The organism is Thalassospira profundimaris, assembly GCF_003326795.1.
Lineage (GTDB): Bacteria > Pseudomonadota > Alphaproteobacteria > Rhodospirillales > Thalassospiraceae > Thalassospira > Thalassospira profundimaris_C.
The window spans coordinates 57,672-115,342 of sequence record NZ_JPWI01000014.1 but is presented as its reverse complement, the minus strand read 5'-3'; the positions used below and the strand labels follow the sequence as shown (position 1 = coordinate 115,342).

46 protein-coding genes and 1 other RNA gene (2 of these 47 cut by a window edge) are annotated in these 57,671 nt (G+C 54.4%); 14 read left to right on the top strand and 33 right to left on the bottom strand.

All coding sequences use genetic code 11. The annotated features are described in order from the left end of the window. Together TH30_RS18530 and TH30_RS22170 are read right to left on the bottom strand one after the other, a co-directional pair. Positions 1 to 541, bottom strand: partial view of a hypothetical protein gene (locus TH30_RS18530; protein WP_147252053.1) — the 5' portion only. The gene continues 56 nt to the left of window position 1, outside the view; only the first 541 of its 597 coding nucleotides appear in the window; the start codon lies at positions 539 to 541; the stop codon falls past the left edge of the window. A gap of 104 nt (positions 542 to 645) precedes the next feature. Continuing rightward, the gene (locus tag TH30_RS22170) at positions 646 to 930 is read right to left on the bottom strand and encodes a hypothetical protein (RefSeq protein ID WP_181850403.1); all 285 of its coding nucleotides are present in this window, start codon (positions 928 to 930) and stop codon (positions 646 to 648) included. Between TH30_RS22170 and wecB the strand changes: the two genes are divergently transcribed. Continuing rightward, a complete protein-coding gene (wecB, locus tag TH30_RS18525; RefSeq protein ID WP_114099593.1) occupies positions 835 to 1,953 on the top strand; it encodes a non-hydrolyzing UDP-N-acetylglucosamine 2-epimerase in 1,119 nt (372 codons plus the stop codon). The two genes, TH30_RS22170 and wecB, sit on opposite strands and share 96 nt — an antisense overlap. Here the strand turns inward: wecB and TH30_RS18520 are convergent. Beyond that, on the bottom strand, positions 1,943 to 2,743 hold the full coding sequence (locus tag TH30_RS18520; protein ID WP_114099592.1) for an EF-hand domain-containing protein: 801 nt from the start codon (positions 2,741 to 2,743) through the stop codon (positions 1,943 to 1,945). The two genes, wecB and TH30_RS18520, sit on opposite strands and share 11 nt — an antisense overlap. A gap of 193 nt (positions 2,744 to 2,936) precedes the next feature. On the opposite strand from TH30_RS18520, the gene TH30_RS18515 reads away from it, so the two are divergent. The 4 genes from TH30_RS18515 to TH30_RS18500 all read left to right on the top strand — a co-directional run bounded on the left by TH30_RS18515 (position 2,937) and on the right by TH30_RS18500 (position 11,304). Then, positions 2,937 to 5,291, top strand: coding sequence for an ATP-dependent helicase (locus tag TH30_RS18515; RefSeq protein WP_114099591.1), 2,355 nt, complete (start codon positions 2,937 to 2,939; stop codon positions 5,289 to 5,291). A gap of 77 nt (positions 5,292 to 5,368) precedes the next feature. After that, on the top strand, positions 5,369 to 6,250 hold the full coding sequence (locus TH30_RS18510; RefSeq protein WP_114099590.1) for a 50S ribosomal protein L11 methyltransferase: 882 nt from the start codon (positions 5,369 to 5,371) through the stop codon (positions 6,248 to 6,250). A gap of 370 nt (positions 6,251 to 6,620) precedes the next feature. Beyond that, complete coding sequence (locus TH30_RS18505) at positions 6,621 to 7,706, top strand: HD domain-containing phosphohydrolase (protein ID WP_114099589.1); 1,086 nt, start codon at positions 6,621 to 6,623, stop codon at positions 7,704 to 7,706. Positions 7,707 to 7,725: 19 nt separating this feature from the next. Then, the gene (locus TH30_RS18500; protein ID WP_181850401.1) at positions 7,726 to 11,304 is read left to right on the top strand and encodes a PAS domain S-box protein; all 3,579 of its coding nucleotides are present in this window, start codon (positions 7,726 to 7,728) and stop codon (positions 11,302 to 11,304) included. An 8-nt stretch (positions 11,305 to 11,312) separates the two neighbouring features. On the opposite strand, the gene TH30_RS18495 is transcribed toward TH30_RS18500, so the two are convergent. Then, positions 11,313 to 12,050: an SDR family oxidoreductase gene (locus TH30_RS18495; RefSeq protein WP_114099587.1), complete on the bottom strand. Its 738-nt coding sequence runs from the start codon at positions 12,048 to 12,050 to the stop codon at positions 11,313 to 11,315. A 194-nt stretch (positions 12,051 to 12,244) separates the two neighbouring features. After that, a complete protein-coding gene (locus TH30_RS22020; protein WP_147252051.1) occupies positions 12,245 to 12,436 on the bottom strand; it encodes a hypothetical protein in 192 nt (63 codons plus the stop codon). A gap of 267 nt (positions 12,437 to 12,703) precedes the next feature. Between TH30_RS22020 and TH30_RS18485 the strand changes: the two genes are divergently transcribed. Beyond that, on the top strand, positions 12,704 to 14,728 hold the full coding sequence (locus tag TH30_RS18485; RefSeq protein WP_114099585.1) for an aminopeptidase P family protein: 2,025 nt from the start codon (positions 12,704 to 12,706) through the stop codon (positions 14,726 to 14,728). A 170-nt stretch (positions 14,729 to 14,898) separates the two neighbouring features. Further along, complete coding sequence (gene mgrA, locus TH30_RS18480; protein ID WP_114099584.1) at positions 14,899 to 15,951, top strand: L-glyceraldehyde 3-phosphate reductase; 1,053 nt, start codon at positions 14,899 to 14,901, stop codon at positions 15,949 to 15,951. Between the two features lie 79 nt (positions 15,952 to 16,030). Here mgrA and TH30_RS18475 read toward each other — a convergent pair whose 3' ends face one another. Next, on the bottom strand, positions 16,031 to 16,936 hold the full coding sequence (locus TH30_RS18475) for a LysR family transcriptional regulator (protein WP_114099583.1): 906 nt from the start codon (positions 16,934 to 16,936) through the stop codon (positions 16,031 to 16,033). Positions 16,937 to 17,076: 140 nt separating this feature from the next. Here TH30_RS18475 and TH30_RS18470 point away from each other — a divergent pair, with 140 nt between their 5' ends. Next, a complete protein-coding gene (locus tag TH30_RS18470; RefSeq protein WP_114099582.1) occupies positions 17,077 to 18,102 on the top strand; it encodes a DMT family transporter in 1,026 nt (341 codons plus the stop codon). A gap of 25 nt (positions 18,103 to 18,127) precedes the next feature. On the opposite strand, the gene TH30_RS18465 is transcribed toward TH30_RS18470, so the two are convergent. From TH30_RS18465 to TH30_RS18360, 22 genes are all read right to left on the bottom strand, one after another. Then, positions 18,128 to 18,676 (bottom strand): thermonuclease family protein, encoded by a 549-nt coding sequence (locus TH30_RS18465; RefSeq protein ID WP_114099581.1) that lies wholly within the window; start codon positions 18,674 to 18,676, stop codon positions 18,128 to 18,130. 8 nt (positions 18,677 to 18,684) lie between these two features. Next, the gene (locus TH30_RS18460; RefSeq protein ID WP_114099580.1) at positions 18,685 to 19,077 is read right to left on the bottom strand and encodes a hypothetical protein; all 393 of its coding nucleotides are present in this window, start codon (positions 19,075 to 19,077) and stop codon (positions 18,685 to 18,687) included. A gap of 30 nt (positions 19,078 to 19,107) precedes the next feature. Continuing rightward, on the bottom strand, positions 19,108 to 21,207 hold the full coding sequence (ligA, locus tag TH30_RS18455) for an NAD-dependent DNA ligase LigA (protein WP_114099579.1): 2,100 nt from the start codon (positions 21,205 to 21,207) through the stop codon (positions 19,108 to 19,110). Positions 21,208 to 21,256: 49 nt separating this feature from the next. Further along, positions 21,257 to 22,927 (bottom strand): DNA repair protein RecN, encoded by a 1,671-nt coding sequence (gene recN, locus TH30_RS18450; RefSeq protein ID WP_114099578.1) that lies wholly within the window; start codon positions 22,925 to 22,927, stop codon positions 21,257 to 21,259. Between the two features lie 259 nt (positions 22,928 to 23,186). Then, positions 23,187 to 23,972: an outer membrane protein assembly factor BamD gene (locus TH30_RS18445; protein WP_404969467.1), complete on the bottom strand. Its 786-nt coding sequence runs from the start codon at positions 23,970 to 23,972 to the stop codon at positions 23,187 to 23,189. 279 nt (positions 23,973 to 24,251) lie between these two features. Further along, a complete protein-coding gene (gene lpxC / locus TH30_RS18440; protein ID WP_114099576.1) occupies positions 24,252 to 25,220 on the bottom strand; it encodes a UDP-3-O-acyl-N-acetylglucosamine deacetylase in 969 nt (322 codons plus the stop codon). Positions 25,221 to 25,545: 325 nt separating this feature from the next. Next, positions 25,546 to 27,207 (bottom strand): cell division protein FtsZ, encoded by a 1,662-nt coding sequence (gene ftsZ, locus TH30_RS18435; RefSeq protein WP_114099575.1) that lies wholly within the window; start codon positions 27,205 to 27,207, stop codon positions 25,546 to 25,548. Between the two features lie 231 nt (positions 27,208 to 27,438). Next, positions 27,439 to 28,689, bottom strand: a complete 1,251-nt coding sequence (ftsA, locus tag TH30_RS18430) for a cell division protein FtsA (protein WP_114099574.1) — start codon at positions 28,687 to 28,689, stop codon at positions 27,439 to 27,441. Positions 28,690 to 28,966: 277 nt separating this feature from the next. Further along, a complete protein-coding gene (locus tag TH30_RS18425; RefSeq protein WP_258548790.1) occupies positions 28,967 to 29,848 on the bottom strand; it encodes a cell division protein FtsQ/DivIB in 882 nt (293 codons plus the stop codon). Further along, positions 29,836 to 30,750: a D-alanine--D-alanine ligase gene (locus tag TH30_RS18420; RefSeq protein ID WP_114099573.1), complete on the bottom strand. Its 915-nt coding sequence runs from the start codon at positions 30,748 to 30,750 to the stop codon at positions 29,836 to 29,838. The genes TH30_RS18425 and TH30_RS18420 overlap by 13 nt, the downstream gene beginning before the upstream one ends. Further along, the gene (gene murB / locus TH30_RS18415; protein WP_114099572.1) at positions 30,747 to 31,691 is read right to left on the bottom strand and encodes a UDP-N-acetylmuramate dehydrogenase; all 945 of its coding nucleotides are present in this window, start codon (positions 31,689 to 31,691) and stop codon (positions 30,747 to 30,749) included. The genes TH30_RS18420 and murB overlap by 4 nt, the downstream gene beginning before the upstream one ends. Before the next feature lie 7 nt (positions 31,692 to 31,698). Continuing rightward, positions 31,699 to 33,108, bottom strand: a complete 1,410-nt coding sequence (gene murC, locus TH30_RS18410) for a UDP-N-acetylmuramate--L-alanine ligase (protein WP_114099571.1) — start codon at positions 33,106 to 33,108, stop codon at positions 31,699 to 31,701. An 11-nt stretch (positions 33,109 to 33,119) separates the two neighbouring features. Continuing rightward, a complete protein-coding gene (gene murG / locus TH30_RS18405; protein ID WP_114099570.1) occupies positions 33,120 to 34,316 on the bottom strand; it encodes an undecaprenyldiphospho-muramoylpentapeptide beta-N-acetylglucosaminyltransferase in 1,197 nt (398 codons plus the stop codon). A gap of 166 nt (positions 34,317 to 34,482) precedes the next feature. Then, positions 34,483 to 35,622 carry a putative lipid II flippase FtsW gene (ftsW, locus tag TH30_RS18400; protein WP_114099569.1) on the bottom strand — a complete coding sequence of 380 codons (1,140 nt, stop codon included), beginning with the start codon at positions 35,620 to 35,622 and terminating at the stop codon, positions 34,483 to 34,485. After that, on the bottom strand, positions 35,619 to 37,025 hold the full coding sequence (gene murD / locus TH30_RS18395) for a UDP-N-acetylmuramoyl-L-alanine--D-glutamate ligase (RefSeq protein ID WP_114099568.1): 1,407 nt from the start codon (positions 37,023 to 37,025) through the stop codon (positions 35,619 to 35,621). Before murD ends, ftsW begins: the two co-directional genes overlap by 4 nt. A gap of 12 nt (positions 37,026 to 37,037) precedes the next feature. Then, positions 37,038 to 38,126 carry a phospho-N-acetylmuramoyl-pentapeptide-transferase gene (mraY, locus tag TH30_RS18390; RefSeq protein ID WP_114099567.1) on the bottom strand — a complete coding sequence of 363 codons (1,089 nt, stop codon included), beginning with the start codon at positions 38,124 to 38,126 and terminating at the stop codon, positions 37,038 to 37,040. A gap of 24 nt (positions 38,127 to 38,150) precedes the next feature. Continuing rightward, positions 38,151 to 39,581: a UDP-N-acetylmuramoyl-tripeptide--D-alanyl-D-alanine ligase gene (locus tag TH30_RS18385; RefSeq protein ID WP_114099566.1), complete on the bottom strand. Its 1,431-nt coding sequence runs from the start codon at positions 39,579 to 39,581 to the stop codon at positions 38,151 to 38,153. Positions 39,582 to 39,640: 59 nt separating this feature from the next. Further along, positions 39,641 to 41,101 carry a UDP-N-acetylmuramoyl-L-alanyl-D-glutamate--2,6-diaminopimelate ligase gene (locus tag TH30_RS18380; protein ID WP_114099565.1) on the bottom strand — a complete coding sequence of 487 codons (1,461 nt, stop codon included), beginning with the start codon at positions 41,099 to 41,101 and terminating at the stop codon, positions 39,641 to 39,643. After that, positions 41,088 to 42,806: a peptidoglycan D,D-transpeptidase FtsI family protein gene (locus TH30_RS18375; RefSeq protein WP_114099564.1), complete on the bottom strand. Its 1,719-nt coding sequence runs from the start codon at positions 42,804 to 42,806 to the stop codon at positions 41,088 to 41,090. The genes TH30_RS18380 and TH30_RS18375 overlap by 14 nt, the downstream gene beginning before the upstream one ends. Then, the gene (gene ftsL, locus TH30_RS18370) at positions 42,803 to 43,234 is read right to left on the bottom strand and encodes a cell division protein FtsL (protein ID WP_114099563.1); all 432 of its coding nucleotides are present in this window, start codon (positions 43,232 to 43,234) and stop codon (positions 42,803 to 42,805) included. The genes TH30_RS18375 and ftsL overlap by 4 nt, the downstream gene beginning before the upstream one ends. After that, positions 43,231 to 44,217, bottom strand: a complete 987-nt coding sequence (gene rsmH / locus TH30_RS18365; protein WP_114099562.1) for a 16S rRNA (cytosine(1402)-N(4))-methyltransferase RsmH — start codon at positions 44,215 to 44,217, stop codon at positions 43,231 to 43,233. The genes ftsL and rsmH overlap by 4 nt, the downstream gene beginning before the upstream one ends. Continuing rightward, complete coding sequence (locus TH30_RS18360) at positions 44,214 to 44,717, bottom strand: division/cell wall cluster transcriptional repressor MraZ (protein ID WP_114099561.1); 504 nt, start codon at positions 44,715 to 44,717, stop codon at positions 44,214 to 44,216. Before TH30_RS18360 ends, rsmH begins: the two co-directional genes overlap by 4 nt. Positions 44,718 to 45,313: 596 nt before the next feature. Here TH30_RS18360 and TH30_RS18350 point away from each other — a divergent pair. The 4 genes from TH30_RS18350 to TH30_RS18335 all read left to right on the top strand — a co-directional run bounded on the left by TH30_RS18350 (position 45,314) and on the right by TH30_RS18335 (position 48,626). Beyond that, positions 45,314 to 46,048 carry an EF-hand domain-containing protein gene (locus tag TH30_RS18350; protein WP_114099559.1) on the top strand — a complete coding sequence of 245 codons (735 nt, stop codon included), beginning with the start codon at positions 45,314 to 45,316 and terminating at the stop codon, positions 46,046 to 46,048. A 95-nt stretch (positions 46,049 to 46,143) separates the two neighbouring features. Then, a complete protein-coding gene (gene corA, locus TH30_RS18345; protein ID WP_114099558.1) occupies positions 46,144 to 47,241 on the top strand; it encodes a magnesium/cobalt transporter CorA in 1,098 nt (365 codons plus the stop codon). 123 nt (positions 47,242 to 47,364) lie between these two features. Further along, positions 47,365 to 47,925, top strand: coding sequence for a cysteine hydrolase family protein (locus TH30_RS18340; RefSeq protein ID WP_114099557.1), 561 nt, complete (start codon positions 47,365 to 47,367; stop codon positions 47,923 to 47,925). A 68-nt stretch (positions 47,926 to 47,993) separates the two neighbouring features. Beyond that, positions 47,994 to 48,626, top strand: coding sequence for a pyridoxamine 5'-phosphate oxidase family protein (locus TH30_RS18335; RefSeq protein WP_114099556.1), 633 nt, complete (start codon positions 47,994 to 47,996; stop codon positions 48,624 to 48,626). Between the two features lie 82 nt (positions 48,627 to 48,708). On the opposite strand, the gene rnpB is transcribed toward TH30_RS18335, so the two are convergent. From rnpB to TH30_RS18310, 5 genes are all read right to left on the bottom strand, one after another. Further along, positions 48,709 to 49,105: RNase P RNA component class A (gene rnpB, locus TH30_RS18330), an RNA gene on the bottom strand. Positions 49,106 to 49,176: 71 nt separating this feature from the next. Beyond that, positions 49,177 to 49,935, bottom strand: a complete 759-nt coding sequence (locus tag TH30_RS18325) for an N-acetylmuramoyl-L-alanine amidase (RefSeq protein ID WP_114099555.1) — start codon at positions 49,933 to 49,935, stop codon at positions 49,177 to 49,179. 5 nt (positions 49,936 to 49,940) lie between these two features. After that, positions 49,941 to 50,813 (bottom strand): DMT family transporter, encoded by an 873-nt coding sequence (locus tag TH30_RS18320; RefSeq protein ID WP_114099554.1) that lies wholly within the window; start codon positions 50,811 to 50,813, stop codon positions 49,941 to 49,943. Between the two features lie 219 nt (positions 50,814 to 51,032). Continuing rightward, positions 51,033 to 52,859: an ATP-binding cassette domain-containing protein gene (locus tag TH30_RS18315; RefSeq protein WP_114099553.1), complete on the bottom strand. Its 1,827-nt coding sequence runs from the start codon at positions 52,857 to 52,859 to the stop codon at positions 51,033 to 51,035. Between the two features lie 121 nt (positions 52,860 to 52,980). Next, positions 52,981 to 53,721, bottom strand: a complete 741-nt coding sequence (locus TH30_RS18310; protein WP_114099552.1) for a TerB family tellurite resistance protein — start codon at positions 53,719 to 53,721, stop codon at positions 52,981 to 52,983. 278 nt (positions 53,722 to 53,999) lie between these two features. Between TH30_RS18310 and TH30_RS18305 the strand changes: the two genes are divergently transcribed. Together TH30_RS18305 and TH30_RS18300 are read left to right on the top strand one after the other, a co-directional pair. Further along, on the top strand, positions 54,000 to 55,997 hold the full coding sequence (locus TH30_RS18305; protein ID WP_114099551.1) for a methyl-accepting chemotaxis protein: 1,998 nt from the start codon (positions 54,000 to 54,002) through the stop codon (positions 55,995 to 55,997). Positions 55,998 to 56,327: 330 nt separating this feature from the next. Beyond that, positions 56,328 to 57,671, top strand: partial view of a methyl-accepting chemotaxis protein gene (locus TH30_RS18300; protein WP_258548789.1) — the 5' portion only. It continues 618 nt past the right edge of the window; only the first 1,344 of its 1,962 coding nucleotides appear in the window; the start codon lies at positions 56,328 to 56,330; its stop codon lies off the right edge, out of view.

Here is a 57,671-nt window from a genome sequence, read left to right as displayed (position 1 = left end):
CCTGGGCTGTAACGCGACTGTCCACCCCTGAAATATCCTCGGGGATGTCAGTTGCGGTCTGTTGCGCCTGTTCATATTCCTGACGTTGCTTTTGTTTTTCGAGCTCGGCCTTCTTGGCCTTTTCATCGTCTTTGACAGGAATGGAATTGGCATCGCGCAGTGCGGTTCTGAACTCTTCCTCAGCGTCCTTTTCTGCATTTAGCGAGTCAGCGTCGGTTGAGTCAGATTGCGATGGTGAAACGCTATCACCAACCGAATTTTGCCCGGACCTGTTATCATTGCCTTGCGCGTCTGCCATGGCAGCAGCAAAGCTTGATGATCCGGACCCGATATTCTGAAATTCGAGCATGACGGACTGCATCGCATCGGAAAGCTGGCTTTTCGATGTGCCGGTTTCCGAATTTGTTTTGCCCGTCGTCAGAACAGGTGCAGCGCTACCTGCGCTAAAACCTCCGATACCTTCGTGTGCACCTGAACGGTCAGATGAACTGACCCGGGAAGACATTGGCAACCCGTTGCCCAATCCAAAAATTGTACTCATGTCGAGAACCCTTCTTGTGGGATGCACAAAGCACCGCTGACAGGACCCAAACCACGTATGAGTGACCATCAACGGATGCTTATCATCAGAAAACAAAGCAATTTTCAGACCATCCAAGCATTCTCAATTTTCATAAGAAAAGTATAAATTAAAGGTTGCGGATTGATCGGCTTTGCAGGCACCGTTTGACGTGGCCTCAGGCAAAAAATACCGATACCAAAGAAGGTTATGTGCAATTCTCCATATCCGTTAGGGTATGTCAGATGACCTGAATTTCCCATGGTGATGGTGGGATGGCGATGAAACTTCACCTGATTGCGGGTGCGCGCCCGAATTTCATGAAGATCGCACCCCTGTGGCATGGATTGCGGGGGCATCACATGATCCATACGTCTTTCATTCACATGGCACAGCATCGCGATCAGGGTATGTCATCGGACATCTGGCGGGATTTGGGCTTGCCAGACCCTGATCACATTCTTGAATGGGACGCGGCAGCCGGGCAAGATCCGGTTGCTGCGATGATGGCGGGCTATGAAAGCTTGTGCCGTATAGATCGTCCCGATGCGGTTCTGGTTGTGGGGGACGTGAATGCATCGCTGGCGGCGGCCATGATTGCATCTGAAATGCATATTCCCCTGATCCATCTTGAAGCCGGTTTGCGCTGTTTTGATCAGAAGGTTCCCGAAGAAGCCAACAGGATCAGGATCGACCATATTGCGAATTTGCTTCTGACACCTTCGCCGGATGCAGATACGAACCTTTTGAACGAGGGCATTTCGCCTGACCGGATCAAGCGTGTGGGTAACATCATGATCGATACGCTGGTTATGATGAAAGAGGCAGTCAACAGGGAACAGATCGCCAATAAGTTTGGCCTTGATAGCGGACCCTATGTCGTTGCGACATTTCATCGTCCAAGTAATGTCGACAACTCCGGCACCCTGAGCCGTATCGTTAAAGCCCTTTGTGAAATTGCGTCGATATTGCCGGTCTGTCTGCCCTTGCATCCAAGAACGGAACAGCAATTGATCCGGCTTGGCGGCATCACGAAGCTTGAGCAGGCAGGGGTAAAGTGTTTGCCGCCGATGGGATATGTGCGCTTCGGAAGTCTCGTTCAGGATGCGCGATTGGTCCTAACGGACTCTGGTGGCGTTCAGGAAGAAACCAGCTGGCTCGGAATTCCCTGTCTGACCCTCAGGCCGTCAACAGAGAGGCCGATGACAGTAACCCATGGAACAAACCGTCTTGTCTGTCCTGATGACTTGACGACAGCGGTAATCGATCTTGTTCGTGATCATCGGGACACAAAGCATCAAAGGTGCCAAATCCCGTTATGGGACGGAGCAACAACAGCCCGCGTCATCATCGAACTGGAACGGTTCTGTCTTGCTGCGAAGGTTACGAAATAACCTGCGCCATCAGTTTGCTGCCAAATGTTTCGTTGCGAAGATCAAAGCCGTCGGTGGTTGATATGGTCTCGTCTGAGGTCTCAGCCTGTTCAATGTTGCCGGTTTCGCTTTCTGCTTCGCTGCTATTATCTGGCAGGCTGCTTTGTGACGGGGTGGCGTCCTGCGGGGCGGCAGCCATGATTTCAGACAGGCTGACAGTGCCATCCTCGTTGGTATCAAGTGGATCAAATGTGCCATCTTCGCCCATTGCCGCAAACATCCCGTTGATCATGCTATCGGCCGTGGTTTCGGTGTCATCATCGTTTGCCGTCACCGAACCGGATGGGGGCGCGATGGATGCAAGATAATCTTCCTCGGAGATGCTTTCGGCATCCGATCCTGCCATGACATTCCAGAGGTTCTCCGACATGTCTTCGCTTACATCATCGGGGCGGGCTGCCAAGAATTCATCCTTGGTCAGCGTGCCGTCGCCATCTGAGTCCATGTCAGAGAAAAGGCGCTGGGCGTCAAAGCTGCTATTGCCATCGGTTGTCGTGCTGGTTTCTTGCAATTCAAGAAGCATCGACATGATCGAGTCAGATAACTGTCCCGTGACGGCTTCGCTTTGGGATGTAAACTCCGACATCGCATTGGAACTGCTTGATGCACTGCTTTGCAGGTCAAAAAGTGTGAAGCCGCCAAAGGCCTCGATATCTGATGAGCCCTCACTGTTTTTCGAAGAGTTCGCAGCTTGGCTGTTCTGACCAAGTATTTGGGCGATGCTGCCGCTCATACCGCTGATACCGCTCATTTTCCTGCTTTCGTTCAGAATTGCGTTGTTGTCTGGACACACGGGGAAGAACGGGAAAACTGGCGCAAAAAGTTTTCAATGTTCGGGAAACAGTTGGTCGATGTTCCTGTTTTGTTGCAGAATATAAAAAATACCGGCCGCATCGGATGCAAGGCTGGTCCTTGGAACACAGCGTGATATATATGCCGCCATGATGGATGATCCGTTCGAAATTGATGAATTCGCTGCCAGCCCGGAAATGCGTCTTGGTGATGCACCGGCTCCGGCATATCTCGACAATCTGAATGTCGAGCAGCGCGATGCAGTGGAAACGCTGGATGGGCCGTTGCTGGTATTGGCCGGTGCCGGAACCGGGAAAACCCGGGTTCTGACCACGCGACTGGCGCACTTGCTTGAAACCAAGGCCCAGACTGAACGTCTGCATCCCCAGCAAATCCTTGCCGTGACCTTTACCAATCGCGCGGCAAAGGAAATGCAGGAACGTGTGGCCCAGGCCCTTGGCCGTCCGGTCGAGGGATGGTGGCTGGGGACTTTCCATTCATTGTCGGCACGTTTGTTACGCCGTCATGCCGAGCTGATCGGGCTGCAATCAAACTTCACGATCCTTGATAGCGACGATCAGGTCCGTCTGCTTAAGCAGATCATGGATGCCGAACAGATAGATCCGAAAAAATGGCCGGCCAAGCAGCTGATGGGGATCATTCAGCGCTGGAAGGACAAGGGCCTTACACCGGAACGGGTCAATGAAAGCGTTGAATTTGCCAATGGCGGCGCAAAGCATCTTTACAGGCTTTATCAGGAACGTCTCAAGGTCCTGAATGCCTGTGACTTTGGTGACTTGCTGCTGCATTGCCTGACGCTGTTCCAGCAACATCCCGAAGTTCTGAAACAGTATCAGAATACGTTCCGTTATATTCTGGTTGATGAATATCAGGATACCAACGTCGCCCAGTACCTTTGGCTGCGCGCGATGGCGATGGTTCATCGCAACATCTGCTGTGTCGGTGATGATGATCAGGCGATCTATAGCTGGCGCGGGGCCGAGGTTGGCAACATCCTGCGTTTTGAATCCGATTTCCCCGGTGCCAAGGTGGTGCGTCTTGAGCAGAATTATCGCTCGACCCCGCATATTCTGGCCGCCGCTTCCAAACTGATTACCTTTAACGATGGTCGTCTTGGTAAACAGCTTTGGACTGAAATCGACACCGGCGAAAAGGTCTTTGTCAAAGGTGTGTGGGATGGCGAAGCCGAAGCTCGTCTTGTGGGGGAAGATATTGAAGCCCTGCAAGCAAAGGGCATCGGGGCATCGCAGATGGCCATTCTGGTTCGTGCCGGTTTCCAGACCCGCGAATTTGAAGAACGTCTGATCACGCTTGGCATTCCCTATCGCGTTATTGGGGGGCCGCGTTTTTACGAGCGTCAGGAAATCCGTGACGCACTGGCTTATATCCGGATTGTTGCCCAACCCGATGACAGCCTTGCCTTTGAGCGCATTGTGAATGTGCCCAAGCGCGGTGTTGGCAAGGCAACGCTTCAGACCCTGCATCAATATTCCCGTGATCAGGCAATATCGCTGCCTGCGGCGGCGCGTGATCTGATTGATACCGAAGAACTCAAACCCAAGATGCGTCAGGCAATCGGCGGGCTTCTGGGCGATTTCAAACGCTGGCGTGAAATGCTGGCAGGAAGTTCACATGTCGAGGTGATTGAAACTGTCCTTGATGAAAGCGGCTATACCGATATGTGGCGCACATCCAAGGAGATTGATGCGCCCGGCCGTCTGGAAAACCTCAAGGAACTTGTTTCAGCAATTGGCGAATTCGAAAACCTTACCAGTTTCCTTGAGCATGTCTCGCTGGTCATGGAAAACGAACAGAATGACGCGCAGGAAAAAGTCACGATCATGACCCTGCATGCCGCCAAGGGGCTTGAGTTCGATTATGTTTTCCTGCCCGGCTGGGAAGAGGGCGTTTTCCCCCATCAGCGTGCGATGGACGAAAGCGGTGTCAAGGGGCTCGAGGAAGAACGCCGCCTGGCCTATGTGGGGATCACGCGTGCACGTAAACGTGCAACCGTTTCCTATGCCGCCAATCGGCGCATTTACAATCAGTGGCAATCGGCCCTGCCATCGCGTTTTGTCGATGAATTGCCTGACGAGCATATCGAACGGATCAGTGATACCGGTCTTGGCGGGCATGGTGGCAATCATTCGCCCGGTGCGTGGGGGGCTGACGACTGGATGAAGATGCCAAGCTGGGCAAGCGACAATTCTGCCAACCGCAATCCGGTCTCGGGTGCTTCGGAGCGCAAATTTGCATCGAGTGGATGGCAGGATCGCGTGCGCAAGAACGTGATAGATGTTAAGCCGGATGGTGAAACAAGCTATTCGACCAATTCGAAGTCATCGAAATACAAGGTTGGTGATGCTGTGCGTCACCGGAAGTTCGGACCGGGAACGGTTCGTGCGGTGGATGGCAACAAGCTGGAAATTCATTTTGAGGGTGTTGGCACAAAGAAAGTGGTCGACAGCTTCATTCTGCCGGGGTAAGCCCCGGTGCAAATATTCACAGAATACCGAACTAACCGGGCGGCAACCGCAAGCAGCCCCGACAAGCGAGAAGCGATATGACCGAACCCGTTCTTTGCTATAACTTCCAGTTTGAAGTTGATGGCGCATATGCCGAAGCCTTTGCCGAAGCGCTTTATGAATATTGCGATGCGCTTTCGCATTTTGAACGTCCCGGTGATCCGAGCGCACCCTGGAAAGTTGAAGGCTTTGCTGGCGAGCAGTTTGACAAGGCCGGTATTGAAACGGCGGTGTCGATCATGGCATCTGCGGTTGGCATTGAAGCGCCGGTTGTCACTTTCGGAAGATATGAGCCCAAGGACTGGGTCAGCGAAAATCTGCGCAGCTTCAAACCCATCTCGGTCGGGCGTTTCTTTGTTCATGGTTCGCACTGGGAAGAAGACCTTCCGGTGGCGAAGCTCGGTCTTCAGGTTGATGCCGGTCTGGCATTCGGGTCCGGTGAGCATCAGACGACCAAAGGGTGCCTTGCTGCGATTGACTGGGTGGCCAAGCTTGGTCCGCGCTACAATGCGCTTGATATGGGTTGCGGTTCGGGCATTCTCGGGATGGCCTGTGCCAAAACGTGGCGTAGCACGGTCATGATGGCCGATATTGATGCCGCGTCGGTCCGCGTGGCACAGGAAAATGCCAAGCTCAACAAGATTGCCGATCTGGTGACGGCAATCCATTCCAACGGTTTTCAGGATACGCGTGTGCGTGATGCGGGTTACTACGACATCATCTGCGCCAATATTCTTGCCCGGCCGCTGCGTGCGATGGCCCATGATCTGGCCCATACCCTGTCTGAAGACGGCGTTGTCGTTCTTTCGGGGCTTCTGTCGCATCAGGAACAGTTTGTTCTGTCTGCCTATCGTGAAGTCGGCTTGTCGCTGATCAAGCGGTTCAAGGTTGAAAACTGGACGACACTTCTGGTCGGCTAGGCTGAACATCCCGGCATTGTGCTTGCCGCGGGTTCACAGGATATTCGAACATCGAAATGGCTGCCCTTGTGGGCGGCCATTTTTGTTTTTGCGATCACTTTGTTTATGACCGGTGCCTGTTCACAGGATTCGTTCCGATGACTGTTGTCCCGTCCGCAAAAAGGATAAGTGCTATCGGTCCCCCAAATGTCCCATCTATATCTTTGTATTTATATGTTCTGATTTTCTAACGGGTTAGGTGCGTTTTGAGCGATTCGTATAGAGACACTCCTCGTATGGGGAGTGTTTTAATCGAAGAAATGCCATACCGACGTATAGTAAATTCATTTGTGAGCTGTTAGAAAATACCGAAATCAATCAGGGGGTGTGCATGCCGGAAACTGAACATCGTGTTCTGATTGTCGATGATGAACCGGTCATCCGTAAACTTCTTGCCCGCATCCTCGAGCGCGCAGGCTTTTCCGTTGTGGTTGCGGCAAACGGAATTGAAGCGCTTGATCAGCTTCGGCACGATGCATCACTCCGACTTGTGATCTCGGATCTGAGGATGCCGGAATGTGGCGGACTCGAATTGATCCGGCGCGCGACAGGTGAGTTCAAACGCGATTTCGAGTTCATTCTTTTGACGGGCGACGGTGAAAAGGCCGATGCGGTAAGCGCGATGCGTATGGGCGTACGCGAGTTCCTTGATAAACCTGTTGAACGGGCCGATCTGGAAGAGGCGATTGAGGCTGCACAGAACCGTTTGTCCGAGCGGGATCGGGAACGTGAACGTATCCGCAAACTTGAACTTGAAAATGTCAGCCAGTCAAAGACGCTTGATGACATCACCCGCAAGCTCGGTGGCGCCGAACAGGAAATGGTCGATCGTCTGAGTCTGATTTCGCAGTATCGAGATATCGAAACAGCAGAACATTGCGTTCGCGTCGGTCTTTATTCACAACTGCTGGCCGAGATGTCCGGACTTGATCAGCAGACCCAGCGGATCATTCGGCTGGCGGGTATTCTGCATGATATCGGCAAGGTCGGGGTACCAGACGAGGTGTTGCTCAAGGAAGGCCCGTTGACCGACAGCGAATTTGCCGTGATGAAACGTCACACGGAAATCGGTTATGCGATGCTGAGTTCATCAGACAATCCGATTTTGGAACAGGCCGCGATCATTGCCCGCCACCATCATGAAAAATGGGAAGGCACGGGGTATTGTACCGGATTGTCGGGCAAGGAAATTCCGGTTGTTGCCCGCATTGTGTCGCTTGCCGATGTCTATGATGCGCTGCGCAGTTCTCGACGGTACAAGCCACCCTTTAGTCATCTTGAAGCTGTCGACATCATCACAAGGGGTGATGGTCGTACAGTACCGGAAATGTTTGATCCTACGCTGCTTGGACTGTTTTTCGAGCATCACAGCCGTTTTGAAAGCATTTTTAACAGCATGCCAGATCAGTTGGTGTAAACCCGGAGACGTCCAGACCATGCGCCAGAGCGTAGACGTTATTTTGCACCGAACCCGCAATCGCATTGCCGACTTCATGCTTCTGGTGATGGCAATTGGCGGTTTTCCTGCTCTGCTTGCCTCCTCCCTGCGTGAGGCAAGCCAGCAGTTCTGGGCGGTCGAGCTGATCCAGATTGTAGTATTTCTGGCGGTCGTTGCGTGTCTGGTCGTACGGCGCAGGCTTGAAGTCAGGACAAAGGCCCTTGTCATCATCACGACGATGACGGCACTTTCTTTGCTTTATATCGTTATGTTTTCGCCAGCCAGCGGCATGGCATTGATGATTGTCTCGACTACGACGGTGGCTGTGTTCCATCCGTTTGGCGCGACGTTGCGATATGCGCTTTTCTGTTTTGCCACCATCATGGCGATCGGGACCATGCGTGTTTACGGGCTCGATGCGTTTCTGGTTCCCGATGCTGGTATTGTTCCCCATACATTGCCGGTCTGGGTGTCGGCGCTGTTTGGGTATGCCTGGATGAGTTCCGCGATTGTCGTTGGCGTGATCTGGATGCGTCAGGCATTGCTGCAGCTCAGTGTTGATCAGCTGCGATCGCAGAATGAAGTGGTGTCGGGGAAAAAGTTTCTCGAACAAATTCGGGTCAGCGCGGGTGAAGTCGCAAGCTATTTCTCGTCATTGGACCGGATCGAGGATGTTTCTTTCCGACCGACCTTGCAACGTTTTGCCGAACTTCTGAATTGTGAACGGGCAAGTCTTTGGTTGCAGAACGATGATGGTGATGTTGCCTGTGTCGGCTTGTATGACGTTACCAATCCCGGGGCGACACATGATGGTCTTGAACTGCGTCGCAAGGATTTGCCGCGTTATTTCGCTGCCCTCGAAACCGGGCAGGCGATAGATGCTGAAAACGCGATGGAAGATCCCAGAACATCCGAATTCTCCGAGCAGTATCTGCGTCCGTTGAACATCGGCGCGATGCTGGATGTGCCACTGATGTCGGTTTCCGGGCGGATGGGGGTTTTGTGCTTTGAAACGATCGGGCGGCCACGTCCATGGCGCTCTGACGAGATTGTTTTTGCTCATATGGCGGGTGGGTTGCTTGCTGCTGCGACCGGGATCAAGTCGTTAATGGAAGCCGATGAAGAACTGAACTTCTCGCGTCGTCGCTTCGAGGCTGTGGCGAATTACACATATGACTGGGAAAGCTGGATCTCGTCTGACGGCAAGCTCCTTTGGGTTAATCCGGCGATTGAACGTGTTCTGGGCTATAGCGTTGCCGAGTGCATGAATATTGAAGATTATCCGTTGCCCTTTGTCGCGCCGGAAGATCGTGATCGGGTGCACCATTATATCGAAGAAGGACTTTCGGGACTCTCTGGCAGTGACCAGGAATTCACCGGATTGCACAAAAACGGTCAAAGAGTTGGTATTGCCCTGTCATGGCAACCGATTGTCGATATTGACGGATCGAATATGGGGATCCGTATCAGTGGCCGGGACGTGACCGAGCGCATTCGATACAGATCCGATCTTGAACGGGCCAAAAGTGACCTTGAAGCCAATCAGCGCAGATTGCGTGCGCATTTTGATAATGGAAAGATCGGGGTGTTTTACTGGAAACCTGACCGAACCATTATCGAAGTCAATGAAACGGCGTGCCAGATGTTCGGCTATGCCGCAGGTGAACTGGTCGGGCGGCGGCTTGAAATGCTGGTGCCGGCAAACGAACGCCATCGGCTAGGGGCGCTGGTCGACAAACTCATGCAGACAAGAAGCAGCGTGAACAACCGGTTCACCAACCTTCGGCGGGATGGCGGCAGGATCATTTGCGAATGGTATGAAAGCCCGATCTTTGATTCAAACGGTCAGCTTGATTGCATTGCGAGCTTCGCACTCGATGTCACTGAACGCGAACGCTATCAGGAAACGCTGGAATCCATTTATCGCGGCGTACGTTATCAGATCGGATCGGGTTTCTTCGATAATCTGACCAAAGTACTGTGTGAGACGCTCGGCATGGCCTATTGCCATGTCGCGGAAGTCACCGGTGGACGGGTCAAATCAGTCGCCTATTATTCCCCCGACCGGAACATTGGCGGACTTGATTTCGAATTCGAGGGATCCGCCTGCGAGAGGGTGATCAAAGACGGCGTTTTTGTCTGCGAAGACAACTTCAGGGAAGTCATGCCCGGTGTTCCCCCTGTCACTGAAATCATGGTTGCCGGTTATGTGGGGGCTGCTCTTTATGATAGTTCCGGTCAGCCAATCGGTGTGGTCGTGACCGTTTCAGACAAGCCTCTGACCGATCCGGAATTGGCACGGTCGATTGTCGGTGTTTTTGCATCACGTGCATCGGCCGAATTGCAGCGCATGTTGTCTGATCGCAAACGTGAAAAGCTCGAACAACAGCTTCGACATTCACAACGCATGGAGACAATCGGGGTTCTGGCCGGTGGCATTGCCCATGACTTCAACAATATACTGCAGCCGATAAGTGGCTACGCCGAATTGCTTTATAGCGATTTGCCGGAAGATTCGCCCTTGCGTGATGATGTGACAGAGATTCGGGACGGGGCCAAACGTGCCCGTGATCTCGTTCAGCAAATCCTGTCCTTTAGCCGTAATTCCGAAACAGCAAGATCCCCGATTGATGTTACGACGATGATCAAGGGGGCTGTAAGGTTTGCGCGGGGGTCCTTGCCCTCAAGTGTGTCGCTGGTCACCAGAATTGCTCCGGAAACAAAATCCGTTCTGGGCAATGCCACCCAGCTTGACCAGTGTTTGATGAACCTGATCACCAACGCCTATCACGCCGTTGGCGAACAGGGTGAAATACGGATTGAAGCCGGACCATTTGAACTGACCGACGACAGTGGCGAAATGCATCCGCTTCTGGCGCCGGGGCCTTATATCCGGATCTCCGTGATTGATAACGGAACCGGCATGGACCCGGAAACGGCAAAGAAAATCTTTGATCCGTTCTTTACGACCAAGGAACCGGGCAAGGGAACGGGACTTGGCCTTTCGACGGTTCACGGGATCATTGCCGGTCACAAGGGCGAGATTACGGTCTATAGCCGTTTGGGGCAGGGAACACGTTTCTCTATTTTGTTGCCGGAGCTTGGTCGCACAGATGAAAATGGTGAGCACACCTTACGCAGCGAGATAACCCGTGCCAGTGGACATCTGGCCGTTGTTGATGACGAGGAAAAGAACCTCAAGCTCTGTTCAAGGATGCTCGAGCGGATCGGTTATAGTGTTGAGACTTTCCACAACGGAGATGATGCCATTGCGGCCATCACGGCGCCGGATGCAAGGTTTGACGGGCTTCTGACCGATCAGACAATGCCGGGCATGACCGGTGTCAAACTGGTCGAAGCATTGCGTGCAAATGGCAGTGATATTCCGGTTGTTGTCATGACAGGCTATGCGTCAGACGAGATTATCTCTGCGTACAAGGCGCTTGATGTTGACTGTATTCTCGCAAAGCCCGTTGATGTGGTCGAACTTCATGATGCCTTGGCGGCAACCTGTCGCAAGGACAAGGCTTCCACGGAGCGCAATAGTGATGAGGCCCATCAGTCCGACCAGCTTTGAGCAGAATCCTAGCGGCCACCTGAAACATCAATGATTGATCCGGTGACATAGGATGCAGCATCTGAAGTCAGCCAATAGATGCTTTGCGCGACTTCATCGGCCTTGCCCGGACGTCCCAATGGACAGGCGGGGCCAAGTTCGACAACCCGTTCCGGTCGTCCGCCACTGGCGTGGATTTCTGTATTGATGATACCGGGGCGAACGGCGTTGACGCGGATGCCTTTGGGGCCGAGTTCCCTGGCAAGGCCGATGGTCAGGGTATCAATTGCCCCCTTTGAACCGGCGTAATCAACATACTCGCCTGGCGAGCCGAGCTTGGCGGCTATCGACGAGACATTGACGAGCGAGCCTCCGGATTGCAGGGTGCGGGCTGCTTCGCGGGCAACCAGATAGGCGCCGAGAACGTTGGTGTCGAACACATTCTTCATACGTTCGATATCCATGTCGGCAAGCGCGCTTTTGGGGGCGACAATCCCGGCATTATTGATAACCCCGTCGATTGACCCGAAACGTTCGCGGGCTGAATTAAAGAAATTCACAACACTGGTTTCGTCGCGGACATCGCATTTGCGTGCAAAGGCATTGCCGGTGATCCCGGCGCGTTCACACAAAGCACAGGTTTCATCAGCGCTTTGCTGATTGCCAACAAAACTGAGGGCAACATTCCAGCCTTGACGTGCAAAAAGGACAGCAGTTGCACGACCGATCCCGCGTGATCCGCCGGTAATCAGAATTGTTTTTGGCATGGTTCCTCCCAGGGCGATGTGACGCTTTGAGGCTACTATGGTGTGGATCAACGGAATTGGTCAAAAAGAAACGGCCCTGCTGTGGAGGAGCAGGGCCGTCTCAGAGGGAAAAGACAAAAAAGACCGCAAGGATCATGAACCGTGATCCTGCGCTTCGCCATTGGCATCCAACCATTCCGGGCGGGACTGATCCTTTATTCCTTGTCCTTGGTGTCTTCGGAACCGGTTGGGGACCGGTCCGTATCATCGTCTGCCAGATGGGCAGGGCCTGTATCAAGACCGAGCGCGGCTTTGCGACCAAGGGTCAGGCGCTCTAGGCCATCATAGGCCGTCTGACGACGACGCGATTGCACAACACTTAGGGCAGTAATAGGAAAACGGATCACCGTTCATGGTCTCCTGCAAATTGACGTCCCGACGGGCCATCTTTTTGTCACGGAGATGTAATAAGTTAATCTTTGACTAATTTGCATTGCGAAGCTTGCAACGCATTCATACCTGTGACGCATGTGGAGAACCTGATTTTCCGATTTAAGGGATAATTTTATAAAATATGCAAAATATCTTTGCTGCTTGCGCGTAATCGGCAATAACCCTTACATAGGGTTCTGACCCTGGTTCCATCTGCCCCACACAAGAAAACGAGGACGTTTATGACCAATCCCGGTGATGCCCAACTCGCGACCCTTCTGGAACGCGATAATGTCGACAAGGATGTTAACGCTGTCATTGCCCTGATTGACGGCGTGCTTGCGGCCGCCGATGGTGACACGCGAACCGACTGGATTGATCTGATTTGCGCGCGCCCGAGTGAAGAACTCAAGGCCGCGTTGTTTGCTCTGCGCGATCAGCGCAAAGGATTGTTCAAAACCGCCAAGGCCGATTTTAATCCGGCTGAGCGTATTGCAGCACTTCGCAAATATCTTGCGGTCAAGGGTGTCGATGGTTTCATCGTTCCGCGCGCAGACGAACATCAGGGTGAAAATGTTCCCGCCCGTGCCGAACGTCTGGCATGGTTGACTGGCTTTACCGGATCGGCGGGGGCCGCGGTGGTTCTGGCAGACAAGGCTGCCGTATTTGTTGACGGGCGTTACACCATTCAGGTCCGCCAGCAGGTCGATCGTGATTTGTTTGAATATCGTCATCTGGTCGATGAGCCGGTGGTCGGCTGGCTGCATGACAATCTGAAATCCGGTCAGAAACTGGCCTATGATCCGTGGCTTCATACCGTGCAGCAGGCAAACCATTTGCGGACTGCCTGCGAAGGTGTCGGTGCAGAACTGATTGCGATTGACTCCAATCCGATTGATGCGCTTTGGCGTGATCAGCCTGCCATGCCACTTGGCCCGGTCCGCCCGCATCCTTTGGAATATGCAGGGAAATCAAGTGCGGATAAACGCGCCCAGATCGCAGGTCTTTTATCGCGCCTGTCTTGTGACAGCGCAATCCTGTCTGCGCCTGACAGCATTGCCTGGCTTTTGAACATTCGTGGGGCCGATGTGCCGCAAACTCCGCTTGCGCTTGGTTATGCGATCATTAATGGCGATGCTTCGGTTGAGTTGTTCATGGATGAACGCAAGCTTGCCAGAGAAACTGCTGTCTGGCTGCGCGATGAAGCAACCGTTCGTGCGCCGGGTGAGCTTGCCGATGCCCTTAAGGCAATGGGCAATCAGTCAGTTCGTCTCGACGAGGCAACGGCCGGTGACTGGCTTCGCATGCAGCTTGCCGAGGCCGGTGCGACGGTGCGTGTCGGGCGCGACCCGGTCGCCCTGCCCAAAGCCTGCAAGAACGAGGTAGAACTTGAAGGTTCGCGTAAAGCCCACAAGCGCGATGGTGAAAAAATCATCCGTTATTTCAAGTGGCTTGATGAAACCGCAATTGATGGCGGCATTGATGAACGCGAAGCTGCGGACAAGTTGCTTTCGCTGCGTGCAGAAGATCCGTTGTTCCGTGATTCAAGCTTTGAAACCATTCCGGGCAGTGGTCCCAACGGGGCGCTTTGCCATTATCGCAATACGCCGGAAAGCAACCGCAAACTGACACCGGGTGAAATCTTCCTGATTGACTCGGGTGGGCAATATCTTGACGGCACGACCGACATCACCCGTACCACTATTGTCGGTGAACCGACCCAGGAACATCGTGATCGCTTTACCCGCGTGCTTAAGGGGCATATTGCGCTCGCGCGTGCGATCTTCCCGGTTGGCACCACCGGACAGCAGCTTGATACCCTTGCGCGCATGCCGCTTTGGGAAGCCGGGCTTGATTTCGATCACGGCACCGGGCATGGCGTTGGCAGTTATCTTGGTGTGCATGAAGGCCCGCAGCGTATTTCCAAGGCAGCCAATACGATTGCCCTGAAACCGGGCATGGTTCTTTCAAACGAGCCGGGTTTCTATAAAGAAGGCGAATATGGCATCCGTATCGAAAACCTGATTGCTGTGTGCGAAATCGATGCGCCGATTGGTGCAGATCGCAAGATGCTTGGTTTTGAAACACTTACCTTCTCGCCGATTGAACGCAAACTGATTGATCCGGAATTGATGACAACAGACGAACTGCAGTGGCTTAACGATTACCACGCGCAGGTTTACGCCATGTATGCCGACGATCTGGATGACGATCATCGCGAATGGCTGCAAAACGCAACCGCGCCGATCAAAAAGAAAGTCGCGTGAGCGGTGCGGTCTTTGCCATGATGTGAAAAAGACAAGCCGTCCCGTTCTTCGGGGCGGCTTTTTGATGTTTAGTGCACTGACAAGCGAACCGGAATGCCTTAAAGAATAGGTATTGGATCGATTCAAAAAAAGGCGGAATATGAAACCGCCTCTGATAACAGGAGGAAGACATGGCTGAAGTCGAAGCGCAGTGGATGGCAAACCCCAACCGCTATGACGATGAGACCTGGACACGCTGTGGCAATAGCGGCCTGATGCTGCCGAAAATCACTCTTGGCCTTTGGCAGAATTTTGGTGGTGTGGATGTCTATGAGACCCAGCGCGCCATGGTCCGCCGGGCCTTTGATCGTGGTGTGTTTCACTTTGATCTGGCCAATAACTATGGCCCGCCTCCGGGATCGGCCGAAGAAAACTTTGGCAAGGTTCTGAGCCAGGATCTGAAAAAACATCGTGATGAACTGATCATTTCGACCAAGGCCGGCTATCGGATGTGGCCGGGGCCGTTCGGCGAATGGGGTTCACGTAAATACCTGATTTCCAGCCTTGACCAGAGCCTCAAGCGCATGGGGCTGGATTATGTCGATATCTTCTATTCCCATCGTGTTGACCCCAACACACCACTTGCGGAAACCATGGGGGCACTTGATCAGATTGTGCGATCGGGCAAGGCGCTTTATGTCGGGATTTCGTCCTATTCACCGGAAATGACCCGCGAGGCACACGCCATCCTCAAGGATCTTGGTACGCCCTGTGTCATTCATCAGCCGTCCTATTCGATGATGAACCGCTGGGTCGAGGGTGGCTTGCTTGATACCCTGTCTGATCTTGGTATGGGCTGTATTGCTTTCTCGCCGTTGGCTCAGGGGCTGTTGACCAGCAAGTATCTGAACGGGGTTCCTTCGGAATCTCGTGCGGCCCTTGAAGGTTCGTTCCAGAAGGGCATGCTGACCGAAGAAAATCTTGATCGTGTTCGTGCGCTGAACGCCATTGCCGAACGCCGCGGTCAGACCTTGGCCCAGATGGCGATTGCATGGGTGTTGCGCCGCCCGGAAATCACCTCGGCGCTGATTGGTGCACGTCATGTTCAGCAGCTTGATAACAGCCTGGATGCACTTAATAACCTTGAATTCAGTGCAGATGAACTGGCCGAAATCGACAAATATGCAGCCGATGGCGGACTGAACCTTTGGCAGAAGTCTTCAGACAGCAAGGCTCCGGTCTGATTTTTGGACAAAACATGTAAACAGACAAAACCCCGACCGGTAATTCAGTCGGGGTTTTGTTTTATCCGGTGGACACAGGTTATTTTTCTGCCATTGGCATGGTGCCGGCCAGATCACGCAGGGTATCAACAACTGCTTTGCCCCCGGCACTAAGAGGTCTGTCATGAAGCCATGACAGCATGACCGTACGTGAAAGTTGCGGGCTGACAACGCGGCGTGCCTTGAGGCGTCCTGTTGACAGCTCCATAACCAACGAGCTTCTTGGCAAGACTGTATGCCCGACATTGCGATGGACCAGATCAACAAGTACACGCAATGCGTCTGCCTCTACCACCGGGGTCAGGGGGCGACCGGCGCGAAAGGCTGCTTCTTCCATCTTGGCGCGCAACCCGTGCCGGTTTGTCGGCATGATCAGGGGCAGGGACAAGACATCTTCATAGGCGATCTCGGTTTCCTGCTCGCCGACCTGTGTCGGATGAGAAATCAGAAACAGATCTTCGCGCCATAATGGTTCAGCATGCAGACTGCGTGAAATCATGCCGTCATGCAAAATCCCGATATCAAGACGTCCCGACAGCAACCCTTCCTGCACATCGCCGGTCAGGTCTTCAGCGACCGAAATATTGAGATCAGGAAAATGCGCGCGCAGGCGTTCGATCAGCGCACCGGTAATCACAATCCCCGCACTTGGCGGGACGCCAACATGAACATGGCCGGTGACTTTGCTGCTGCGTGCGGTCAGATCGGCTTCGAGACGGGCAAGATCAGCCAGAATGACGCGCGCACGTTCGGCCAGCATCTGTCCTGCCTCGGTCAGTTTTACGCCCCGGCCGGTACGATCGAGAAGTTTGGTCTCAAGCGTTTCTTCCAGCAGGTTTAATTGCCGACTGAGTGCGGGCTGTGACAGGTTGAGCCGTTCTGCTGCGCGCGACAGGCTGCCAAGTTCGGCAATATGAACGAAACTTCTGAGCTGTTTGATGTCCATAAAAGACAATCCTGATTGCGGCAAAGTCGATGTGATACTCCAAGATATAGCCAAAGCTGATATCTGATAGCAATTAATTCGATTTGAATAATGACAGCTGGCGGGTGACTATGCTGCGCAGGAGAGGACCGGAGACCACCATGACATCACAGCCCCAGGCCGACGCTGCTGCATCACCCGCGACGGCTGAACCATCAAACGCCCCCGCGCCAAAGGTACAAGGCACGGAAAAGCCGGTTGGCTCGGCCCTGACGATTGTGTTGCTGGCGACCCTCGCACTTGCCATGAAGGGGTTGCTGGCGAAGTTCGTCTATGCGACGGGCATGACGGTTGACGGATTGTTGTTGTTGCGATTTCTGATCGCGATGCCGTTCTTTTGGCTGGGCGTCTTGATGTTTGGCAAGAACCGGCCGGGTGATCGGAAAATGAAGCCGGTCGATCTGGCATGGGGTGGTTTGTATGGCGGGCTGTTCTTTCTTGCCGCTTTGTTTGATTTCACGGCAGTCTCGCTGATTGACGTGACGGTATCGCGGATTGTTCTGTTTACCTTCCCTGCTGTGGTGATGATCCTTGAAGCAATCCACAAGGGCCGGTTCCCGCCAATACGTCAGGTGATATGCTTTGTCGTGACCTATGGCGGGCTGATGCTGGTTCTGGCACCCGACGGGTTTGACATGGTGTCAGGCAGCTTGTGGTACGGGGCTGCATGGGCGTTCGGATCGGCGCTGACCTATGCCCTGTATCTTTATTTCGGACAGAGCATGATCAAAACCATCGGATCGATGCATTTTGCTGCCCTGATCAACACGATGGCCGGTATGTCGATGGTTCTTTATGAGCTGGTCGTGCAAAAGCCATTGAATCTTAATGTTAACGGGGTTCTGTGGACGGCAGGGATTTCGATCTTTTGTACGGTGATCCCGTTCTTCCTGCTGTATGAGGGTATCCGCCGGATCGGGGCGACACAGGCGTCACTGATATCGCTGTCAGGTCCTGCTATGACCTTCTTTGCAGCGTGGCTGTTTCTGGGTGAAATACTGACGCTTCCACAGATGATCGGTTTTGCGGTTGTGACACTTGGCGTCGCATCGTTGAAAAACAGTGTCAGTCTGGCGGGGTTAGGGCGGTTGCTGGCGCGGCCATTTGCATCGAACGCCAAGTCCTGAAACCTGACTGACGGGACGGGTGGTATCAGTTGTCGCGCTGCCAGCGGCGCACTTCAGTTTCATGTTCGGGCAGACGTTCACCCCGGCGCCATTTCAACGGATCGATGAACTGTCCGGCCCAGATACCGGTTTTACCCTGTTTGGCGCGGTCTTCGATTAGGACATATTCGGGCATCTGGTCCGGGCGTGCGACGGCCATGCCACGCGCAATCAGGCTTTGACCAATATCGACACCATTGGCATTTCGGCATACCGCCATATTGCGGTGATAGCGGTTCTTGCCCCGCACTTCGCAGGCGATCGGTGTCGCAACCAGAAGATTGGTGGTGACTTGCCATGCTTCGGCCCCGCAGGCCGTGCTTTGACCATTCACCATGCATTTCTGAAAACGGTTCATCGCATCCGCGCCCCAAAGATCAATGCGCTTGAACCCGAACTCAAGCGTATCGGCATCAATGGCCCGTGCCGGCCCCGACAGGGTTTCATAATCGGGATCGGCCTTGGCAAGCATGGGTGCAAGGATCAGGATAAGCACCAGGACTGGAAGGATCGGACGTCTTCCGGCAAAGGGCATCAAGGACCTCAATACAGGTCGCTATAGCGGATTTCATCAAGCTGGGCGAAGACGACTTTCCACTTTTCTTCCTGTTTGAGAAGGGCAAAGGCATAGTCGCAATCAAAGATCAGATTGTTTTCCGAATTGCCAAAGCGGAAGGACACAATTGCCCGCGCCCCGCCCGGAAGGGCGGAATGCTGTTCGATCACCATCGATTTTGCCATGGCCAGATCGGCGTTCTTGAGCTCTTCAAAGAAAGACTGATGATATTTGTGCAAATCATCCGTCTTTGCAATTGCATGGACGCCGGACAGATCGTTGATCAGGCAGGGGAAGTGATAAAACTCATCAAGCGCGTCTTCTTCGAGCTTGAGATGCGCATCGACATAGCGGTGAAAAAAACTTCCTAGATCTTCCATCGGCAGGCATCCCTTCGGTCATGGTCCGCGTCATTCGGCGGCAATCAGATCAAGCCATCCTTGTTCATCAAGAACAGTAACACCTAATTCTTCTGCTTTCTTTAATTTGGATCCGGCACCCGGTCCCGCAACAAGATAATCGGTTTTTGCCGAAACCGAACCCGCTACTTTCGCCCCAAGGCTTTCGGCTTTGACCTTGGCCTCGTTGCGTGAAAACAGCTCAAGCTTGCCGGTAAAGACAACCGTCTTGCCGCTTACCGGGCTGTCAGAGACACTGGGAGCCTCGACATCGGTGATGTCAAGCTGTGCCTGCAGATCGTCCAGAACGGCAAGGTTATGGTCCTCGGCCATGAATTCAATCAGGTCCTTGGCCACACCCGGCCCGATCTGATCTATATTGATCAGTTCACGAAGGGCATCGCTATCGGCCTGATTGGCCGCAATCATTGCACTGCGCCATTCGGCAACCGATCCATAGTGGCGTGCAAGAAGCTTGGCCGTTGCCTGTCCGATCTGGCGAATGCCAAGCGCATAGATAAACCGGTCAAGCCCGATGGTCTTGCGTTCATTGATGCCGTCAAACAGCTTGGCTGCCGATTTGTCCCCCCAACCTTCAAGCTTTCTGATGGCGTCCCCATGGTCGGTTTCAAGCCGGAAGATATCACCTGGCGACTTCACCCACCCCAGTTCAAAGAAGCTTTCGATATTTTTCGCACCCATGCCGTCGATATCAAAGGCATTGCGTGATACAAAATGTTTGAGGCGTTCGACCGCCTGTGCCGGGCAAATAAGGCCACCGGTGCAGCGCGTAACGGCTTCGCCTTCTTCGCGCATGGCGTGGCTGCCACATTTGGGACAGGTACCGGGAAAGGCGTAGTCAACCGTGCCTTCCGGGCGTTCGTCCAAAATGACTTCAACCACCTGCGGAATGACATCGCCAGCGCGCTGAATAACGACCATATCGCCAACCCGAACGCCAAGGCGTTCGATCTCGTCGCGGTTATGAAGCGTGGCGTTGGATACGACAACGCCACCAACCGTGACCGGTTCAAGACGGGCGACCGGGGTCAGTGCGCCGGTGCGCCCAACCTGGATATCAATGGCATTCAGGCGTGTGCGGGCCTTTTCGGCCGGGAATTTGTGGGCAACTGCCCAGCGCGGTGACCGGCTGACGAAACCAAGACGCAGCTGGAGTTCGAAATCATTGACCTTATAAACAATGCCATCGATGTCGTAATCAAGGTCCGGGCGCTGTTTACCGAGCTCCTCATAAAACGTCATGATGTCATCGGCATCATTTAACAAACGCGTCAGCGGGTTAATCACAAAGCCCCAGCCATCGACTTTCTGAAGGAAATCCCACTGGGTCTGGGCAAGGCTTTCTGACAGCTCGCCAAAGCTGTAGGCAAAGAAGCGAAGCGGGCGTTTGGCACTGATTGACGGGTCAAGCTGACGAAGCGATCCGGCTGCTGCATTGCGCGGATTGGCAAATGTTTTGCCCCCGGTTTCGGCCTGTGTTTCGTTCAATTTCTGGAAGGCCGAACGGGCCATGTAAACCTCGCCGCGGATTTCGACCACATCGGGCGCATCGTCGGGCAGGGTTTTGGGGATGTCGTCAATATGAGCGACATTGGCGGTAACGTCTTCGCCCTCCGATCCGTCGCCACGGGTGGCGGCGGTGACCAGTTTGCGGCCCTCGTAACGCAGTGAAAGCGACAAACCGTCAATCTTTGGTTCACCCACAACCTCGACCGGGCTGTGTGCGGTCAGGTTCAGGAAACGACGAATACGGGCAAGGAAATCAACAATGTCTTCGCGCGAAAACGCATTGCCAAGCGACAGCATCGGGCGCGAATGCCTGACCTTGGCAAAGCCGTCAGCCGGGGCGGCACCGACTTCCTGTGTCGGGCTGTTTTTCTTAAGCGTCGGATAGTGCGATTCCAGTTCGATCAGGCGATTGAACAGCGCGTCATATTCAGCATCAGGGACCAGCGGTTCGTCATTAACGTAATAGGCTTCGTTAAAGGAACGAATGCGTTCGGAAATTTCGGCATGTTGCTTGCGCGCCTCGGTACTGGTGGCGGGCATTTCCGGAAGGCTGGACGTGTTTGACGCATGCTCGGCGTTCATATTCTTTTTGTTCCGTATTCAAAGTGGGTTCGGCATTTGATGCCGGGTTTTAATTGGGTTGTTCCAGCAGGCTGTCGGCAGCAGCGCGTGCCTCGGCGGTGACGGAATGTCCGGCAAGCATGCGGGCAATTTCCTCACGCCGGGCACCGTCGACCAGCGCATCAACGCGAGTGACCATGGTGCCCTCAGTTTCGCGCTTGGCAATATAGAAATGTGTGCGCCCGCGTGCAGCCACCTGCGGGCTATGGGTGATAACCAGAATCTGGCGTTCCTGTGCCAACAGATGCAGGCGCTGCCCGATGGCGGCCGCCGTTGCACCGCCAACACCGCTATCGACTTCGTCAAAGACAAGACTGGGCACAGCCGAAACGCGGGCCAGCACGACCTTAAGCGCAAGCAGGAAACGGGAAAGTTCGCCACCCGATGCGATCTTGTTTAGCGCGCCGGGCGGGCTTCCGGGGTTGGTGGCCACGGTGAACTGGACCCGGTCAATGCCATCAATGCCCCATTCGTTTTCATCGAGTTCTTCTATGTCGGTGACAAAACGCGCCTTTTCCATGCGAAGGGGGGGCAATTCGTCATTAATCGCGCCATCAAGTTTGGCCGCGGCTTCGCGACGCGCAGCATGCAATTTCTGGCCTGCCTCGATATAGGCCTTGCGATGTTCACCAACCGCAGCCGTAAGGCGCGAGAGTTCCTTCTCGCCAAATTCAAGCTGGTCGATCTGTGATCTGAAATCTTTCATCAGGGCATTTAGCCCATCAACAGGAACGTTATATTTGCGGGCCGCAGCTCGAAGGGCAAACAAGCGTTCCTCGACATTTTCCTGATGGCCGGTATCGACATTGAGATCGGCAAGGGTTGCTGAAATCGCCCGGTTGGCTTCTTCAAGTTCGATTGCGGCACGATCAAGTGCTTCGATGATCGGTTCAAACCGGCCATCTGCCTTTTCAAGTTCGCGTTCAAGGCACCGCTGCGCACCGCGAAGGGCACTTTCCGCACCCTTGCCGCGCGAAAGTTCATTGCCTGCATCGTTAAGGGCGGCAACCAGCTTTTCGCCATGCATCAGGAACTGGCGTTCTTCGGCAAGACGTTCTTCCTCGCCTTCTTCGGGGCCGAGCTTTTCAAGTTCGTCCACGGCATGGCGCAGCCATTCTTCTTCTTCGCGGGCCTTGTCGATGCGTGTGCGCGCCGCGTTCAGTTCTTTCTGGGTTTCACGCCAGGCCCGCCAGTGATCCCGCACCGTCAGGGCAAGATTGCCAAGATTGCCATGAGCATCAAGGGTCGCGCGGTGCGTGGTCGGATCAAGCAGCCCATGCTGATCAAATTGACCCTGGATTTCCACACAGTAATTGCCGACATCGCGCAACAGGCCAACGGAAACCGACTGATCATTCACATAGGCACGCGACCGGCCATCGGCAGTCACGACACGCCGGACAACCAGTTCTTCACTTTCAAGATCGATATCCTGATCGGCCAGAAGCCCGAAAACCGGATGTCCCTGAGGCATGGTAAAGGTTGCTGTCACGCTGCACTTGTCACAACCATGGCGGACAAGGCCGCTATCGGCGCGTGCACCCAGTGCAAGCCCCAGCGAATCAAGCAGAATGGATTTACCGGCACCGGTTTCACCCGTCAGGACGCTAAGCCCGTCGTGGAAATCAAGATCCAGCTTGTCGATAAGGACTACATTCCGAATGCTGAGGCGTCGAAGCATTTCTGGGTACTGATGTTGTTAACGGGGCTGCAGACAGTTTGGTCAAACATCTTTTCGACTTGCAGAGTGCCCAATACCGACCCGCCTTGCAAGTGTTGCAAGAGCCCGCACATGATCAAAGTTTCCCATTTTGCGGGTTCAGGTCAAAAGGGTTTTAAAACAGGACCTAATTACAATTTGTTCCTGTTGTGTTCTATTGGTGTTTTGCCCCGAATGTCAAGAAAACCTGATATTGGCCGGATGTTTGAGGCAACCTTGATCAGAACAGATCAGAGACCGACTTGGTTGCTGAGTCCCACCAGCTTTCTTCGGTACGCTCAGGGCCGGTACCGTCACCGCCAACCAGAAGGTCGTAGGATTCGCTGTAATACTCACTGCCCGGGAAGTTATGGCCCAGTACAGCAGCGGTACGCTTTGCCTCACCCTCAAGACCCAGCGCAAGATAGCATTCGGTCAAACGTGCCAGTGCCTCGGGTACGTGCGTGGTGGTCTGATAGGTTTCTATGACCGATTTGAAGCGATTGATCGCAGCCAGAAATTCCTGGCGATCCTGATAATAGCGACCGACGCTCATTTCCTTGCCGGCAAGGTGATCGACCGTCAGGTCTTTTTTCAGCTTGGCGTCGCGGGAATATTTGCTGTCAGGGAAACGACGGATAACATCATCAAGCGCATCCATCGCATGCTGGGTCATCTGCTGATCGCGACCGACATCGGAAATCTGTTCGTAATAGGACAATGCCTTGAGATAATAGGCATAGGGCACATCGGGGTTTGCCGGGTGCAACGAGATGAAGCGATCAAGTGCGTTGATGGCATCATCATATTTGTTGTCCTGATAGTACGAATAAGCCGACATCAGGGTCGCCTTGGTCGCCCAGACAGAATAGGGATGCTGGCGTTCGACTTCGTCAAACGCCTTTGCGGCCTTCTGATATTCCTTGGCATCAAGAAGGTCCTGCGCACCATTATACAGTTCGGAAACCGGACGTTCGATATATTCCGGTGCCTCATTGCTTGAGCAGGCAGCAAGCAGAATGGCCATGCCACAAGTTGCAATGATCTGTTTGGCGCGAACGGTACTAAGCACTGGGACCTATCCTTGAATTTTGTGACGCACTCACGAGAAAATCCGGCGGACTATATCATGTGAAGGGCGTGGTTGGGCAAGTAGTTGTGTCGCCAAATAACGACTTTTATGTGTGCCTGCGGTCATGTGCGTTGATCTGCGTTCAGAAATTAGCCCGACCAAACAAAAATGGCGACCCGTTGGGCCGCCATTTACGATTGATCTGGTATCTGTCGCCAATGCTTTAAGGCGAAATCAGGCGGTCGCCAGAACCGGGGCCGCAACACCGTGCAGCGCGGTTTTGGGCATCGGGACAACCTGATAGGCGGTCTCGTCTGCCAGCAACGCCTGAAGCAGCAGGTTGTTAACATGGTGACCGGACTTATAGGCGGTTACCTTGCCCTGAAGCTGCAAGCCAGCGGTATAAAGATCGCCCAGCGCATCAAGAATCTTGTGACGCACGAATTCGTCTTCGTAGCGCAGGCCTTCTTCGTTCATGACTTCGTCGCCCGACAGCACAACAGCATTGTCAAGCGAGCCGCCACGGGCCAGACCCGCAGAGCGCATAGCTTCGACTTCGTGCAGGAAGCCAAAGGTGCGCGCACGCGAGATATTGGCAACGAAAACGCCATCATCGAATTTGACATTCATGCGCTGGTTGGCAATCGCCTTGCTGGCAAAGTCGATTTCAAAGTCGATTTCAAAACCGTGGCCGGGCTCAACACGTGCGGTGCAGCCGTTATATTCGACTTCAACCGGTTTCAGGACTTCGATGACCTGACGCGGGGCATTCTGTTCTTCGATGCCAACGCAATCGATCAGGAAATTGAACGGTGCGGAGCTGCCATCCATTACCGGAACTTCGTCGGCATCAATATCGATCAGGACGTTATCAATGCGCGATCCGGCAAGGGCGGCCATCAGATGTTCGATGGTTCCGATCTTGATGCCTTTGGAAGCATCGCCAAGGCAGGTGCATAGACGGGTATCGATCACGCCATCGTAACGTGCCGGGAATAACGGCTGGTCTTCCAGATCCGTGCGGCGAAATACGATGCCATGATTTACCGGGGCAGGGTGCAATGTGATCCGGATCTTGTGACCCGAATGCAGTCCGACGCCCGCACAGCCGATGGACGATTTCAATGTGCGCTGACGCACATAATCGTCATCGGAAACGCCTGTCTGCGCGAAAGCAGAACTAAGGTCGGAAATGTTGTTCACAGGAACCCCCAAATCAGGTTTGTCAGGTTGTCATCAATCATGGTCGAAGTCGTTTGCAGGGCTGGAACCCTCACTTCGTTAGCTTCAGACACTACAGAGGTTGTGACAATCACTCAAATCACTCTTTGTTACGCTTTGTAAATCATTCGAATTTAAAAAAATATGTTTATAAAACAATCTATTATCGTGATTTTTCCGATTTGTGAAACAGGGTCGTGAAACATTTCTGTTCACAATCATCGCGCCCGGACGTCAGTGGAAATTGTCCACCTATAAAAAAAGGGAAGGCCCCCAGGCCTTCCCTTTCTTCGCGCGGAGATCGTCGTCAGTTTGCCTGACGACGAAGGAAGGCCGGAATTTCAAGAAGGTCGTCAGACGCACCCTGCGCCTTGCCCCGGGAAGCGGGCTCCTTCTTCATGACAGATGCACTGTCTTCGCCAAGGGGCATCTCGGTCTGACGCGGTGCCGGTGCTTGCGGCTGCGAGACTTTCGGTTCCACATGCTGGTGTGGTTCCCTGACGGTTTTGTTTTTGCCAAACAGGCTGCTCAGGACCGAACGCGGCGATGTTGCGTTCTGAGCGTCGGCCGCTTCGAATACGTCCGGGCTGTGATTGACCTGTTCTGCTTCACCCGGTGAAACAGCGCGCGGCGGAATGAAAGCCATGTCGCCATTGCTGTTGGCTTTTTCCATCGGCTTGTTGGCACGCAGAACCGGTTTCGGTTTCAGAACCGTCTGGCCCATTTCAATGGAACCGGTTTCGTGGGCTTCGGCCTGATGGCTCAGTTCCGGCTGCTGTGCGCTGCCGGTTGCGGCAAAACGTTCTGCCGGAATGTGATCAATTGATGCACCACCGGCATAGTCGCCGGTTGCTGCCGGGGAAGTAGTTTCAGCAACGCTTGCGGCTGCATTTGCCGCGCCGTGTTGACCAAAGGACGGCATGGCCGGTTTTTCCATCGGCTGGGCTGCTTTGGGCTGGGCAACGGAAACGGTGGTCGGCTGCGGGCGGCGTACTTCTTCGGCGTCGATGCCCGTGGCAACCACAGAAACGCGCAGTGCGCCTTCGATGGTCGGATCAAAGGTCGAACCAAAGATGATGTTGGCTTCCGAAGCGACTTCTTCGCGAATACGGTTCGCGGCTTCGTCAACTTCATAAAGAGCCATATCCATGCCGCCGGTGATGTTGATCAGGACAGCACGTGCGCCCTTCATCGATGCATCTTCGAGAAGCGGATTTGCAATGGCAGCCTCGGCAGCTTCAAGTGCGCGTTTTTCGCCGGTTGCTTCGCCGGTACCCATCATGGCTTTGCCCATCTCGCTCATCACAGTGCGAATATCAGCAAAGTCGAGGTTCACAAGACCCGGAACCATCATAAGGTCGGTAATCGAACGAACACCGTTGCGCAGAACGTCGTCAGCCATCTGGAAGGCATCTGCAAAGGTGGTTTTTTCATTCGCAACCCGGAACAGGTTCTGGTTCGGAATGATGATCAGGGTATCAACATACTGCTGAAGCTGTTCAATGCCCTGTTCGGCGGTACGCATACGGCGCGTGCCTTCGAAATGGAACGGCTTGGTAACAACACCAACGGTCAGGATGCCAGCCTCTTTGGCGGCACGTGCGATGACCGGGGCGGCACCGGTACCCGTACCACCGCCCATACCGGCGGTGATGAATACCATGTGGCTGCCTTCAAGCTGTGCCTGAATGTCTTCGATGGATTCTTCGGCGGCGGCACTGCCCGCATCGGGACGTGCGCCTGCACCAAGACCCTGGGTAATCTTGCGGCCAAGCTGCATCTTGCGCGTGGCTTTGCTTTGGGTCAGGGCTTGTGAATCGGTGTTGGCTACAACAAAGTCACATCCTTCGAGTTCGGATGCGATCATATTGTTAACGGCGTTGCCGCCGGCGCCGCCGACACCAATTACGGTGATCTTCGGCTTAAGGTTTTCTTCCGTTTCAGGAACGGAAAAATTGATTGTACTCATTGTTTGCTCTTCCTCTCCGCGCTTTAGAGCTTAAAGATCACACAAGCCTTCCCTTTGCCTGTGTGTGCCCGAAATGCTTCGGACACAAAGACCTCCGAGTCCGTTTTAGCGGGCAAAGAGTTATTGGCTTGTTAATGCGCGGAAAAGTTTTCGAAAAAATGCAGAAAAAAATGCACTTGTTTTCGGAAACTGCCAGTTTCCGGCGAACAGGGCGTTCGCCGGTGCTGAAAACTAGAAGTTTTCCTTGAACCAGGCACCAAGACGCCCCCAGCGTCCACCTGACTGATGGATTGATGCCATGGCTTCGCTGAGCGGGTCGTTCTGTTGTTCCACCGCACGCAGCAGAAGGCCTGCACAGGCTGAGAATGCCGGGCCTGCGGTGGCTTCGGCAAGGCCTGTAACGCCATGCGGGTGGGCGACAGTTGCCGGACGTTCGAACATCTGGTTTGCCAGATCGGCAATGGCATTGAGCTGGCTGGCACCACCGGTAAGCACGATGCTGCGCCCGCCAATCTGGGTCAGACCATGTTCTTCAAGCTGATCGCGAATCAACTCAAAGGTTTCCTCAAGGCGCGGCTTGATGATGTTGATCAGCATCGAGCGCGGAACGTGATTGAAGTTGTTCTCGTCCTCGTCACCAATGATCGGAACGGCAAGGATTTCCTGATCATCTGACGGCGAGGTCAGCGCACTGCCATGCAGTGTCTTCATCCGTTCGGCATGATTAAGCGACGTGTTCAGCCCATAGGCGATATCACGTGTCACATGCGCGCCACCGACCGGGATCGAGGTGGTGTAAATCACCTGACCGCCGTTAAAGACAGCAACGCTTGTCGTGCCTGCCCCCATATCAATGACGGTTGCGCCCAGTTCGCGCTGATCCGGTGTCAGGGCCGACAGACCCGATGCAAGCGGGGTGACGACGGTTTCTTCAATCGCAAGGTGGCAACGGCCAAGCAATGTATCAAGATTGCGTAGCGGTGCTGTCTGGGTACGGACAAAATGCAGATCCAGACCAAGCGTTGATCCATACATACCGCGCGGATCATTCATCGAACTCGCACCATCAAGGCGGAAACCAAGCGGCACCGTATGGATCAGTTCATCGCCAGCCTGACGGAGCAGGGCTTCTTTCTGGTCATTCAGCTTCCTGATTTCCAGATTGCCGATCGGGCGGGAACCAAGGGGCAGTTCAACCGTATGGGTTTCCGATTCCGGACGGCCACCAGAAAGGTTCACAATGACCGATTCGATGGTTTGACCGGCCATCTTTTCCGCCGCGTTTACCGCAGCCAGAACGACTTCCTGGGCGGCATCAAGATTTGCGATCGATCCGCTTTGCAGGCCCTTGGACATGTTGTGTCCGATGCCGATGATTTTCGGCGGATGGTCCTTTTCGCGTCGCGCAATGAAACAGCAGACCTTGGACGTACCGATGTCCAAAGCTGCAATCAATCCTGATCTGGTTTTGCCGCGTGCCAATTTAGTGCTCTGAATTCTTCTAAAGTTATTGGGGACAGGCGGACCTGCCCTACCTTATTAAGCCCGTTTTCCACCATAAGCGGTTGCAAATTGGTTAAGGCTGTATCGAGTGTGCCGCATAGCGGTCCTGTTTTCTCGGAAATGTCAGACTTTAGCGGGGCAGTAGCTGGCATCGCATCTTCCTGATGCGATCAATAGCCTGTCACCCGGCAGGCTTGCGATCCGCCCCCTGTCTGGCGCGTCAATCAGTCCTGATCGGTGATGGCGGGCGGTCGTTCTAGACCGCTCCCTCCTTCTTTGGGGGATTGCGGCGATTTTCCGCCGCCCCGGGTGTCAGGCGAACAAAGGTTCGATCTGGCAAGCGCAGATCAACAATCAATACATCGCGTTCAAGCAGGTCATGCTGACGAACAAGCGTCTCAAGGCGTTGCCAGGCCTTGTCCATGTCGTGTTCGGGCAGGCGAATGAACATGCCGTTTGACAGCTGAATGTTCCAGCGACGATGACCAATGCGCTGTGCGCCGGTGACCATGCCGTAAAGATCGGGAATGCTTTGAATGGTCTGAAGCATTTCGGCCGCATGTTGCGGGGCATCATCGCCAACCAGAACCGGCAGATCAAGATAATCGCCAAGCTCATAGTTCTGAAGTTGCTCGCCATCGCCATCAATCAGAACGTGCCCGCGGTCTTCGGTTTGCCAAAGCGCAAGCGGTTTGCGTTCAACAATCGACACGATCAGCGTATCGGGCAACTGGCGTTCGACAGTGGCTGTACGCACCCATGACAGTTGTTCGATGCGTTCACGCGCGGCATCAACATCAAATGTTATGATCGGCGTGCCGGGCTTTTGCCCGATGGCGGCCAGCAGCGCATTGGTATCGGTTTTTTCGCGTCCCGATACTTCGATATTTTTGACCGTCATGCCCAGTTCAGCCGACAGGCGAACACTTTCGTCCTGACCGATGGCAATCCATTTGTCAGCCTTGCCAGTATACCAAAGTGCTGCCGGTATGATGGTGATTGCCCCGACAAATCCCGTCCACCACATGACGCGGGCAACCCGTTTAAGGTTGGAGGCAATGCCATGCTTTTTATCAAGCTTTTCGCGGCGTTCGCGGGCCTGTTCTTCAAGCGTGCCAATCGTGCCTAGCGTTCGCATGAAGCATCCTCCACCATCCATGCAACGATATCGGCAAAGCTCATGCCGTCATGACGTGCCGCATCGGGAACCAGTGAGGTCGGCGTCATGCCCGGCTGGGTGTTGATTTCAAGGATCGCCAGCCGATCCTGTTCCGGGTCATAGCGGAAGTCAGCACGTGCAACGCCACGGCACCCAAGCGCACGATAGGCTTCTTCTGCATGGCGTTGCAGGCGGTCGCGCAGGTCACTGTGAATGTCGGCTGGTACGATATGTTCGGACCCGCCCTGGGCATATTTGGATTCAAAATCGTAAAAGGCATGATTGCCCGTCAGGATTTCAATGACTTCCATCGCCTTGCCATCCTTGACGGCAACAGTCATTTCACGGCCGGGAATGAATTCTTCCTGCATGATGCCGTCGCCATGGACCCAGTCACGCGCCAGCATGTTCTGTTCTTCTTCAGGGGTGAGGATGATTTCAACCCCGACAGATGACCCTTCATTGTTGGGTTTAAGAACATAGGGCGGTGGCAGTGCCTTGCCATTGGCGATATCACCACGCGTGACCCAGACATGGCGGGCACAGGGAATTTCATATTCGGCAAACATTGCCTTTGCCGACATTTTATCCATGGCAATCGCCGATGCACGCACGCCTGAATGGGTATAGGGAATGTTCAGAATTTCAAGCAGCCCCTGAACCGCACCGTCTTCGCCCCAGCGACCATGCAGGGCGTTGAAAATCACATCCGGTTTGGGATCAATAGCGGTCAGCTGACCGGCAAGATCACGGGTGGCGTCAATTTCGGTGACGTCATATCCCTTTTCGCGCAGCGCCTTGGCGCATTCGCGCCCCGAAGACAGGGATACTTCACGTTCTGCTGACCAACCGCCCAGAATGACAGCGACATGTTTGCTCATGCGTCTTTTCCTATGATCGAGTGGCCAAGGCGTTCACCAATGCGCCGGATTTCCCAGCGCAGCTCAACGCCGCTATGTTGTTTAACCCGTCTGCGGACTTCATCGCCCAGCTGCTCAAGATCAAGGGCGGTGGCATCACCGGTATTGATCATGAAATTGCAATGCTGTTCGGACATCTGCGCGCCACCGATGGTAAGGCCACGGCACCCGGCGGCATCAATGACCTCCCAGGCGCGATCGGGCAGCGGATTGGCAAATGTCGATCCGCCGGTGCGTGACTTGATCGGTTGCGATCCGGAACGGGCTTCTGCGATTTCATCCATGCGCTTGGCGATATCGGCGGGATCCCCCGGCGTTCCACGCAAGATGGCGGATGTGAAAATCCAGTCTTCGGGCAGATCGCAGTGACGATAAGACATGCCCATTTCATCGGGGGTGACGGTATGAGTCGTGCCCTTGCCGTCAATGGCGGTGGCAGAAATCAGCACATCCTTGATTTCGCTGCCATAGGCACCTGCATTCATGCGAAGTGCGCCACCAATCGTACCCGGAATGCCCGACAGGAATTCAAGACCGGCGATGCCAGCCTGCTGGGCGACCTGCGCGACGTTAAGATCAAGCGCACCGGCCCCGACATGCAGATCGCCATCCTTGACGACGGCGTCGGTAAACGGACGGCCAAGTCGAATGACAGCGCCGCGAATACCACCATCCCGAACGAGAAGGTTTGATCCGACGCCGATCACAGTCACCGGCATGTCGTCGGGTTTTCCCCTAAGGAAGTCGGCAAGATCGGCTTCGTCGGCCGGGCGGAACATCACATCGGCCGGACCGCCAACCTGAAACCAGGTGACCTTGGCCAATTGCGCGCCTTCACGCAGCTTGCCCCGAACCTTGGGCAGGCGGTCGATCAGTGGCGTGTGGTGTCCCGGCGTGCTCATGCGTCTCTCAGTTCTTCAGGGCTTCGAGTTGTGCGGGCAGGGCATTGGCCCATGCGCTGATGGATCCGGCACCAAGGCAGACCACAAGGTCACCCGGTTTGGCATCCTGTGCGATGATCTCGGCAAGCTTGTCCGGTCCTTCAAGGGCGCTGACATGGCGGTGGCCACGGTTGCGCAATCCTTCGACCAGTGCATCACGCGATGCGCCTTCAATCGGGCTTTCGCCTGCTTCATAGACATCGGCGACAATGACGCTGTCGGCATCGTTAAAGCAGGTGCAGAAATCTTCAAACAGATCATGCAGGCGCGAATAGCGATGCGGCTGTACAACAGCAATGACGTTATTCTGTGTGGCCTGACGGGCAGCTTTCAGCACGGCCTTGATTTCGACCGGGTGGTGACCGTAATCGTCAATGATGGTCACGCCATCGACTTCTCCGGTCTTGGTGAAGCGGCGCTTGACACCGGTAAAGCCGTCAAAGGCTGATACGATCTTTTCGTCCGGAATGCCGAGTTCAAGCGCAACCGTGATTGCGGCAAGCGAGTTCGAAACGTTGTGATCGCCAACCATCGGCAGGCGGACATCCCTGATCACGCGTTCTTCGCTATCGACGCGTTCGCGGATGACAACATCAAAGATGCTTTCGCCAATATTGGTACGCACATTGACCGCGCGCACATCAGCCTGCGGCGAGAAACCGAATGTAAAGATGCGGCGATCCGTCACCTTGCCAATCAGGGCCTGAACTTCGGGATGGTCAATGCACAGAACGGCAAAGCCATAGAACGGAATGTTCTGAACGAAGTTCTTGAAGGCCTCGCGCAGCTGATCGAAATCTTTCCAGTGGTCCAGATGTTCAGGATCAATATTGGTCACAACCGAAATGGTCGACGGGACTTTGACAAAGGTACCATCAGACTCATCGGCCTCGACCACCATCCAGTCACCTTCGCCAAGGCGCGCATTGGTGCCATACGAATTGATGATCCCGCCATTGATCACGGTCGGATCAAGCCCGGCGGCATCAAGCATGGTTGCAACCAGCGAGGTCGTCGTGGTTTTACCATGTGTGCCGCCAATGGCAATTGCGGCCTTAAGGCGCATGAGTTCGGCCAGCATTTCAGCGCGGCGGACCACCGGGATCATTTCGGCGCGCGCGGCAACGACTTCGGGATTGCTGGCTTTGACCGCTGTGGAAATCACAACCACCTTGGCGTCCTGGATATTCGATCCCTGATGACCGACAAAAACCTTGATGCCAAGATCGCGCAGGCGCTGGACATTGGCATTGTCAGAGATATCCGATCCCTGAACCGAATAGCCAAGGTTATGGAGAATTTCGGCAATACCGGACATGCCGATGCCACCAATACCGACAAAGTGGATGGTGCCGATGTTGAGCGGCAGGGTGTTCATTGCATGTCTCCTCATACCTTTTGGGGGTCTTTGCCCATGTTCTCGTTATTCGGGCTTCCGGCCGGGTTCAGTCCCAGCATATCAAGCACCATATCGGCCAGCCGTTCGGCAGCATTGGCGCGACCGCTGCTTTTGGCGGCCTTTGCGGCGCACGTCAAGGCCGCGGGATTGGTTAAAAGTTTCGCCAGCCGTTCTGAAACCAGTTCGCTGGTAAAGCGATCCTGTGGCAGCAACCATGCGCCACCGGCCTCTTCGACCTGCTGGGCATTAAAACGTTGATGATCATCAATGGCATGGGGCAGGGGAACCAGAAAACCCGGACGTCCCGCCGCCGTCAGTTCGGCAACTGTTGATGCCCCGGATCGTGCAATCACCAGATGACAGTCCCGCAATTTTTCCGGAATGTCGTTGATGAAGGATGCCAGGGTCACGTCAATCATCGAGCCATCATAGGTCTCGCGCACTGCATCGATATCCTCGTCGCGGGCTTGCTGGGTGACATGAAGGCGTTTGCGAATGTCTTCGGGCAGACTGACCAACGCATCTGGAAGAACTTCGGAAAGAATACGCGCGCCCTGTGAACCACCAGTGATCAAAAGTCGGATCGGGCCGTCGCTTTCCGGGGCGTGATACTCGCTAACGGCAAGGGCTGCGACTTCGGCACGCACAGGGTTGCCCGTCCAGATCACCTTGGCTTCGTCGCTTGGTGCGATCATGGTGACTTTGGCAAAGGATGTTGCAATGCGTTCGGCATGGCTCGCCACCAGTCGGTTCGCCCGGCCAAGAACCGCGTTCTGTTCGTGAATGGCATAGGGGATCCCAAGCCACTTGGCCGACATGGTTGCCGGGATCGAGGCATAACCGCCAAAGCCGATAACAGCGGCGGGCTTTGCCTTCTTGATCAGAGAGCGCGCCTTAAGCGTGCCAAGCCCCAGACGAAGTGCCCCGGTCAGACGTCCCTTGATGCCTTTGCCGGCAATGCCACCTGCGGGAAGGATGATGGTCTCGACACCTTCAACGCCCTCGGTATAGCGTGCTGCGCGGGCATCGGTAAAAAACAGTACCCTCGCGCCACGTCGAACCAGTGATTTGGACAAGGCAACAGCGGGGAACATATGACCGCCGGTTCCGCCTGACGTCACAGCAATCACCTGACCCGCAAGCGGGGTCTCGGAGGCGGAAATATCAAGTTTTGTGAAGTCAGTCATCTTGTCCACATCTAAAACGACACAGCACCGGGGAGACCCCGGACAGTTCCCCCCATCAGAACCCGACAAAGGTTAATATCCCTTCAAACCGGGAATGGAATAAGGTCGGATTTTGTCGTTTTGATGCAGAAATTTCAGTTCAGGCAAAAGAACCATTGATACGCAGCTATTCGCCCGGACGTTTACGGGTGAGCGCAAGAACAAACCCCATGCCAATCGCAATACCGATGGTGGCCGAACCGCCATAGGAAACGAATGGCAAGGTCATGCCTTTGGGCGGCACAAGTTGCAGGGTCGATGCCATATTGATCACGGCCTGCAGGCCGAACTGAACCAGAATGCCGCTTACAGCCAGCACCACAAACAGGTTGCGTTCCCCCATCAGGCGCGAAAGCCCGCGCATGATGATAAAGGTAAAGACACCCACCACCAGCACGCAGAACAGCAATCCGAATTCCTCGCCAGCCACGGCAAAGATAAAGTCGGAATGGGCATCCGGGATGGAGTTCTTGACCCAGCCTTCACCGGGGCCACGCCCCATGACGCCGCCACTCATGAAGGCTTCCATGGATCGTTCGATCTGATAGTTGTCACCCGATGCCGGATCAAGGAAGCGGTCCACACGTGACTGAACGTGCGGCAAGATCAGATAGGCACTAACAGCAAGGCCAACGGCGCCAAGCCCGAGACAGAACACCAGAATGATCGGAAGACCAGCCAGGAAAATCTGTACGGACCAGATCGAGGTCACAACTACCGTCTGACCAAAGTCGGGCTGGATCATCAACAGGAAAATACAAACTGCGAGCATCAAACAGCTGACGATATAGCCCGGAAAGTTCGGGTTCAGACGACCTTCGGCGAACATCCATGCAACGACAACTGCAAAGGCGGGTTTCAGGAATTCGGATGGTTGCAGGTTAATTCCCGCAACGTTGATCCAGCGCACCGCACCCTTGATGTCAGAACCGATAAACGGGGTGATGATCAAAAGGAAAATCACACCTAAAAACATGACGGATGCCAGTCGTCTGACCCATTTCACCGGCAAAAGTGAAATGCCAAACATACAGACGACCGCCATGCCAAGGAACACGAACTGGCGGGTCACAAAGTGGAAGCTGTCGACATTGATGCGGTCAGCCACCGGCGGGCTTGCCGACATGACCAGAAGCGCGCCGATCCCCATCAACAGAATGATTGCGGCCAGCAACCAGCGATCAACGGTCCACCACCAGATGCCCAGAACAGACGTGTCTGCACGTGAAAAGGCGATGTTGGTGTTGTTTCCAAACAGGGACTTCATGCGCCGACCTTCCCGGATGCGTTGGCATTGGCCAACTGGGAATACAGATCGCGGAATGCATCGCCGCGGGCTTCAAAGCTTTTGAACTGGTCAAAGGATGCGCAGGCCGGGGTCAGCATCACCACAGGTGCGTCATCGCCACCGGATCGGGCGTCGTTAAAGGCGGCGTTTGTTGCCACATCAAGGGTTTTGCATTTTTCCCATGACACATCGCCATCAAGGGTCGCGGCAAAGGCATCAGCGGCCTCGCCGATCAGATAGGCCTTTTTGATATGAGGATAAAACTCCTCAAGACCGTTGATCCCGCCTTCTTTTGGTTTGCCACCAACAATCCAGTAGATGTTCTGATAGGCTGACAGTGCCTTTGCCGATGCTTCGGCGTTGGTCGCTTTGCTGTCATTGACGAAGATGACATTCCCGATGCTGCCCAACCGTTCCTGACGATGTGCAAGACCCGGGAAGGTCATGATGCCGTCAATGATGCGCGTTGCATCAACACCGCGTGCCCGGCACAGGCCATAGGCAAAGGCAATATTTTGCCAGTTATGTTTGCCCGGCATGTGTGTGACCATCGCAAGATCAAGGAGCGGTGTTGCAGCACCGCTAAGATCATCAATCAGCCAGCCATTTTCATCAACATAGATGCCATGATCGACCGGGTTTTTGACCGAAACTTCGATGATATGGCGTCCGCCTTCGCGGGCAAGCTCAACCGCCATCTTGGCACATGGTTCATCATCAACGGAAATGATCGCCCATTTGGGGCCCTTGTTCCGGGCAAAGATCTGGCGTTTCGCACCGATATAGCCATCCATTCCGCCGTGACGATCCAGATGGTCCGGCGTGATGTTCAAAAGCGCACAAGCGTCAAACGCGGCATGCTCAAGAAGATCAAGCTGATAGGACGACAGTTCTAGAACAAGGCAGTCATCAGCGGTCGCCGGATCAAGACCAAGGGCTGCATTGCCCAGATTGCCGCCAGCCTGGGTTTTGATCCCGGCATTCGCAATGATATGAGCGGTCAGTGCCGTCGTCGTTGATTTGCCATTGGTACCGGTGATCGCCAGTGTCGGGACGTCCGGCTGTGCGGTGCATAGCAACTCGACATCGCAAATGATCGGCTTGCCTGCCCGGCGGGCCTTTTCGGCGGCGGGATGCGGGGTCGGAAAGGTCGACGGAATGCCGGGGCTAATGACCAGCATGTCGGGTTCGGCCCAATCGCATTCGGCCAGATTGATCGGCGCAAGGCCAAGCGGTTCAAGCAGTTCGCGACCGTGCGCGTTATCATCCCATGCCCAGACAATGGCACCTGAATTGATCAACGCTTTTACGCTGGCCAGTCCGGACTTCCCCAGACCCAGTACCGCAACGGTTTTGCCGCGCAGATGCGAAAGATCAATCACGATAGGGCATCCTTACCGGAGTTTCAGGGTGGCAAGGCCGACAAGGGCCAGAATCACTGCAATGATCCAGAAACGGATCACGATGGTCGGTTCCTGCCAGCCTTTTTTCTCGAAATGGTGATGAAGCGGTGCCATGCGGAACACGCGCTTGCCTGTCAGCTTGAATGACCCGACCTGAATGATCACAGAAAGGGTCTCAAGAACAAACAGGCCGCCAATAATTGCCAGAACCAGTTCGTGTTTGGTGACGACCGAAACTGCGCCCAGCGCACCGCCAAGGGCAAGCGACCCGGTATCTCCCATAAACACCATTGCAGGCGGGGCGTTGTACCACAGGAAGCCAAGGCCTGCCCCGACAAGGGCACCAAGGAAGATGGTCAGCTCGCCTGATCCGGCGACATAATGGACCTGAAGATATTCGGCGAATTGAATGTTACCGATCAGATAGGTGATCAGGGCAAAGCTTGCCGCTGCAATCATCACTGGTACGATGGCCAATCCGTCAAGACCATCCGTCAGGTTGACCGAGTTTGATGCGCCGACCATGACAAACATCGCAAACGGCACAAAGAACCAGCCAAGATCGAGCAGGAAATTCTTGAAGAACGGGAAGGCCAGCGCCGTCGAAAGCGGATCTGCGGTGTTATAGGAAATCCACCATGCTGCAAGGGCCGCAATTGAAAACTGGCCCAGCAATTTGAGTTTGCCCGGAAGGCCCTTGGTGTTTTTCTTGGAGACCTTGAGGTAATCGTCAAGAAAACCAAGGAAGCCATACCCGATGGTGACCAGCAAAACCGCCCAGACATAGGCATTGGTCAAATCAGCCCAAAGCAGGGTTGCAATCGATGTCGAGAGCAACAGCAAAAGCCCGCCCATGGTCGGCGTGCCTTTTTTCGTCAGAAGGTGACTTTCCGGACCATCTTCACGGATCGGCTGTCCTTCGCTTTGCTTGGAACGCAACCAGTTGATCAGGGACGGACCCAGCACAAATGCAAGGATCAGCGATGTAATGATCGCACCGCCCGTCCGGAAGGTAATGTACCGAAACAGGTTTAATACCGGCATCTGATCAGACAGTTGATAAAGCAGATTATAGAGCATTGCTCTGGTCGTTCCTTCTGCGACTTAATCCTGTACGGTTGTGGACTTTTCCACCACGCCACATGATTTTAGGGCCGATACAATTTTCGAAACGTAAATGCCAAGCGATCCTTTGACCAAAACCACGTCACCGGCGCGTAAATCGGCCTTGATCGGCTTGATCGCGTCTTCGGCGGTGTCAAAATGACCGGCATTGCGTTCAGCGGGCAGGGTTTTATCCAGTTCGGCCATCAACGGGCCGACCGAATACACCCGGTCAATTTCCATTGCGGTCAGGGGATGGTGCAGATCGGCATGCATGCGGATCGCATCGTCACCCAGTTCGCGCATATCACCGACAACGGCGATCTTGCGACCACCTTCTCCAGGTCTGCTTTGTGCCAGAACCTTGATCCCGGCCATCATCGATGTCGGATTGGCGTTATAGGCATCATCAATCAGGGTAAACGTGCCGTCGCCTGACGGAACCTTGACCGTCGAGATTTCGCCACGCCCGGAAGGCGGGGTGACATCGGCCAGATCCTGTGCCGCGCGCAGCGGGTCTGCGCCAATCGCATCCACACAGCCCAGAACCGCAAGAGAATTGAGAACCCAGTGTTCGCCCGGACAGCCAATGAAATATTCAAGATCGCGGCCACCAACACGGGCACGTACAGCACTGCCATCGGTGACAATATTGGCTTCAAACAGGCGATAATTGGCCATCGCGTCGGTGCCAAAGCATTTGATGTTGCTCAGGCCAAGTTCCTTGGCGCGACGTGCGAGGGCGAAATAATGCATGTTGTCGCGGTTCAGAACCACGACGCCATCGGACTCAAGACCGTCAAAGATTTCAGCCTTTGCCATGGCAATTTCGGCTTCGTCCTTGAAGAACTCGGTATGGGCACCGACCACGGTGGTGATCAGGGCAACGGACGGTTTGACCATCTTGACCAGCGGGCTGATTTCGCCGGGATGGTTCATGCCGATTTCAAACACACCGTATTGTGCGTCAACCGGAAGCGTCGCCAGACTGATAGGCACGCCCCAATGGTTGTTGAAGCTTGCCGGGCTTGCATGGGTTTTTCCTTGCTGGGAAAGCACGTATTTGAGTGCTTCCTTGGTCCCGGTCTTGCCGACGCTGCCAGTAATGGCGACGATTTTGGCATTGCTGCGCGCACGTCCGGCGAGGCCAAGTCGTACCAGCGCATCAAGGGTGTCATCAACCAGAAGGACTTTGTCGGTGTCGATGATGCCCGCAGCATCCGATACCATCACGGCACTTGCTCCGGCATCAAGGGAGGCTTGCGCAAATTTGTGGCCGTCGAAGTTCGGGCCTTTAAGCGCGATGAAAAGATCACCCTTGCTGACTTTTCGGCTGTCAATCGAGATGCCGGATACCGACCAGTTACCGGTCGTTTTGCCACCGGTTGCGGTTTCGGCATCTTTCGCCGTCCATAAAACAGCCTTCGTCATAACGTCACTTTCATTTCGCTCAGGCCGTCACGGCCAGCGTGCCGTAACGGGAATTCAGGTCAGTTGCCGCCAGCAAGGATGCTGCGGGCAACGGATGCATCATCAAACGGAAGGACCGTATCACCGATAATTTGGCCTCTTTCATGGCCTTTTCCGGCAATAATAAGGACATCGTTGCGTTGCAGGATGCCAATGCCGCGTTTGATGGCCTCTGCCCGGTCGGCGATCTCGACGGCACCTTCGCATTTCGCCTTGATGGCGGCGCGAATAAGGGCGGGGTCTTCGCTGCGCGGGTTGTCATCGGTGATGATGGCGATATCGGCAAAATCATGCGCGACCTGGCCCATTATCGGGCGCTTGCCCGTGTCACGGTCTCCGCCGGCACCAAATACACAAACGATGCGGCCTTTGCAATGCGGACGAACCGCCTTGATCACGGTTTCAAGCGCGTCCGGTGTGTGGGCGTAATCGACAAAGACCGGGGCACCGAAACTTGTCTTGCCAACCAGCTCAAGACGACCGCGAACACCCTCAAGTTTTTCAAGGGCAAGGACGGCCTGATCAATATCGGCACCCGATGCCACCACGATGGAAAGGGCGGCAAGCGCGTTCATGACCTGGAAGCTGCCCATCAGCGGCAAATGCACGTTGTATTCGCCCTTGTTGGCCAGAAGGGTGATCTTGGTGCCGGTGCTGTCAGGTGTTGCTTTGACAAGTTTGATGTCATCGGCATTCTGACCATAGGACAGAATATTCACGCCGCGCTTTTCACACATCTTTTTAAGAAGGGCGAACTGTTCGACATCTGCATTAAGAACCGCTGTGCCATCGGCAACCAGAAGGTCGGAGAACAGGCGTGCCTTGGCGGCAAAGTATTTTTCAAACGTGCCATGATAATCAAGGTGGTCGCGCGACAGGTTGGTAAAGGCCGCGACGGTTACCTTCACGCCGTCAAGACGATACTGGTCAAGCCCGTGTGAGCTGGCCTCCATTGCCACATGGGTGACACCGATACCCGACATTTCATCAAGGCTCTGGTGAAGGGCAACCGGATCAGGCGTGGTGAGCGATCCCGGGATTTTTGCACCCGCTGCACGAATGCCAAGCGTTCCGATCGAACCTGACATATTGCCAAGGATCGTCCAAAGCTGTTCGGTGAAGATCGCCGTTGATGTCTTGCCGTTCGTCCCGGTAATTGCCGCGATGTTTGCCGGTTGCTTGCCATAGAAACGGGCAGCAAGCTGTGCATAGCGTTTGCGCGGATTTTCCACCGGGATCAGGGGAACCGTTGCGGCGACCGGTCTGGGGGTTCCATCCTTTGCCAGAATGGCGGCCGCACCAAGTTTGATCGCATCAGCGATATATTTGGAGCCGTCGTCGCGGGCACCGGACAGGGCGGCAAACATATAGCCATCCTTCACGGTGCGTGAGTCTGCTGTCAGGCCCGTGATGTTCGGGTCCTGTCCTTCGGCATGTTTCAATGCCGCTTGATCACCTGCCATGAGCTCAGAAAGACGCAAGTTTGCGTTCCCCCTTGCGAAGTTCGATCTGCAGCGCTTGCTCAATCTCCGGCGCCTTCGCATTCGCCGGTTCAATGCCCAGAAGGGGAGCAATACGTGTCACAACCTTGCCAACCGCAGGGGCGGACACCCAACCTGCTGTGGCAAATCCATAAGTTTCTTTGGTGCCTTTGGGCTCGTCTAACGTCACCAGAACAACATATTTCGGGTCCTGCATCGGGAAGGCGGCGACAAAGGTCGACATGCGGGCGTTCTTGACGTAGCGCCCGTTCACAAGTTTCTCCGAGGTGCCGGTTTTCCCGCCAAGGAAGTAACCTGCGACTTCGGCTTTTTTGCCCGATCCTTCGGTTACAACCAGTCGCATGAGGCGACGCAGCAGTTCCGAAGTTTTCTGGGAAAACACACGTTCGCCTGCCGGTGCACCATCCTGCTTAAGGATGGTTGACGGGCGGCGGATACCACCATTGACGATGGTTGAAATGCCGTTGACAACCTGAAGCGGGGTGACCGCAAGACCATGACCGAACGAAATCGTCATGGTGTTGACTTCGCGCCAGGGATTGGGGATCAGAGGCCCGCCGACCTCGGGGAGCTCGATCTCGGGTTTGTCGAGCATGCCAAGCTTTTTGAGGTACTTTTTCTGCGCCTCGCCACCAAAAGCCATCGCCATGCGTGCAGAACCGATGTTCGAGCTGTGCACCAGAATTTCCGGTACAGTCAGCCAGCGGTTTTCACCATGGTAATCACGGATCGAGAAGCGGGCGATGCGCAGCGGCTCGGTCGCGTCATAAACGGAATTCAGGTTGGATGTGCCGGTTTCAAGCGCGATGGCGGTGTTAAACAGCTTGAACACCGAGCCCATTTCATACACGCCAAGGGTCGAGCGGTTAAACCGCGCATCCGCCGGTGCCTGACCCGGACGGTGCGGATCAAAGTTCGGAAGCGAGGTCATCGCGATCACTTCACCGGTATAGACATCCATGACAAGACCCGCAGCACCAATCGCACTATAGGTTTCCATCGCCTTTTCGACTTCTTCATCAAGCGCGAACTGCACGCGGGTATCAAGCGAAAGCTGGAGCGGACCGTTATTGATTCGCAGTTCGTTATCGAACTTGCGTTCTGCACCGGCGATGCCGTTATTGTCGATGTCGGTAAAGCCCAAAACGTGGGAGAACAGGCGCCCATGCGGGTAAACGCGGCGTTCTTCGCGCTGGAAATTCAACCCCGGAATACCAAGCGAGTTAACTTCATATTGCTGTTCCGGCGTAAGGTTACGGCGCAACCAGACGAATGCCTTGCGCGAACTCAGGTGCCGGATCAGCGTGTCGCGATCCAGATCGGGCAGGACGGTCAGCAACAGATCGGCCGAGGCAACCGGGTCCTTGACCACACGGGCATCGGCATAAAGCGAATTGGTTGGAAGATCGGTCGCCAGCAGCAGGCCATTGCGATCAACAATGTCGGCGCGCTCGGTCTTGAGTTCGCGCGTGTCGGTTCCCGATGCCAGTGCTGGTTCATTGCCCTGACGCAGCACGGATGCATCGACCAGACCATATGTGATCCACGAAAACCCGATGATGAACATGGCACCGGTGATGAAAATACGGTTGCGTGCCGTTTCAAGGGCAAGACGTTCTCGCTGGTCCGGGCCAAGTTCCGGACGATCACCACGCAGCCAGTATGAGAACCGGGTAAAGCTCATTGTGCTCCTCCGGTATTTGTGGCGACGGACGGTGCATCAACAATCATGCTTTCTGCCGCCTCGGCATAGGCACGGCTGCCCGGGCGCGGGCGCGGGGTTGGCATGAAGGCAACGGCTTCGCCAAACTTGTCGATACGGTACTGATGCATGTCGGACACTTCTGGCAGGTCGTCGATGCTTGCCATCTGGAGAACCTGGATCTGATCAAGGCTCAGATATTCTTTCGACAGACGCTCAATCCGTTCGGGATTGTTCAGGTAGCTCCATTCGGCTTCAAGTACGTGGATGCTTTCCTGTTCGGCCAGAATGTCCGACTGGATCTCGGCGTAATGCTTTTCAAGGCGCTCGACTTCGTGACTGACCCAATAAGTGCCAGCACCAATCAGAATGGTCAGGAACAGGCCAATGATCGTGACAGCACGGGTCATTTCCGGCCTCCCTGCGTGGTTGCAGGTTGCTCATTGCGGGCAACGGCGCGCAGTTTTGCGGATCGGGCGCGCGGATTGGCACGGATTTCGTCTTTTTGACCGGTGACGGCTTTTCGCGTGATGGTCGTAAAGGTCGGAATGGCGACTTCCGGTTCGCCGGGCAGGCGACGTGACATTTTTCTGGGGTCGCCTGAACGCGCCTTCATGAATGTTTTGACCTGACGATCTTCGAGCGAATGGAACGTCACAATCACCAGACGTCCACCGGGCTTCAGAAGTGTCTCGGCTGCATCCATTGCGCGTTCAAGTTCGCCAAGCTCGTCATTTACATAAATGCGCAATGCCTGAAACGTCCGGGTTGCCGGATCAATGCCGTCCTTGGACTTGCGCACGACAGAGCGTACAGCACGGGCAAGCTGGGATGTCGTGGCAAAGGGCTCTTCTGCGCGCATTTCGATGATTTTGCGCGCAACCTTGCGCGATGCCCGTTCTTCGCCATAGCGATAGATGACATTGGCAATGTCTTCTTCCTCGGCAGTGTTGACGAAGTCTGCGGCTGTTGGGCCGGACATCGACATGCGCATGTCAAGCGGGCCATCTTCACGGAACGAAAAACCGCGATCAGCCTGATCAAGCTGCATCGAGGAAACACCGATATCAAGAACGATACCGTCGACCTGTTCAGGCCCCGCAGCCGGGATCAAACGTCCCATATCACCAAAGCAACCTTCGACCATATGGAACCGGCCGTCATACTCGGCTTCAAGCTTTTTGCCTGTTGCGACCGCTGTCGGGTCGCGATCAATGCCATAGAGTTCGCACTTCGCGGAATCAAGAATGGCGCGGGAATAACCGCCTGCGCCAAAGGTACCATCGACCATGATTTCCCCGTCAGCCGGTGCAAGGGCTTCAAGCACCTCGCGCAGCAGGACCGGTTTGTGCGGACGGTCTTCAGTGGCAAAACTGATATCCTTGTCGCTCATGATGCGTCCTCCTCGTTCGGGGCGCCGGGACGTGCGCCTTTGGGGAGTTCGGACACTGGTTTGAGCTTAAGCGTCGCACCACGGTTGAGCGTGCGGGTCCGGCTGGCTTCTTGCAGGGGCTTGAAGATGTCAGGGTTCCACAGGCGGAAGGTGCGACCACGGCCGACAAAGGCGACCTGATCTTCGATACGGGCAAATTCGATCAATTCAGCGGGAAGAATGATCCGGCCTTCGCCGTCGTAAGGAAGCATATGCGAGGAGCCAAGGATGGTGTCAGCCAGATCGTCGGCCTCGTCAGAGAACATATCAAGTTCGTCAAGCGATGCGGCGATGCGCTCCATATGGCTGTGGCTGCAACCTTCGAGCGCGCTTTCCTTGTGGGATTGATACAGGTAGATGCCGGCGAATTCTTCCGGCTCAAGGGCCGCACGGAACCGTTTGGGGACGGATACGCGTCCCTTCCGGTCCAGCTTGTGAATGTGCGTCCCTGTGAACAGCACTTCGCCATTCCCCTGATCAAAAAATCCGATTTCAAAACACGGTCTGAAACGGTCGGTTCAATGACCGGTCGATGTTTGAAATGGATATGCCCCGCATGGCACAGAATTTATGCCTGTTAATGGGGTACCATGGGAAATGATGGGGGTCAATGGGATTTGATGGGGTCAAATGTGACGATTTGGTGCGTTTCTGGGGGTTCCGCGGTACATGCGAAAAGCCTGAATTCAGCCAAAAACACTTGAAATCACGGTCTTATCCATCTTCGGCCCATGAAATCCCAAAGCGGTTCCATGGGGCCCCATCGGTGACCATTGAAAACCCGGTTTTATGGGGTTTGATGGTGCAGTCGACATTTCGGGAAATGACGGGATGGGCGAAGACAATTTGCGATTTGACTCCCAATCGGGTTTGATGCGCGAACGAACTCCTGCAAAATGTAGAAGGGACGTTTATCGGGTGACGGTATCGGACCATATGATTGTCATGCCGGGTTGTCGGATGTCGTAAGATGGTACCGGGTTCAAACATCTGGCGCGGGGCAGCGTCAGCGAGATGAGGGAAGCGATTGTTGCGGATAAAAGCTGCCATTCTATTAATGAGTTGTGCGTTTTTTGCCGGTATTTCCGTTCCGGGGATCACCGTAAATGGTGATGGCAGTGCCCGGGCGCAGGGACTGACCCTGGATAAGGCCGGCGGCAGTTCAACATCGCCAGAAGTATCATCACCACAGGTTCGTGAACTTCTGCCCCTGATCATGCAGCAGCTTCAAAGCAACCCTGAACTGATGTCGCAATTCGGTCTTGGCGGTTTGTCCGGGCTTGGCGCACTTGACGGTGTGGCCGGGGCGGCGGGTGAAGGTGCTGCCGGGGCAACAAACATCCCCGGTTTGAATGATGCGATTGCCAAGGCCCTTGCCCAGAAAAATGCAGGGGCAGGTGTCGTGACATCAGGGGTGCCAGAACAGGTAAAACTGTATCGTGAACAATATCATCCGGTTGATATCAATCAGGATGGCCGGATCAGCGCTGATGAGGCTGCGTCCTATTCAAGCTGGATGTTCCGCAGGCGTGACATTAATGGCGACAGCGTGCTGGTCATGCGCGAGTTTTCGGCAGTTGAACAGTTGCCCGGCACTGCCGACGCCAATCGCCAGCGACTGCGCACGGAAAGCCGACGCCTTGAATTGCTGTTTCCGGCCTACGATGCCAATAAAGATCAGATGATCAGCAAGGAAGAGTTTCTCGATCAGGTCCGTATTGCCTTTGGCGAAAAAAGCGGAACCAATCCCGACATTGATCCGTTTTCATTCCAGACGGTTCTGCCATTCTGACTGGCGGCGGGATTGCAACAGAAACACCATATGACAGCCAAGCAATAATCTGGCATCCGTATCAAACGGCAAGCCGGTCAGGATGGAGAAGGTTAATGGATACCAGCGAGTTTTTTGCTCCGCTTCGGGCAACAACAGACGATGGGGCTGGCGCAGATGGCTCTGCTGCGCCCCGGACTGGTGTTGCGGAAACCGAACCGGCAGAAGACGGAAAATCAGCTGCGAAGATCACAGCCAATGCCGTTGACAATGCAAATGCCGACGCAACGGCAGGCAAGCAGGACGTCGCCAAACCCGAACGTACACCGGTATGGATTGACTTGCTGTCGCCGACCTCTGATGAAATTCACGATATCGAGCAACGTTTCGGGATCGAGGTGCCGACCCGCGAGGAAATGCAGGAGATCGAACTTTCATCTCGTCTGTATGACGAGGACGGGGCACTTTTCATGACGGTTTCGGTCCTGACCCGTGCGACGACAGATGCGCCGCAAACGGCGGCCGTGACGTTCATTCTGGTCAAGAAGACCCTGATCACGCTGCGCTATGCTGATCCGGTACCGTTCAAGACATTCATCCGTCGGGTCAAAAAAACACCGTCACTGGCCAATAGTGCCGAAACGGTCATGTTCGGGCTGCTCGAACAGATTGTTGACCGTCTGGCGGATTTGATGGAACAGACCGCAACCGATCTTGAAAACCTGTCAAATCAGGTGTTTGCAAACCCGGAAGGACCCGGTTCGGATCAGGATCACCGGGAAACCTTGCGCCAGATCGGACGTACTGGCAACCTGTCTGGCAAGGCCAAGGACAGCTTGTTGAACCTTCATCGACTTGGATTGTTCCTGTCAACGCAGACGCGTCTGAAAAAGGATGCCAAGGCAAGGCTTAAGGTGATTTCACGCGATATCGTCTCGATTACCGAACATGCCAACTTTATCGCCAACAAGGTGACGTTCCTGCTCGATGCGACCCTTGGCATGATCAGTCTTGAGCAAAACAACATCATCAAGATTTTCTCGGTCGCTGCGGCGGCCTTCCTGCCGCCAACCCTGATCGCCAGCATCTATGGCATGAATTTCGAAGTAATGCCCGAGCTTGGCTGGGAATTCGGCTATCCGGTTGCAATCGGCCTGATGATCCTGTCCGCTGTTTTGCCGCTTTGGTATTTCAAACGCAAAGGGTGGCTCTAAAAGTCGGTGACGGAATTCTGGCGAGATTGGTGGGGTATTTGTCATTTCTGCCATATGAAATGCTGATAAAGTGTCGCGCGTCGCCACCCGCAATGATATGCACCCAACCATTGGAGCCCCAAAATGAGCCAGACCGCCCTGATCCTGATTGATTGGCAACAAGGATTTGATGACCTTGATTACTGGGGAAATCGCAATAACCCCGATGCCGAAAGAAATGGTGAGAAACTTCTGACACACTGGCGCAAAGCCGGGCAGCCGGTCATTCATGTCAAGCATGACTCAACCGAACCGCAATCGCGTCTCCATCCTGATCATCAAGGCAACGCCATCAAACAGGCACTAGCCCCGATTGAGGGGGAGCCTGTCTATGGCAAGAATGTCAATTCGGCTTTTATCGGCACCAGTCTTGAGGCGGATCTGCGTGCGCAGGGTATTTCGCGCCTTGTTCTGTGCGGGATCACAACGGACCATTGTGTGAATACCAGCACCCGTATGGCCGGGAATCTTGGATTTGAGGTAACGATTGCATCTGATGCCTGTGCGACCTTTGATCGCAGCCTTCCGGATGGGCGGGTTGTCCCGGCCGAGCTGGTGCATGATGTGGCACTTTCCAGTCTCAATGGCGAGTTTGCCGCTGTGAAAACCGTCGAGCAGATCATTGGATCGGCAAGTCAGGGTTGATCAGCGATTGACTTGCGTTCTCAAGTGACGCACCTTCGGCCCGTGATTCCCGCATAAGGTGCCTGCCAATGACTTCTGCCGATACAAAAATCGATACCCAGGAAAAGCTTCGCGCAATTTATGGGGAGCCGATGGGACTTGCTGTTGATAAATGCCTGTCGCGGCTTGATCCACACTGCAAGCATTTCATTGAACTGGCACCCTTTGCGGTCGTTTCATCGGCCGATGCCAATGGCGATGCCGATGTCAGCCCGCGCGGCGATGGGCCGGGCTTCATCAAGGTTGTAGATGATAACACCATCGTCATGCCGGACCGTCCGGGCAATAACCGTGTCGATACACTGTCAAACATCGTCGATAACCCGAAAGTCGGGATGCTGTTCTTTGTACCCGGTGTGAATGAAACACTGCGCTTGAACGGTACGGCTGAAATCAGTACAGATCCGGCTTTGCTGGGATTGTTTGCCGATACGCCCAAGCCACCGATCACGGCGATTAAAATTACGGTCGAGGAAGCCTTCCTGCATTGTGCGAAATCGCTGATGCGTTCCAAGTTGTGGGACCAGAATACCCAGATTGACCGTAAAACGCTTCCGACCCTTGGCAAGATGATCAAGGATCAGACTGCGGCTGATTTCGACGTCGGCACTCAGGAAGAGGCCGACAAGTATTTCACGCAGTCAATTGCCGAAAAAGGCTGATCATCGCGCTGTCAGCGCAGATTTATTGAGCTTGTCAAAGGCGGTGACAGCGTATTGTCATCGCCTTTTTCGTTTGGGAAATAATACCAGATGGCCTGTAAGCCGGGTTCTGTCCATGCGGCGAACCGCACTGGATGGCCATTCATCTGGGACGTCCGTCGCCGAACGCCTCCTGCAACCAACCCGAATGGTGGTGCGAAAACCCACCTGCCGACAATGCCGAAGCACCCGGCCGACCATTCCTATTAGGTTTTGCTCCCGGTGGGGTTTACCATGCGTCCCGCATTGCTGAAGGACCGGTGCGCTCTTACCGCACCCTTTCACCCTTTCCGACAGGCTTGCGCTGTGTCGGTGGTTTGCTTTCTGTGGCACTTTCCCTAGGGTCGCCCCCGCCAGACGTTATCTGGCACCGTGTCTCCGTGGAGCCCGGACTTTCCTCCCCGATTGCAAGCAATCAGGGCGGCCATCCGGCCATCTGGTGGTGCGGATGTAGGTTACATCGACCATAACGTCAAGAAAAAGCGGTGGCGACGGGGGCGAGTTCAGAAAGCTAGTTGCCAATCGCATTTGCAAGGGCAGTGGCAATGGCCATGCATTGCCCGTCGAGGACACCGGAAATATCCGCCGGACGCCAGTGCCGCTGAAAGGCAATTGTCCGTTTAAGGCGATACTCTTCGTTGGATGCGCCATCCCCATCACTTGCCGGCCATCCATAGCCAATCTGATCAAGCAACCCTTCAAAGCGATCCGGATCAACAGCGATATCGTCAGTTACATCGGGCCAAAGCCCGATGCCGTTGTCGGCCAGTAATTTCCAGGGGAACAATTCACCGGGATCTTCCTTGCGGTCCGGGGCCATGTCGGAATGGGCAATCACCCGATCTGCCGGAATGTTGCGACGGGCCAGAATGTCCCGGCACAACGTGATGACGGATGCGATCTGTATATCGGGAAAGGCGCGATAGCCAAATTCATGACCGGGATTGACGATCTCGATCCCGATGGAATGTGAATTCACATCTGCGCAATCCTGCCAGCAACCCCGCCCGGCATGCCATGCGCGTTTGTCTTCATCGACCAGCGCAAAGATGCGGCCGTCTTCCTCAATCAGATAGTGGCTCGAAACCGAACTTTCAGGATCACACAGGCGTTCAAGGGCGGCATTGCCTGTGGGCATGCCGGTATAATGCAGCACAAGGATATCAATCGGGCAACCATCCGGGCGCGGGCCGAAATTGGGCGAGGGATGCTTGATGATGTCTGCTGGCAAACTGTCTTTTGATCGCCCGTCTGACTGCCCATCGGCCATTTGGCTTAATCCATTCCCTGTGTTTTACGCTGAACGGGTTTGCGCAGCATGATCACCGTGACCCCGCACAGAACAACAATACCGCCAATGATCTTAAGCATCGAGAATGCTTCGTTAAATACCACAAACGATCCCAGAACGCTGATGACAGGTGCGAGCAATGACCATGGCACGACTGCATTCACATCCTGGGTCTTGAGCAAATGATACCAGAAACCATAGGCCACAATTGATGACATGATCACCGTAAAGCTCAGATTGGCCCACGCCATCCAGCTGGCATCACGCACTGCCTGAAAGGATTCGGGTTCAAAAACCAGCGATAGAAGCAGCAGCTGCGGGGCGGCAAACAATGCCATCCAGCCATTAAGCTGGAAGGTGTCAATATCGCCCAGTTTCTTGATCATCACATTGGCAACCGCCCACATGAAAGCTGCAAACACCACCAACAATAATGGCAATTGCAAATCGGTCATGGTCGGGTCCCAGAACATGATTGTTACGCCAACAAACGCAAGCGTCATGCCCGAAAGCCGCTTCCAGCCCAGCCTGTCATTAAAGAAATAGGTCGCCAGCATCGAAGAAAACGGCACGCCAAGCAGGACGATAATTGCGACCGGTCCGGCGTCAATCATTGAAAGTGCAAAGAATAAAACACCGAAATGCAGACTGCCAAAAGTCAGCGAGATGACGGCAAGGCGTCCCATGCGACCGCGTGGCATGCGGGTAAACGGGATCAGCAGAATTGCAACCGAAGCAAAGCGGATAGCGGTCAGCATAAAGGGTGGAATTTCTGAAACCGCACCTTTGACGGTCAGCATGTTAATGCCCCAGATGATGGCGACGGACAGGGCCATAAGCACTGCTTTGAGGGGCATGGCGCGGGCTTTCAATAAGGGGCAGCACAGAAGCGTCTGCGTTGATTACACCGTCCTTTGTCATCTGTTTGAAGACAAAGGACAAATGAGTTCTTTTCAACCCAGACTGAACTGGTTTGCAGACAAGTGTGTCCCAATGCGCACCAGACGTAAAGCAACCGGTAGCAAGAACAGAGGATCATCGTCGGGATGTTTGTGGGCGATGACCCGGTCAGATCATCAGGCCTGACCGAGCTCCTCGCGCATCATTTCAAGTTCCAGCCAGCGTTCCTCGGATGCTTCAAGTTCGCTTCGTGCAGTGTCAAGCCGGTCGACCTTCTTCTGGAAGCCGGTCGGATCCTTGGTAAACAGGGTGCTGTCGGACAGGGCAGCTTCAAGCATTTTTATTTCTGCTTCGAGCTTTGCCATCGCTGCAGGCAGATTGTCGTATTCGCGCTGATCCTTGTAGCTCAGCTTTGAAACCGATTTTGCTTTGGGCGCATTGTTGTTACCCGAAGGCTTTTTACCAAGCTTGCCAAGGTTCTTGTCATCTTTGGCTGCGGGGGCGTTTGAGAGTTTGCGTTGAGCAATATAATCGGAATAGCCACCGGCATATTCAACTGCCGTTCCGTCGCCTTCCATCACGATTGATGATGTTACAACGCGATCAAGGAAGTCACGATCGTGGCTGACCAGAAGAAGCGTGCCTTCATAGTCGTCCAGCATTTCCTGAAGCAGGTCGAGCGTATCCATATCCAGATCGTTGGTCGGCTCATCCATGATCAGAAGGTTGGTCGGCTTTGCCAGCAATTTCGCCAGAAGCAAACGGTTGCGTTCGCCACCCGACAGGGCACCAACCGGGCTTCTGGCCTGTTTTTCGTCAAACAGGAAATCGCGCAGATAGCTGACAACATGGCGCGGGTTGCCGCGCACCATCACCTGATCGCCGCCAACATCACACAGCGTATCCCAAAGCGTTTTATCGTCATCGAGCGCAATACGCTTTTGATCAAAATAGCTGGGATTAAGGTTGGTGCCGATCTTGATCGTGCCTCTGTCGGGTTCAAGCTGCCCGGTCAGCATTTTAAGCAGTGTGGTTTTACCTGCACCGTTCGGGCCGATGATGCCAACCTTGTCGCCACGCAGGATACGGGTCGAGAAATCGGCAATGATCTGGCGATCCCCGAATGACTTGGCGATATCAGTGGCCTCGATCACGACCTTGCCCGATGTTTCGCCAGCCTCGGCCGCAAGCGAGACATTGCCGATCCGGTCAACCTGATTGGAGCGCTGTTCACGCATGTCATAAAGGCGGCGCAGGCGACCCTGGTTACGTTTGCGGCGGGCGGAAATGCCCTGCACGGACCAGACGGTTTCCTGTGCAATCAGCTTGTCAAGCTTGGCGCGTTCCTCGGCTTCCTTGCGATAGATTTCTTCGGACCATTCTTCGAACTTGGCGAAATTGATCGCGCCCTGATGCATGACACCACGGTCAAGCCAAAGAACGCCGTTCGATACCGCATTCAGGAAGGCACGGTCATGCGAGATGACGACAACCGCACCGCGGAAATTCTTGATCTCGCCTTCAAGCCATTCAATGGTCGGAAGATCAAGATGGTTGGTCGGTTCGTCCAGCAAAAGTACCTGCGGATCGGCAATCAGTGCGCGCGCGATTGCCGCGCGTCGGCCTTCACCGCCAGAAAGCTGTTTTGGATCGGCTTTGGGATCAATATCGACCGATGCCAACAGCATGTCAGAGCGATAGGCATAGTCCTGTTCATGTTCATCAAGAGCCGAAAGAACGAAATCCTCGACCGTGTCATAGCCGTCAAATCTCGGTTCCTGATTGAGATAGGCAACCTTGCAACCCGGCTGAACAAACCGTTCGCCACCGTCGGCTTCGATCTCGCCGGCGATGATTTTCAGAAGTGTCGATTTTCCGCCACCATTCCGGCCGACCAGACACAGTCGGTCGCGTTCGCCAATGGCAAATGACACATCGGAAAACAGATCATTGCCGCCAAAGGTCAGGCGAATGTCATTAATATTAATCAGCGGTGGCGCCATGGAAAAACCGATAAGCTTGAGTTCAGAAAATTGGTCAGCGTGACAGGCCCCTTGCAAACAGCAAATCCGGTGCCGTTGCAAGGGAAATCATCTGTCATCATCTCTATCCAGCCGATTTGGATCAGCGGATACCGCGTTCCTTGCGGATTTGATCCCATGCGGCGTTGATGCGGGCCATTTTATCATTGGCCTGTTCGATGAATTCGGGTGGCATGCCTTTGGCCATCAGGGTATCGGGATGGTTTTCGCGCGACAACTTGCGATGGGCTGCTTTCAGTTCATCATCACTGGCATCGCGTCCAAGGCCCAGTTGCTCATAGGGGTCGGGACCGTTCGATGAGGTGAAGGCATGATGTACGCGATCAAAGTCGACATCGGCAAAGCCAAAGATATGGGCGACCTTTTTCAGGTAATCCTGTTCTGCCGGATGCAATTCACCATCAGCCATGGCGATCTGGTAAAGGGCTTCAAGGATGCCTTCCAGAAGCGCGCGTTCACCCCGAAACATGGTGGCGATCTGACGGGCATAGAGTTCAAAGCCGTCCGATGATGAACGAGCCATATCAAAGATACGGCCGACATTCTTTTCTTCGCCGGGCGGAATATGGAAAACGCGCTTGAAGGCATTGATCTCGTCGCGGCTGACATGACCGTCAACCTTGGCCATTTTGGCAGCAAGAACGATGACGCCCGTGGCAAAGGCAACCTGCCTCGGGTCGTGACCACCCAGTTGCGGCCCCCCGTTTGCGGCACTCTTGATCTTGTCTACGACATGACCGGCTGTTGCGCCAAGGATCGCGCCAAGCGGTCCGCCCAAGGCAAAGCCTGCGGCTCCACCAATAATTTTGCCCCAGATACTCATGCGATGCTCATGGGTGATTGTTCGTCCTGATTGCTGTGTTTTGCAGTGTGCGGTCGTATTCTTGCAGCAAGATTACCATCTTACCAGAACAACCAACATAGTTTGCAGGTCACGGAAATAAATGGCGAATTGGCGTTATTTCTTGGCTTGGACGTTGAATAACACCCAAACGTCTATACTTAAGTGTTTGTTGATCTACCATTGGTAGAGTGGTTCTATGACAATCAGGTAGTAAAAAAATAATAACAAAAACGATCCGTATAATTAGGGGTGGAAACATGTCTTTCTTGTCACGCATGAAACTTGTCTACCAGATTTCTCTGATAAGTGTGGTCGCACTTATTATTTTCGCAGTTGTTGGCGTAACGCAGTTCATTGCGGATCAACAACGCCAGTCGGCGCAAACAATTGCCGAGGCAGCCAACGCCGACCAGTCGCTGGTTGATGCTATATCCCGGGCATTTCTGAACGCGCGCCGACATGAAAAGGACTTTGTCCTGCGCAAGAACGAAGAATATGTCGCGTCTCACGCTGCCGCTGCAATGTCTGTGCGAGCAGGCCTGGATGACCTCGCCAAACGCGAGGAACTGGGCGAGCTTCTTGGCAAGGTTGATCAGGCAAGAGCCGCGTTTGAGGATTATGTTAGCGAGTTTACAACCGTTGTCGATTTACAGCGCAAGGTGGGCTTTGATCAGAGTTCAGGTTTGCTTGGCGAAATGCGCAATGCCGCGACAGAGGTCGAAACCGCTCTTGGCAAAATTGCGCAGCTTGAAGCCATGCTGGGGCTTTCCAACACCAAGGATATCTCGATTGCGGTGCTGAAAATGCGACGGGACGAGAAGGATTTCCTTGCAAGTCTTGACCCGGCCTATCTTGACAGTGTTACGGCGACGGCCAAGGAATTCGACGCAGCCCTGCAAAAAGCGGGAAGCATTCAGGATGACAAGAAGGCTGAGCTTGGCAAACTGATGGCATCATATATTTCCGATTTCAAGGCACTGGCCGATGCTGTTCTGGCGCGTGAAGAATCGCTTGCGCGTCTGAGCGCCTATTACTCGGCTGTTGAACCGGTACTTGCGGAACTGAGCAGCGCCATCGGCGATGTGGCCGGGAAAATGCAGCAACGTGCCGAACAAATCGCGCATACTGGGGTTCAGGTCACATTTGCGATTTTCATCGCCGGTGCCCTGATACTGGTTTTATTGTCGATTATCCTGGCGCGCGCAATCGCACGTGCAATTGCAGGTTTGACGACCAAAATGGCCCGCCTTGCCGACAACGACTTCGACGTGCAGCTTGATGAAGCCAATCGCAAGGACGAAATTGGCGAAATGGGCCGGTCGGTTGTCGTCTTTCGTGAAAACGGGCTTGAGCGTCAAAAGCTTGAAGCCCAGCAGCGCGAGCTTGATGAAAAGCAGCGTCAACGTATCGAACAGCAAGAAAAGCATATCCGCGAGTTTGATGACGATGTCGTCGCAATGATGAGCGAAGTCGGGACGGCTGTGCAACAACTCCATGCGGTTTCCGAAGCTCTTAAAAACAGCGCATCAACTGCAAATGAACAATCAACAACCGTCTCTGCGGGCACAGAGGAAGCTTCGTCAAATGTGCAGCTTGTCGCAACAGCGGCAACTCAACTGTCGGCTTCGATCCATGAAATCGCCGGACAGGTCAGCGACACATCGCAAATGGCAATTTCCGCAAGCGAACGTGCCCAGACAACCAACGAGGATATTCAGGGATTGAATGCGGCGGCTGTGCGGATCGGCGAGGTGATCGGCTTGATCAATGACATCGCTGGTCAGACCAACTTGCTGGCACTTAATGCAACAATCGAAGCCGCCCGTGCTGGCGAAGCTGGCAAAGGCTTCGCCGTTGTAGCAAGCGAGGTCAAAAATCTAGCCAATCAAACAGCCAAGGCAACCGAGGATATCACAATCCAGATCAACGAAATTCAGCAGGCAACCCTGTCTGCGGTTGAGGCAATTGACGAAATTGTTCGCATGATCTCGGATATCAGTGAACGGGCATCAACGGTGGCGGCTGCGGTGGAACAACAAACTGTGGCCACAAGCGAAATATCGCAGAATGTCGAACAGGCGGCATCCGCCACCAGCGAGATTTCATCTGCAATGCAGGGCGTATCCACAGCAGTTGCAGACACCACCGAGGCAGCCAGCGATGTCCGCGGGTCTGCGGATAACCTTGGTCGTCAGAGTGACAGTCTGAGCGAACGTATCGACCAGTTCCTTGAGCGCATGCGCGCCGTAAGCTGAGCCGCTGATTGATCTGACCAGTTGATAATTTGGTCTATACGCAAGGGGGAGGATTAGTCTTCCCCCTTGTTTTGTATGGGGCGGGTGCAAATGTAATTCCTTATTGCGGGTGCGGGATTGGAAACAAATTGCGTTTTCGACATCTGGCGGTGTCGGTTCCGGAGGCTTGTTAAATAATCGTACTGTTTCCCCGTCTGATGAACCGGTCAGTTTGTCCAAAACTGAATGGGGTGCGGGGAATATTTCCGTCTCGCTGTCTTGCATTGTATTGCGCGTGTCCTGTGAACCCAGGGTTTGGAATACAGGTCGGGCATTGGCTTGGGGGTTGCCGTGAATTTTCTGTCTCGCATGAAACTGCTTTATCAAATCTCGCTGATTGGCGCGGTTGGTCTTATGATCTTTGTCGTGGTCGCCGCCGTTCAGATGGTGGCAGATCAACAACGTGGTGCTGCGCAAATGGCTGCACAGGAGGCATTGGACGATCGTCTGATCGCGGATGCTGTGTCACGTGACTTTCTGCATGCAAGGCGACGGGAAAAGGACTTTCTTCTCAGGCTTGATGAGAAATATGCCAGACAACATGACGAAGTCGTTGAGCGGGTGACGGCGGGTTTGCATGAACTTGAAATCGACGAGGAGCTTGCAGCATTTGATGCCGAGATCTCCCGGATTACGGCTGCCTTTGCAAATTATGCCGATGAGTTTGGCAAGATTGTCACCCTGCAACGCGAAATTGGCTTGAACGAGGAAGACGGGCTTCTGGGCCGTTTGCGTGGTTCGGTCCATGCTGTTGAAACCGAACTCGGCAAATATAAGGCTGACAAGCTGACGGTGATCATGCTGATGATGCGTCGGCATGAAAAAGATTTTCTGGCCCGAATGGACGCGAAATACATCGATAGCATTGGTCAGCGACTGGCAGAATTCGGTCCCGCCTTGGCCGCATCGGATATTCCGTCCACCGAACAGGCCAATATCAGCAAACTGATGAATTCCTATGTCAGTGATTTCAAATCGCTGGCCGAGAAGATCCTTCAACGCAATTCCGAGCTTGGCCTGCTATCAGATTATTATGCCGAGGCAGAACCGCTGCTTGATGCCCTCAGCGCCTCGATTGCCGAACTTGCCAATAACCAAAAGGCGAAGGCTGAACAAATTGCAGCAACAAGCCTGACTGTAACGGTCACCATGTATGTGATCGGTGTGATTGTACTTCTTGGGCTTTCAGTTCTGTTGTCGCGCGCGATTGTGCGTGCAATCAGCGGTTTGACGGGCAAGATGACGCGCCTTGCCGAGAATGATTTTGATGTGGACCTTGATGAAGTCAATCGCGCTGACGAGATCGGCGAGATGGGGCGTGCCGTGCTTGTTTTCCGTGAAAACGGTATAGAGCGCGTCAAGCTGGAGGCAGCACAGAAGGCCCAGGATGAACGTCGACGCAAACGAATGGAAACCCAGGAACAATATATCCAGGAATTCGACAATGCCGTTGTCGCGGTGATGGCTGATGTGGCGGTAGCGGTCAAACAGCTTCATCAGGTCTCAAACGTGTTGCGCAACAGTGCTGAAACCGCCGCTGACCAGTCAATGGCGGTTTCATCCGGTGCAGAAGAAGCATCGTCGAATGTGCAACTGGTCGCAACGGCGGCAACTGAGCTTGCCGCTTCGATCAAC

Bases quoted from the DNA above. Each gene is read 5' to 3' on its own strand.
- TH30_RS18470 (WP_114099582.1), top strand. From the start codon at position 17,077: ATGACATCACAGCCCCAGGCCGACGCTGCTGCATCACCCGCGACGGCT.
- TH30_RS18465 (WP_114099581.1), bottom strand. From the start codon at position 18,676: ATGCCCTTTGCCGGAAGACGTCCGATCCTTCCAGTCCTGGTGCTTATC.
- TH30_RS18505 (WP_114099589.1), top strand. From the start codon at position 6,621: ATGCCGGAAACTGAACATCGTGTTCTGATTGTCGATGATGAACCGGTC.
- TH30_RS18385 (WP_114099566.1), bottom strand. From the start codon at position 39,581: ATGACGAAGGCTGTTTTATGGACGGCGAAAGATGCCGAAACCGCAACC.
- TH30_RS18460 (WP_114099580.1), bottom strand. From the start codon at position 19,077: ATGGAAGATCTAGGAAGTTTTTTTCACCGCTATGTCGATGCGCATCTC.
- TH30_RS22170 (WP_181850403.1), bottom strand. From the start codon at position 930: ATGGATCATGTGATGCCCCCGCAATCCATGCCACAGGGGTGCGATCTT.
- ftsL (WP_114099563.1), bottom strand. From the start codon at position 43,234: ATGACCCGTGCTGTCACGATCATTGGCCTGTTCCTGACCATTCTGATT.
- TH30_RS18335 (WP_114099556.1), top strand. From the start codon at position 47,994: ATGACTTCTGCCGATACAAAAATCGATACCCAGGAAAAGCTTCGCGCA.
- TH30_RS18485 (WP_114099585.1), top strand. From the start codon at position 12,704: ATGACCAATCCCGGTGATGCCCAACTCGCGACCCTTCTGGAACGCGAT.
- TH30_RS18475 (WP_114099583.1), bottom strand. From the start codon at position 16,936: ATGGACATCAAACAGCTCAGAAGTTTCGTTCATATTGCCGAACTTGGC.
- mgrA (WP_114099584.1), top strand. From the start codon at position 14,899: ATGGCTGAAGTCGAAGCGCAGTGGATGGCAAACCCCAACCGCTATGAC.
- corA (WP_114099558.1), top strand. From the start codon at position 46,144: ATGGATACCAGCGAGTTTTTTGCTCCGCTTCGGGCAACAACAGACGAT.
- TH30_RS18375 (WP_114099564.1), bottom strand. From the start codon at position 42,806: ATGAGCTTTACCCGGTTCTCATACTGGCTGCGTGGTGATCGTCCGGAA.
- wecB (WP_114099593.1), top strand. From the start codon at position 835: ATGGCGATGAAACTTCACCTGATTGCGGGTGCGCGCCCGAATTTCATG.
- TH30_RS18325 (WP_114099555.1), bottom strand. From the start codon at position 49,935: ATGGCCGATGGGCAGTCAGACGGGCGATCAAAAGACAGTTTGCCAGCA.
- mraY (WP_114099567.1), bottom strand. From the start codon at position 38,126: ATGCTCTATAATCTGCTTTATCAACTGTCTGATCAGATGCCGGTATTA.
- murC (WP_114099571.1), bottom strand. From the start codon at position 33,108: ATGAACACCCTGCCGCTCAACATCGGCACCATCCACTTTGTCGGTATT.
- TH30_RS18320 (WP_114099554.1), bottom strand. From the start codon at position 50,813: ATGCCCCTCAAAGCAGTGCTTATGGCCCTGTCCGTCGCCATCATCTGG.
- ftsZ (WP_114099575.1), bottom strand. From the start codon at position 27,207: ATGAGTACAATCAATTTTTCCGTTCCTGAAACGGAAGAAAACCTTAAG.
- murG (WP_114099570.1), bottom strand. From the start codon at position 34,316: ATGACTGACTTCACAAAACTTGATATTTCCGCCTCCGAGACCCCGCTT.
- TH30_RS18520 (WP_114099592.1), bottom strand. From the start codon at position 2,743: ATGAGCGGTATCAGCGGTATGAGCGGCAGCATCGCCCAAATACTTGGT.
- TH30_RS18310 (WP_114099552.1), bottom strand. From the start codon at position 53,721: ATGAGTATCTGGGGCAAAATTATTGGTGGAGCCGCAGGCTTTGCCTTG.
- rsmH (WP_114099562.1), bottom strand. From the start codon at position 44,217: ATGAGCGACAAGGATATCAGTTTTGCCACTGAAGACCGTCCGCACAAA.
- TH30_RS18350 (WP_114099559.1), top strand. From the start codon at position 45,314: ATGAGTTGTGCGTTTTTTGCCGGTATTTCCGTTCCGGGGATCACCGTA.
- TH30_RS18495 (WP_114099587.1), bottom strand. From the start codon at position 12,050: ATGCCAAAAACAATTCTGATTACCGGCGGATCACGCGGGATCGGTCGT.
- TH30_RS18445 (WP_404969467.1), bottom strand. From the start codon at position 23,972: ATGGCCATTCTGCTTGCTGCCTGCTCAAGCAATGAGGCACCGGAATAT.
- TH30_RS18420 (WP_114099573.1), bottom strand. From the start codon at position 30,750: ATGAGCAAACATGTCGCTGTCATTCTGGGCGGTTGGTCAGCAGAACGT.
- TH30_RS18315 (WP_114099553.1), bottom strand. From the start codon at position 52,859: ATGGCGCCACCGCTGATTAATATTAATGACATTCGCCTGACCTTTGGC.
- TH30_RS18305 (WP_114099551.1), top strand. From the start codon at position 54,000: ATGTCTTTCTTGTCACGCATGAAACTTGTCTACCAGATTTCTCTGATA.
- murB (WP_114099572.1), bottom strand. From the start codon at position 31,691: ATGAGCACGCCGGGACACCACACGCCACTGATCGACCGCCTGCCCAAG.
- ftsW (WP_114099569.1), bottom strand. From the start codon at position 35,622: ATGAAGTCCCTGTTTGGAAACAACACCAACATCGCCTTTTCACGTGCA.
- TH30_RS18510 (WP_114099590.1), top strand. From the start codon at position 5,369: ATGACCGAACCCGTTCTTTGCTATAACTTCCAGTTTGAAGTTGATGGC.
- recN (WP_114099578.1), bottom strand. From the start codon at position 22,927: ATGCTTCGACGCCTCAGCATTCGGAATGTAGTCCTTATCGACAAGCTG.
- ligA (WP_114099579.1), bottom strand. From the start codon at position 21,207: ATGAACGCCGAGCATGCGTCAAACACGTCCAGCCTTCCGGAAATGCCC.
- TH30_RS18425 (WP_258548790.1), bottom strand. From the start codon at position 29,848: ATGCGAACGCTAGGCACGATTGGCACGCTTGAAGAACAGGCCCGCGAA.
- TH30_RS18340 (WP_114099557.1), top strand. From the start codon at position 47,365: ATGAGCCAGACCGCCCTGATCCTGATTGATTGGCAACAAGGATTTGAT.
- TH30_RS18515 (WP_114099591.1), top strand. From the start codon at position 2,937: ATGGATGATCCGTTCGAAATTGATGAATTCGCTGCCAGCCCGGAAATG.
- TH30_RS18500 (WP_181850401.1), top strand. From the start codon at position 7,726: ATGCGCCAGAGCGTAGACGTTATTTTGCACCGAACCCGCAATCGCATT.